Origin of the sequence: Paraburkholderia sp. J41, from assembly GCF_905220235.1 — a bacterium.
GTDB lineage: Bacteria > Pseudomonadota > Gammaproteobacteria > Burkholderiales > Burkholderiaceae > Paraburkholderia.
In genome coordinates this window covers 1-52375 of sequence record NZ_CAJMZE010000037.1, presented here as the reverse complement: position 1 = coordinate 52375, position 52375 = coordinate 1, and the positions used below count along the sequence as shown (strand labels likewise).

The 52375-nt window shown below is 65.1% G+C and carries 40 protein-coding genes and 3 pseudogenes; 21 read left to right on the top strand and 22 right to left on the bottom strand.

Features of this window, described 5'->3' with window-relative positions:
- On the bottom strand, positions 1 to 180 hold a 180-nt coding region (locus U5805_RS27050), incomplete at its 3' end, for a hypothetical protein (RefSeq protein WP_322106579.1).
- Positions 181 to 317: 137 nt separating this feature from the next.
- On the opposite strand from U5805_RS27050, the gene U5805_RS27045 reads away from it, so the two are divergent.
- Both U5805_RS27045 and U5805_RS27040 read left to right on the top strand, forming a co-directional pair.
- Positions 318 to 548, top strand: coding sequence for a hypothetical protein (locus tag U5805_RS27045; protein WP_322106578.1), 231 nt, complete (start codon positions 318 to 320; stop codon positions 546 to 548).
- Between the two features lie 6 nt (positions 549 to 554).
- A complete protein-coding gene (locus U5805_RS27040; RefSeq protein ID WP_322106577.1) occupies positions 555 to 1187 on the top strand; it encodes a response regulator transcription factor in 633 nt (210 codons plus the stop codon).
- Positions 1188 to 1238: 51 nt separating this feature from the next.
- On the opposite strand, the pseudogene U5805_RS27035 reads toward U5805_RS27040, so the two are convergent.
- From U5805_RS27035 to U5805_RS27000, 8 genes and pseudogenes are all read right to left on the bottom strand, one after another.
- Positions 1239 to 1484: pseudogene (locus U5805_RS27035) on the bottom strand (integrase core domain-containing protein); the annotation flags it as partial.
- 156 nt (positions 1485 to 1640) lie between these two features.
- On the bottom strand, positions 1641 to 2792 hold the full coding sequence (locus tag U5805_RS27030; protein ID WP_322106576.1) for an epoxide hydrolase family protein: 1152 nt from the start codon (positions 2790 to 2792) through the stop codon (positions 1641 to 1643).
- Positions 2793 to 3157: 365 nt separating this feature from the next.
- Positions 3158 to 4399, bottom strand: a complete 1242-nt coding sequence (locus U5805_RS27025) for an acyl-CoA dehydrogenase (RefSeq protein ID WP_322106575.1) — start codon at positions 4397 to 4399, stop codon at positions 3158 to 3160.
- A 65-nt stretch (positions 4400 to 4464) separates the two neighbouring features.
- Positions 4465 to 5466 carry an NrtA/SsuA/CpmA family ABC transporter substrate-binding protein gene (locus U5805_RS27020; protein ID WP_322106574.1) on the bottom strand — a complete coding sequence of 334 codons (1002 nt, stop codon included), beginning with the start codon at positions 5464 to 5466 and terminating at the stop codon, positions 4465 to 4467.
- Positions 5467 to 5503: 37 nt separating this feature from the next.
- Positions 5504 to 6214 (bottom strand): ABC transporter ATP-binding protein, encoded by a 711-nt coding sequence (locus U5805_RS27015; protein ID WP_322106573.1) that lies wholly within the window; start codon positions 6212 to 6214, stop codon positions 5504 to 5506.
- The gene (locus tag U5805_RS27010) at positions 6211 to 7053 is read right to left on the bottom strand and encodes an ABC transporter permease subunit (protein WP_322106572.1); all 843 of its coding nucleotides are present in this window, start codon (positions 7051 to 7053) and stop codon (positions 6211 to 6213) included. The genes U5805_RS27015 and U5805_RS27010 overlap by 4 nt, the downstream gene beginning before the upstream one ends.
- 188 nt (positions 7054 to 7241) lie before the next feature.
- On the bottom strand, positions 7242 to 8345 hold the full coding sequence (locus tag U5805_RS27005) for an LLM class flavin-dependent oxidoreductase (RefSeq protein ID WP_322106571.1): 1104 nt from the start codon (positions 8343 to 8345) through the stop codon (positions 7242 to 7244).
- A 90-nt stretch (positions 8346 to 8435) separates the two neighbouring features.
- On the bottom strand, positions 8436 to 9383 hold the full coding sequence (locus U5805_RS27000) for an ABC transporter substrate-binding protein (protein ID WP_322106570.1): 948 nt from the start codon (positions 9381 to 9383) through the stop codon (positions 8436 to 8438).
- Between the two features lie 273 nt (positions 9384 to 9656).
- Here U5805_RS27000 and U5805_RS26995 point away from each other — a divergent pair, with 273 nt between their 5' ends.
- Complete coding sequence (locus tag U5805_RS26995; RefSeq protein WP_322106569.1) at positions 9657 to 10568, top strand: LysR family transcriptional regulator; 912 nt, start codon at positions 9657 to 9659, stop codon at positions 10566 to 10568.
- Between the two features lie 16 nt (positions 10569 to 10584).
- Here the strand turns inward: U5805_RS26995 and U5805_RS26990 are convergent, their stop codons facing one another.
- The 5 genes and pseudogenes from U5805_RS26990 to U5805_RS26970 all read right to left on the bottom strand — a co-directional run bounded on the left by U5805_RS26990 (position 10585) and on the right by U5805_RS26970 (position 15709).
- A complete protein-coding gene (locus tag U5805_RS26990) occupies positions 10585 to 12192 on the bottom strand; it encodes a rhodanese-related sulfurtransferase (RefSeq protein WP_322106568.1) in 1608 nt (535 codons plus the stop codon).
- Positions 12189 to 12785, bottom strand: coding sequence for a cysteine dioxygenase (locus U5805_RS26985; RefSeq protein WP_322106567.1), 597 nt, complete (start codon positions 12783 to 12785; stop codon positions 12189 to 12191). The genes U5805_RS26990 and U5805_RS26985 overlap by 4 nt, the downstream gene beginning before the upstream one ends.
- Before the next feature lie 98 nt (positions 12786 to 12883).
- Positions 12884 to 13309, bottom strand: a pseudogene (locus tag U5805_RS26980) (class II aldolase/adducin family protein); the annotation flags it as partial.
- Positions 13310 to 13342: 33 nt separating this feature from the next.
- Positions 13343 to 14419 (bottom strand): LLM class flavin-dependent oxidoreductase, encoded by a 1077-nt coding sequence (locus tag U5805_RS26975; RefSeq protein ID WP_322106565.1) that lies wholly within the window; start codon positions 14417 to 14419, stop codon positions 13343 to 13345.
- A 303-nt stretch (positions 14420 to 14722) separates the two neighbouring features.
- The gene (locus U5805_RS26970) at positions 14723 to 15709 is read right to left on the bottom strand and encodes an aliphatic sulfonate ABC transporter substrate-binding protein (protein WP_322106564.1); all 987 of its coding nucleotides are present in this window, start codon (positions 15707 to 15709) and stop codon (positions 14723 to 14725) included.
- 421 nt (positions 15710 to 16130) lie between these two features.
- Between U5805_RS26970 and U5805_RS26965 the strand changes: the two genes are divergently transcribed.
- The 8 genes from U5805_RS26965 to U5805_RS26930 all read left to right on the top strand — a co-directional run bounded on the left by U5805_RS26965 (position 16131) and on the right by U5805_RS26930 (position 28782).
- Positions 16131 to 17456: a nitrate/nitrite transporter gene (locus U5805_RS26965; protein WP_322106563.1), complete on the top strand. Its 1326-nt coding sequence runs from the start codon at positions 16131 to 16133 to the stop codon at positions 17454 to 17456.
- A 45-nt stretch (positions 17457 to 17501) separates the two neighbouring features.
- The gene (locus tag U5805_RS26960; protein ID WP_322106562.1) at positions 17502 to 18896 is read left to right on the top strand and encodes a NarK family nitrate/nitrite MFS transporter; all 1395 of its coding nucleotides are present in this window, start codon (positions 17502 to 17504) and stop codon (positions 18894 to 18896) included.
- Positions 18897 to 19095: 199 nt separating this feature from the next.
- The gene (locus U5805_RS26955; protein WP_322106561.1) at positions 19096 to 22839 is read left to right on the top strand and encodes a nitrate reductase subunit alpha; all 3744 of its coding nucleotides are present in this window, start codon (positions 19096 to 19098) and stop codon (positions 22837 to 22839) included.
- The gene (gene narH, locus U5805_RS26950; RefSeq protein WP_322106560.1) at positions 22836 to 24389 is read left to right on the top strand and encodes a nitrate reductase subunit beta; all 1554 of its coding nucleotides are present in this window, start codon (positions 22836 to 22838) and stop codon (positions 24387 to 24389) included. Before U5805_RS26955 ends, narH begins: the two co-directional genes overlap by 4 nt.
- A gap of 17 nt (positions 24390 to 24406) precedes the next feature.
- A complete protein-coding gene (narJ, locus tag U5805_RS26945) occupies positions 24407 to 25123 on the top strand; it encodes a nitrate reductase molybdenum cofactor assembly chaperone (RefSeq protein ID WP_322106559.1) in 717 nt (238 codons plus the stop codon).
- On the top strand, positions 25120 to 25803 hold the full coding sequence (gene narI, locus U5805_RS26940) for a respiratory nitrate reductase subunit gamma (RefSeq protein WP_322106558.1): 684 nt from the start codon (positions 25120 to 25122) through the stop codon (positions 25801 to 25803). Before narJ ends, narI begins: the two co-directional genes overlap by 4 nt.
- Before the next feature lie 298 nt (positions 25804 to 26101).
- Positions 26102 to 28069 (top strand): type IV pili methyl-accepting chemotaxis transducer N-terminal domain-containing protein, encoded by a 1968-nt coding sequence (locus tag U5805_RS26935; RefSeq protein WP_322106557.1) that lies wholly within the window; start codon positions 26102 to 26104, stop codon positions 28067 to 28069.
- 26 nt (positions 28070 to 28095) lie between these two features.
- Positions 28096 to 28782, top strand: a complete 687-nt coding sequence (locus tag U5805_RS26930; protein ID WP_322106556.1) for a response regulator — start codon at positions 28096 to 28098, stop codon at positions 28780 to 28782.
- A 235-nt stretch (positions 28783 to 29017) separates the two neighbouring features.
- Here the strand turns inward: U5805_RS26930 and U5805_RS26925 are convergent, their stop codons facing one another.
- From U5805_RS26925 to U5805_RS26910, 4 genes are all read right to left on the bottom strand, one after another.
- Positions 29018 to 29944, bottom strand: coding sequence for an amidohydrolase family protein (locus tag U5805_RS26925; RefSeq protein ID WP_322106555.1), 927 nt, complete (start codon positions 29942 to 29944; stop codon positions 29018 to 29020).
- 100 nt (positions 29945 to 30044) lie between these two features.
- The gene (locus tag U5805_RS26920) at positions 30045 to 30851 is read right to left on the bottom strand and encodes an SDR family NAD(P)-dependent oxidoreductase (RefSeq protein ID WP_322106554.1); all 807 of its coding nucleotides are present in this window, start codon (positions 30849 to 30851) and stop codon (positions 30045 to 30047) included.
- A gap of 173 nt (positions 30852 to 31024) precedes the next feature.
- Entirely contained in the window at positions 31025 to 31834 is an 810-nt protein-coding gene (locus tag U5805_RS26915) for a hypothetical protein (RefSeq protein ID WP_322106553.1), read from the bottom strand.
- Positions 31835 to 31843: 9 nt separating this feature from the next.
- Entirely contained in the window at positions 31844 to 32638 is a 795-nt protein-coding gene (locus U5805_RS26910; protein ID WP_322106552.1) for an HpcH/HpaI aldolase family protein, read from the bottom strand.
- A gap of 467 nt (positions 32639 to 33105) precedes the next feature.
- Between U5805_RS26910 and U5805_RS26905 the strand changes: the two genes are divergently transcribed.
- Positions 33106 to 33927 carry an IclR family transcriptional regulator gene (locus U5805_RS26905; protein ID WP_322106551.1) on the top strand — a complete coding sequence of 274 codons (822 nt, stop codon included), beginning with the start codon at positions 33106 to 33108 and terminating at the stop codon, positions 33925 to 33927.
- 104 nt (positions 33928 to 34031) lie between these two features.
- Here the strand turns inward: U5805_RS26905 and U5805_RS26900 are convergent, their stop codons facing one another.
- Both U5805_RS26900 and U5805_RS26895 read right to left on the bottom strand, forming a co-directional pair.
- Positions 34032 to 34961: a 3-keto-5-aminohexanoate cleavage protein gene (locus U5805_RS26900; protein ID WP_322106550.1), complete on the bottom strand. Its 930-nt coding sequence runs from the start codon at positions 34959 to 34961 to the stop codon at positions 34032 to 34034.
- 76 nt (positions 34962 to 35037) lie between these two features.
- The gene (locus U5805_RS26895) at positions 35038 to 36390 is read right to left on the bottom strand and encodes an MFS transporter (protein ID WP_322106549.1); all 1353 of its coding nucleotides are present in this window, start codon (positions 36388 to 36390) and stop codon (positions 35038 to 35040) included.
- A 278-nt stretch (positions 36391 to 36668) separates the two neighbouring features.
- On the opposite strand from U5805_RS26895, the gene U5805_RS26890 reads away from it, so the two are divergent.
- Positions 36669 to 37694 (top strand): porin, encoded by a 1026-nt coding sequence (locus tag U5805_RS26890; RefSeq protein WP_322106548.1) that lies wholly within the window; start codon positions 36669 to 36671, stop codon positions 37692 to 37694.
- Between the two features lie 112 nt (positions 37695 to 37806).
- On the opposite strand, the gene U5805_RS26885 is transcribed toward U5805_RS26890, so the two are convergent.
- On the bottom strand, positions 37807 to 39513 hold the full coding sequence (locus U5805_RS26885; RefSeq protein ID WP_322106547.1) for a site-specific integrase: 1707 nt from the start codon (positions 39511 to 39513) through the stop codon (positions 37807 to 37809).
- A 372-nt stretch (positions 39514 to 39885) separates the two neighbouring features.
- Here U5805_RS26885 and U5805_RS26880 point away from each other — a divergent pair, with 372 nt between their 5' ends.
- Positions 39886 to 40674, top strand: coding sequence for an amino acid ABC transporter permease (locus tag U5805_RS26880; protein ID WP_322106546.1), 789 nt, complete (start codon positions 39886 to 39888; stop codon positions 40672 to 40674).
- Positions 40675 to 40794: 120 nt separating this feature from the next.
- Positions 40795 to 41754 (top strand): DUF3830 domain-containing protein, encoded by a 960-nt coding sequence (locus tag U5805_RS26875; protein WP_322106545.1) that lies wholly within the window; start codon positions 40795 to 40797, stop codon positions 41752 to 41754.
- Positions 41755 to 41832: 78 nt separating this feature from the next.
- Here the strand turns inward: U5805_RS26875 and U5805_RS26870 are convergent, their stop codons facing one another.
- Entirely contained in the window at positions 41833 to 43170 is a 1338-nt protein-coding gene (locus tag U5805_RS26870) for a PLP-dependent aminotransferase family protein (RefSeq protein WP_322106544.1), read from the bottom strand.
- A gap of 460 nt (positions 43171 to 43630) precedes the next feature.
- Here U5805_RS26870 and U5805_RS26865 point away from each other — a divergent pair, with 460 nt between their 5' ends.
- From U5805_RS26865 to U5805_RS26840, 6 genes and pseudogenes are all read left to right on the top strand, one after another.
- Positions 43631 to 44746, top strand: a complete 1116-nt coding sequence (locus U5805_RS26865) for a porin (RefSeq protein ID WP_322106543.1) — start codon at positions 43631 to 43633, stop codon at positions 44744 to 44746.
- A gap of 384 nt (positions 44747 to 45130) precedes the next feature.
- Positions 45131 to 47182: a hydantoinase/oxoprolinase family protein gene (locus U5805_RS26860; RefSeq protein WP_322106542.1), complete on the top strand. Its 2052-nt coding sequence runs from the start codon at positions 45131 to 45133 to the stop codon at positions 47180 to 47182.
- Positions 47183 to 49165 carry a hydantoinase B/oxoprolinase family protein gene (locus tag U5805_RS26855; RefSeq protein ID WP_322106541.1) on the top strand — a complete coding sequence of 661 codons (1983 nt, stop codon included), beginning with the start codon at positions 47183 to 47185 and terminating at the stop codon, positions 49163 to 49165. It begins immediately after the preceding gene.
- A 275-nt stretch (positions 49166 to 49440) separates the two neighbouring features.
- Positions 49441 to 50400, top strand: coding sequence for a hypothetical protein (locus tag U5805_RS26850; RefSeq protein ID WP_322106540.1), 960 nt, complete (start codon positions 49441 to 49443; stop codon positions 50398 to 50400).
- Positions 50401 to 50471: 71 nt separating this feature from the next.
- The gene (gene hutH, locus U5805_RS26845) at positions 50472 to 52004 is read left to right on the top strand and encodes a histidine ammonia-lyase (protein ID WP_322106580.1); all 1533 of its coding nucleotides are present in this window, start codon (positions 50472 to 50474) and stop codon (positions 52002 to 52004) included.
- 14 nt (positions 52005 to 52018) lie between these two features.
- Positions 52019 to 52375: pseudogene (locus U5805_RS26840) on the top strand (urocanate hydratase); the annotation flags it as partial.

Here is a 52375-nt window from a genome sequence, read left to right as displayed (position 1 = left end):
TAATCCTGTGAAGTCGTGCGCGGGCAAGAAGGCGACGGCGGCGGTGATCGCGTGTCTTGCGCCGAACCGGCGTGTGGAGATTTCCGCGAAATAGCCTTCGCGAATTGCAACCTCGAGTTGTACGTTGTCGTTGATGGTCATCGGTGTGTCCCTGACGGGAATGCCGATGACCGTCGACATGGTTCACCGGCCTGTTCCTTCTAACCCAAGAGCAGTGCGTCGGGGCGCCGCACTCTGAACAGGACTTGTCCGGGGTTGTCAGAAGGGCCCGGTCCCTATCCTGATTTGCGTCTCCCAAAGTTCCGTGAAACGAAATCATGAGCCCTTCCGCATTAGTCGACGTTGCGCGTATGCGCGGCAGGATTCGCATCCCCTCGTCAATCAAACCTGAAAAAACCGCTTTCACCGAAGCGACGACCGAAGAGGAAAGCGTGCTGGCCGAGGTTCTGGAGAATCAGGCCGGATTACTGATCCTGATCGGTGTGGCTGCGCTAGCAGTCATGGCTTCATTGGCCGCACTGCTTGTTTTCCAGATTTTATTTGACTAGGATGCTATGGACTCCAAAACGAATGTTCGCGTCGTCCTGGCCGATGGCCAGCCGTTGACTATTGCCGGCGCACGGCGTTTTTTGAGCGGCGTGAATACGGTCGAGGTTGTCGCGACGGCCCGTCATTCGGGAGAAGTCGTAGAAGCGCTGGATCGTTCGGCCTGCGACATACTGGTGTCGGAATACACCATGCCTGCTGGAAAATACGGTGATGGCCTGGTGTATTTTGCTTTCCTCAGGCGACGCTATCCCAACCTTAAGATCATCGTGTATACGGCGGTCGACGATGCTTCGCTACTCGCTGCACTTGCGCGTTTAGGGGTTCGCTCAGCGATCAGCAAGACGTGCGACATGGAACGACTGGCTTTCGCAATTCATGCAGTCTTTGCCGGAAAGACGCTTTTTTCCGGACTTCCTGCAATAGCAATAGGGCAAGCCGGCTCGCGGGCGCTCAGCGCGAAGGAGGTCGAGGTTTTGCGTCTTCTCGCATCCGGCTTCACGACCGACGAAATCGCCCGCAAAATTTTCCGGAGCCGAAAGACAGTAAGTTCGCACAAGGCTAATGCCAAGCAGAAACTCGGAATCAAAAGCGACGCTGGTTTATTTTCTTTCGTCCGTATGACCTGTCCCCTCCCATAGGGCCAATAGGTTGACCCTGCCCCTGTTTCACGAACCCCATAGCCGAAACCATCAGGCCGCTTGCCCTCGTTGAGCGGCGACCCAATTCTTCTCGAACGTCATGGGGCTGACGTAGTTCAATGTCGAATGCAACCGGCACGCATTGTAAAAGCCATGCCGGCCGACGATTTCATCCATCGCGGCATGCCGCGCCGCGAAGTGCCGACTGGGCAGGCGAGCGACCTTCAGCGAACCCCATAGACTTTCGGTCGGCGCATTATCCCAACAATCGCCACCCCGGCTCATCGACGAACACATGCAGGCGCTGCCTCACCGAAGAAGAGGCGATGAACTTTGCCGACGTGAAACAGCGTGTTCGCGGGGCCGAGGCGCGGTCTCCCACCCTAATCCGTTCCGGCGTCGATGCAACCAGGATATCGTCAGATGCTAATCACCGGTTTCGCATAAGCGGCGTCAGCGCCAGCGCCGGAAAAAGCGCTGGATATCGGCCGCGAGCAGCGCGGGCTCCTCCAGCGCCGCGAAATGGCCGCCGCGCGGCATGTCGGTCCATTGCTCGACCGTGAACACGCGCTCGATCCACGAACGCGGAGGGTGGCTGATCTCACGCGGAAAATGCGCGAAGCCGACCGGCGGCGCGACGCGCTCGCCCACGCCGAAACGCAGCGGCTGCAAGCGGTTTTCCCAGTACATCTGCACCGACGTGCCGATGCACTGCGTGAACCAGTAGAGCGAAAGATTCGTGAGCAGTTCGTCTTTCGTGAAGCGCCGTTCCAGATCGCCGCCGCAGTCGCTCCACGCGCGGAATTTTTCGGCGATCCATGCGGCGAGTCCGGCGGGCGAATCGTTGAGCGCCGCGGCCAGCGTTTGCGGCTTCGTCGTGTGCATATGCGCATACGCGCCTTCTAGCGCGGCCCATTCGGCTTTCGCGTGCAGGAACGCCTGTTCTTCGGCGTTGATGGGCGCGTCGTTCGGCCCCACGGCGGGTTCGTAGGAACTCGGCAGAAAATTGAGGTGGATGCCGTCCACGTGTTTCGCGTGCCGCGCCGCGAGCGCGACGGACACGGCCGCGCCCAGATCGCCGCCTTGCGCGCCGAAGCGCTCGTAGCCCAGGCCGCGCATCAGCGCCGCCCAGAGATCGGCCACTTGCCATGCCGATACGCCGGGCGCGGCGGGCGCGGGTGAAAACGCGAAGCCGGGCAGCGAGGGGATCACGACGTCGAATGCATCGTTCGGGTCGCCGCCGAACGACGCGGGATCGGCCAGCCGTTCGGCGAGCGCGCGAAACTCGAGGAACGAGCCGGGCCAGCCATGCGTGATCACGAGCGGATACGGCCTGGGCCCGACGCCGCGCCGGTACACGAAATGCACGCGCTGGCCGTTCGCCTCGGCGACGAATTGCGGAAGCCGATTCAGCGCCCGTTGCGCGGCGCGCCAGTCGAAGCGATCGGCCCAGTCGCTCACGCACGCGCGCAGCCATGTTTCGTCCATGCCCTGGCGCCAGGGTTCGTGCGGCGTGAACGACGCCCAGCGCGTATGGCGCAGGCGCCATTGCAGGTCGTCGATCGCATCGTCGGAAACGGCAATTTCGAATGGCTCGATTTTCATGACGCGCTGCCCCGCGAGAGAGGAAAACGCAATTTTATCCGCGCGCGCATGACGTAATGCGGATTCCATGGTTCGCCGTGCGAAGCGCGCTGCCTGTGTTTGTTTGCGCGCCATCCGTGCGCCTCGCGCGCGCCGCGCCCACGAGTACACCGCGCGATGAGCCATTCCGTTGCGCCGCCTGCCTCTGAACGTCAACATCCTGCACTCGGGCTTCGTGCTTTCGGCCAATGCTTTTTCGATCCATCCCCATGGGCAGATATAGGATTCAAAGCGGACATGTGGCGCTTCGCCGGCGAAGTGGTGCCGCGCGTGCGGCGCGAACTCGCAGCTTGACACCCGAACAGCCGAGCGCCGCCGGGCGCGGTTCAAAAGAATGCGCCGTTCGGCGGCAACTGGCCGCCCAGCAGGTTTTGCCCGAGCAGACGCTCCTTGTAGACACGCGGATTATGCGAGGCGATGACCTTGATGTTGCGCCAGTGCCTGTCCAGCGCGCCCGCGCTCGCCACCACCGAACCCGAGCCGAGATCAATGAGCCAGCTCGCGATCTGCGGCGCAAGATCGTCGATCACGACTTTCGCTTCCGAGGCGGCGAGCGTCGCGGCGAGCGTGGTCTCGTATTCGGCGTGCGTGCCGTGGTTGTCCCACGCGGTTTGCAACGCGTTCACGGCGCGATCGGCAACGGCTTCCACGCCGGCGGCATAGGCGCGAATGCGGCCCAGCAGGGCTTGCAGCACGGGCTCGCCGGACGGTTGCGCGGCTTCGCCGTGGTAGAAGTTGCGCCGTCTCGCGCGCAGCACGTCCACCGCGTCCAGCGCGACGCGCCGTGCGATGCCCGCGATCGCATTCGTCAGATACACCTGGTGAAAGGTAAAGCCCCACGGCGCCGCTTCGGGCGCGCTGGGCGGATCGGCCGGGTAGACGTTCGAGGCTTTCACCACCACGTCGCGAAATCGCGCCGTGCCGGAACCGGTCAGGCGCTGGCCGAAGGCGTCCCAGTCGTCCTCGTCGCTCACGCCTTCGCCGCGTTCGAGCACGTACTGCACGGTGCGGTTTTCGCGGCTTTCGACGGCGATTCCCACGAAGGCGTCGTTGTAGAGATTGCCGGTTGCGTACACCTTGTCGCCGGAGCCGACATAAGCCTCCCGGCGGTCGTCCCACGCGAGCCGGCCAAGAACGCGGCTCGGGCGCGCGCCGGCCGCCACGGCGTCGCTTTCGGCGAAGCTCGGCCCCACCGTCTTGCCGCTGCCGGCAAGAGCCAAAACGTGCGCGTGAAAGGGGTGGTCGGGCAACCTGAGCGCCGCTTCCACCTGCCACAGATGATTGCGAAACGCGTGCGCGATATTGGAGTCCGCCGCCGCGAGATCGCGGGAAACCGCGAACAGTCCGCTCAGCGGCAGGCCGTGGCCGCCCGCGCTGCCCGCAAGACGCAGCGCGCCGAACCGCAGCGCCTTGAGCCGTTCGATTTCGCGGTACGGCAGTTCGCGCTGCCGCTCCCGCTGCGCCGCCGTGGCGGCGATTTCCGCGAGGATGCCGGCGAATCCCGATGCCGCCGACACCGGCGAGATCAGGGAAGGCTGGCCGTGGCCAGGGATGCTGGATTCGGACATGATGATTTCCGCTCGGGCCGCGCCCGGCGCGATTGCCGCCTTCGGTTCGCGCGCCGGGACGATCGTTAGATCTTGACGCTGTAGTCCGCGACCTTGATGCGCGAACCGATGATCTTGCGTTCGGCGAGCCAGTCGGCCGCGCGCTGGAATTGAGCCATGAACGCCGCATCGTCGGGTTCGTGAAACTGGTTGACGCGCTTGAGGCCGGCCAGATAATCGCGCACCTGATCGGGATATTTCGCCTCTTTTTGCGCCAGCAGCTCGGACTCGGCGGAATGCGTCGACTGCCATGCGCCTTCGACGTAATAGGCGTCGAGCACCGCGCGAATCAGCTCCGAATTTTCCTCGGCGAACTTTCTGCGCGTCACGAGCGAGCTGTAATCAATCAGGAAATCGAGGTCGCGGCCTTCGTTGAAGATGTCCTTGGCGTCGTTGGAAAAGCGCGCGATATCGACGGCGGGCGACCACATCGACCATGCGTCGACCCTGCCTTGCGCGAAGGCGGGCGCGGCATCGGGCGGATTGAGATAGACGAATTCGACCTTGCCGCGATCGACGTGATGCTTTTCCAGCGCCGCGATCAGCAGGAACTCGCCGAGACCCGAGCGGTTCACGGCCACCTTGCGGCCGGCGAGATCGGCCACCGAATTGATGCCGCTCGACTTCTTCACGATGATGGCCGTCGAGCGCGGCGAATACACGTCGAACGCCGTGAACACGATGGGCGAGCCCGCGAGCATGGCCGCGAGCGCGGGCGTGGTCGACCCCCAGAAGCCGAAATCGGCGCTGCCGCCCACCACCGCCTGAATGGACGGCGCGTGGTTGGGGAACGGGCCGACCCATTCGACCTTGATGCCTTTCCCGGCGAGCGTTTTTTCGAATACGCCGCGCTGTTTGGCGATGTCCGGCAAGCTGCCGTAGCCCCAGCCGATGCGCACGGTGTCGGTGTTGCGGGTGAGCTTGCGCGGCTCGGCGGCTCGCGCGGGACGGATGCCGGCGGCGGCGCCGGCCAGCAGGCCGCCCGCCGCGAGCAGGAGCCGGCGGCGGCTCGGAAATGCGTCGTTCATTCGTTAAGGACCCCGAAATACGTGATTAAAAATGATGTTACGGCACCCGAACGCCCAGCTCCTCCAGCAACGTGCGGCGCAGGTCCGCCGTGGCCGTGGCGCCGGGTTCGAAGGAGACCGCGATGCGTCCGGCGCGCATGACGAGAATGCGGTCGGCGAGCGTGAGCGCTTCGTCCACGTCGTGAGTCACGATGAGCACGCCGGGCCGATGGCGGGCCACCAGTTGCTTCACGAGCCCGTGCATCTTGATGCGCGTGAGCGCGTCGAGCGCGGCGAACGGCTCGTCGAGCAGCAGCAGCGCCGGATCGCGCGCCAGCGCGCGCGCGAGCGCCACGCGCTGCGCCTGGCCGCCGGACAGATTGCGCGGCCAGTCGTCCTCGCGTCCGGCAAGACCGACTTCGCCGAGCGATCGCGCCGCGCCCGCGCGGCCCACCGTGGCTTCGTTGCCGAGCGCCACGTTTTGCCACAACGTCGCCCACGGCAACAGGCGATGCTCCTGGAACACCACCGAGGGGCGCTCGGGCGCCTGTATGCGGCCCGCGTCCGGCTTGTCGAGCCCGGCCAGCGCGCGCAGCAAGGTGGTCTTGCCGCAACCGCTTTCGCCGAGCAGCGCGACGAATTCGCCCTGACGGATGTCGAGATTCAGCGCGTCGATGACGATGCGCTCGCCGTAACGGCGTTGCAGCCCGCGCACGGATACGGCGAGCGCGGCTCCGTTCGTGATGGAAGAAACGGTTGCGGTGCTCATTGGCCGGTCTCTTTCGCGTAGTTCGCGTGCCACGAGAGAAAGCGCGTTTCGAGCAGCCGCACGAGCGCGTCCGCCACCACGCCGATGATCGCGTAAATAATCATGGTCAGCAGAATGACATTGGTTTGCAGGAATTCCCGCGCATCCATGGCGAGAAAGCCGATGCCCCTGGTCGTGGCAAGCGTTTCGGCGATCACGAGCGCGAGCCACGCGTGAGCGAGCGCATAGCGCGCGCCCGTGAGAATCGAAGGCATGGCGCCGGGCAGGACGATGCGTCTGATCGTGGCGGCGCGGTTCAGCCCGATGACCTTCGCGAGTTCCATCAATTTGGGGTCGATCTGGCGGATGCCGAGCATCGTGTTGATGTAGATGGGAAACATGACGGCGAGCGCGACGAGAAAAATCTTCGCGACTTCGCCCACGCCGAACCAGACGATCACGAGCGGCAGCATCGCGAGGAACGGGATCGCGCGCACCATCTGGATCGAGCGGTCGAGCAGCGCCTGCGCCAGCCTCGAAAAGCCGCACAGCACGCCCAGCGCAAGCCCGATGCTGCCGCCCACGGCGAAGCCCGCGACGGCGCGCAGCAGCGATACGCCCAGATGCACGAACAGATCGCCGTTCGCGGCAAGGTTCCAGGCGGTGGCGACCACGGCGCTCGGAGCCGGAAGCACTTGAGGCCCGATCCAGCCGACTCGCGCGGCCGCTTCCCATGTAACGACGAGCAGTGCGGGAATGGCCCATGACAGCCACGTGTACACGGCATCGTCCGACCGGCGCGAACGCTTGCGTTTCGAGGCGAGGTAGGCGTTGCGCGAAGAGGTGAGGAGGTCAGCCATGTCCATTTCCGTTTTCAATGAGCGCCCGATCCCGCGAGTTGCGGCGTCGTTCGGCACGAGCGATTCAACCGGCCGCGAACCCGTCATTAAAGGTGGCCGGCGCGGCCGGGACAAACAGTTTTTTGTGCTTTGCTTTCCCGCTTTGGCGCGTTCGGGTACCGCGCGACTGGCAGGCAGGAGCGGCGCATTCAGGCCGCCGCGGCGTGCGCGGCGGCTTCGTCCGCGGCCACGGCCGCCCGCACGAGCGGCAGCAGATCGCGACCGTAGCCGAGCGCATCCTCGAGCGGGTCGAAGCCGCGAATCAGGAACGTCGACACCCCCAGCTTGCGATATTCGAGCAGCGCATCGGCGACTTGCCGGGGCGTGCCGACCAGCGCCGTCGAGTTGCCGGCCGCGCGCGTGAGCGCGGTGATGCCGGTCCAGAGCCGCGTATCGACCACCTCGCCTTTGGCGGCTTCGGCGAGCAGCCGCCTGGCGCCCACGTTCTGCGGGTCTTTCGGCCGTCGCGTGAAATTCGGCGAGCGCGCGACCACGTCTCTCGCCTGGGCGAGGATCGATTCGGCGCGCGCCCAGGCGGCGTCTTCGGTCGCGGCCAGAATGGGGCGTAGCGAAAGGCTGAAGCGAATCCGGTCCGCGCGGCCGTGGAGCGCGGCCGCGGCGCGCACGCGCGCGATGGTTTCGCGCACCGCGCCGAGCGATTCGCCCCACAGCGCGAATACGTCGGCGTGCTTGCCCGCCACGGCGATCGCCGCGTCGGACGAGCCGCCGAAGTACACCGGCAGATGCGGCGTTTGCAGCGGGCGAACCTGCGAACGATGGCCCTTCACGCGATAGTGCGGGCCTTCGTGATCGAACGGCGCGTGGCTCGTCCAGGCGCGCTTGACCACGTCGAGATATTCGTCGGTGCGCCGGTAGCGTTCGTCGTGCGGGAGCCAGTCGCCGTCGCGTTGCTGCTCGGTGTCGTCGCCGCCCGAAATGATATGCACGGCGGCGCGGCCCGCGCTGAAATGATCGAGCGTGGCGAGCTGACGCGCGGCGAGCGTCGGGGCGACGAAGCCCGGACGGTGCGCGAGCAGGATGCCGAGCCGGCGCGTCTGCTGCGCGACGAAGGAGGCGATCTGGAAGCCGTCCGGCGAGGCGCTCGAATGCGCGATCAGCACACGGTCGAAGCCGCCGTATTCGTGCGCTTGCGCGACCGAGGCGATCCACGGCGGATTCACCGCCGGTCCTTCGGGCAGATGGGTTTCGCTCGATTCCTGGTGACTGACGTAGCCGATGAATTCGACGCTCATGGAAAGTATCCTGGTTGGCCGGAAGGGAAACGGAACAGGGCGGCCGGTTCCGTGCGGCGCGCCATCGCGGTTCCTGCGCGCATGCGCCCGCTACGGCGCGGCGGCGGATAGCGGTTTGGCGAAGCTCGGCGCGACATCGAGGCGCGTCTTGATCACTTCCGCGCGCACGTACAGGTCGGCGGTGCGCTGCTGCTCGGCAATCACGTTGCCGTCGATCGCGACGGGATGCAGTTGCGCGCGCTGATACACGGTCTTGAGCACGTCGGCGGGCAGGCCGGTGACGCGCGACTGGATGGCCGCGACCTCGTCCGGGTGCGAAAGCGCCCAGCGCTGAGCGGCCGCCACGCGGCGCAGGAAATCGGCGAGTTCGGCGCCCTTGTCGCGGATCGCGGCGTCGGTGGCGGCTTCGAAGCTCAGGCCCGACGAAAGGCCGATGCCGTTCGCGACGCTGCGCGTGTGGTCGCGCGCTTCGGTGAGCGCCACGTACGGGTCCCACGTCGACCAGGCGTCCACGCTGCCCGAGGCGAGCGCGGCGCGCGCGTCGGCGGGCTGCATGAAGGACCACGTAACGTCGGTGAGCTTGAGGTGCGCGCGTTCGAGCGTGGCCACGGCGAGATAGTGGCCGATCGAGCCGCGCGTCGTGGCGATACGTTTGCCCTTGAGGTCCGCCGCGCTGTGTATCGGCGAATTGGCCGGCACGACGATGGCCAGGTCCTCGGGCGTCGAGCGCGTCGCGGATACGGCGCGAATCTTCGCGCCCGCCGCGTAGGCGAAGATGAGCGGCGCGTCGCCGAGCCCGCCCACGTCGATGGCGCCGGCGTTGAGCGCCTCGCCGAGCGGCTGCGCGGCGGGAAAGTTGAACCACTCGATCTCGTACGGCACGTCCTTCAACTGCCCGGAGGCCTCGAGCACGCCGCGCGTCTGTAGCTGCTGGTCGCCCACTTTCAGCGTAGCCGCCGCGGCGGCGAGCGGCACAAGCGGCACGAGCGGCAGCACGGCCGTGCAGGCGAGAGCAAGGTGGAGGACGATACGGCGCATGAACGGTTCCTCGGAATTCGCGAGTGTCGGAAGGCACACGATAAGCACCGTGTCTTCATAAGACAAACGCATTATTCTTCTATCGAAATATGCACGATTAAAATGGTCTGCCCGCTTGAGTCCGGGGCGCCCGGCGCGTTAAGCTAGTCGTCCTGTTCGTTACCCGCGTTACCGCGCATTGCCGCGCGTAACCGCGAGTAACGGCGCACAACCGCGGCGAAAGCGGGCGCTCGATTGCCGCTCGCCCAAGCCGCGATATCACCCGAATCCTTCATGAAACTAGACGAGATCGAGGCGTTCGTCGCCGTGGTGCGCAGCGAGTCGCTGAGTCGCGCTGCCGAGCAGCTCGAACTTACCCAGCCGGCCGTGACGCGCCGCATCCAGAACTTCGAGGAAGCGTTGGGCGTGGAGCTGCTCGATCGCAACACCAAGCCCATGCGCACCACGCCGATGGGCCGCGCGGTCTATGACCAGTGCCGCGCGATCGAACGCGAGATCGACATCCTTCGGCAACTCGTGAACGACGGCGCGCCGCTCGCGGGCGTCCTGCGTCTGGGCGTGGCGCAGACCGTTGCCGATATCGCGATGCTCGATGCGCTGCATGCGCTGCGCGATGCTCACCCCGAATTGCAGGCGCGCGTGAGCACGGGCTGGGGCGCGCCGCTGCTGCAAAAGGTGGAGGACGGCGAACTCGACGCGGCGGCCGTGCTGTTGCCCGCGAATCGCGCCCTGCCGGAAGCGCTCGCGGGAGAGCCGCTCGGCTCGCTCAAGCTCGCCGTCGTGGCGCAGAAGGGGCGGCTCAAGCGCCGTGCGCACACGCTGGCCGAATGTGCGTCGTACGGCTGGGTGCTCAACCCGGACGGCTGCGGCTTTCGTGCGGGACTACAGCACGCGCTGGCCGCGCAGGGACACGCGCTCAAGCTGAATCTGGAAACGCTGGGCACCGGGCTTCAGCTAGGACTGGTCGCCGACGGCGTGGGTCTCGGGCTCGTGCCGCAGCCGCTGGTCGCGGCCAGCGCGCACGCCGCTTCGCTCGACATCGTGCAGATCAGCGATTTCAAGCCGGAGATCGCCGTCTGGCTCGTGCGCTCGCGCGGCATCGGCAGGATGGAATCGGCGCTGGGCGTGCTGGCGCAAAGCATCGCGCGCAGCTTCAAGTCGGCCAGACTCGCGCGCGCGGCCTGAGCGGCGCGCCTGCGCGTCAGATCACGAAGAAGCCGTGCGTGCCGTCGCGCCCGAGTTGCGCGACGAGGCCATATTCCCATTCGAGGTAGGCGTTCATTGCCTCGCGGGCGTTGTCGGTGCCTTCATAGGGGCGCCGATAGCGGTCGATGCGCGGCGAGGCAAGCCGGATTTCGCCGCTTTCGACCGGCAGTCCCGCGCGTATCCACGCCGACGTGCCGCCTTCGAGCACTTCGACGGGCTTGCCGGTGAGCGCCGCGACTTCGGGCGCCGCAAACGGCGCAAGCGCGTTCGTCATGCAAACGGCCACATAGCTTTTCGCGTCGGGCACGCCGCGCAGATCGTCGAAACCGGCGGCCAGGTGCGAGCGCAGCGTCCACCACGCGCCGGGAATGTGCGCCTTCACGTGATTGGCGCTCGACGTGAAATCGAGCACGACGGTGCCGTGGTCCGCCTGCGCGAGACGCGCGGCAAGCGCCTCGGGCGCGATCGACGCGACGTGCGGCGCGGCGGGCGCCGGCGCGCGCCATGCGCCGGTTTCGACGAGATCGGCGGGGCGCGCATCGTCGATGACGTACACGTCGGCGTTCATCTGCGCAAGCCAGGACGCGGTCATGTTCGCGCGCACGCCGTCGTCGTCGAGCAGCACGATGCGCGCGCCGCGCACGGGCGCAAACATTTCGGTTTCCTGAACGAGCTGGCCGCCCGGTGCGCCGCGAAAACCCGGCGCGTGGCCGCGTTCGTATTCGGCCGGCGAGCGCACGTCGAAGCGATAGGTCGTGCGCGCGGCGTCGCCCGCCCAGCGCGCCGCTTCTTCGAGCGTGACGCGGCCCACGCCGGCGCGCTCGGCGAGCGCGCGCGCCGCCTCGCGCGACGGTTCGAGCGTGGCCGTATCGCGTCCCGCCTGCGGGTCGAACTGCCGCGCGCTGCCGTGTTCGAGCGTCTGGCCCGCGAGGGTCCAGCCGATCGTGCCGTTGCGCAGCGCCGCCACCGGGTTGGGCAGCCGCGCATTGACGAGCGACTGCGCGCCGATGATGCTGCGCGTGCGGCCCGCGCAATTCACGATCACGCGCGTGGCGGGATCGGGGGCGAGGGCGCGGGCGCGCAACACCAGCTCCGCGCCGGGAACGCTGATACTGCCCGGAATGTTCATCGTCTGGTATTCGTCGAAACGGCGCGCGTCGAGCACGACAACGTGTTCCTTGCTCGCCAGCAGCGCATCGACGGCCTCCGCCGAAAGCGACGGCGTGTGGCGCTCGGCTTCGACGAATTCGCCGAAGGCCTTGCTCGGCACGTTGACGTCGCGGAACACTTCGCCGCCCGCCGCAATCCAGCCTTGCAGGCCGCCGTCGAGCAGCGCGACGTTCGTGTAGCCCAACGCTTCGAGCGTTGCGGCGGCACGCGCGGCAAAGCCTTCGCCGCCGTCGAGCAGCACGATGGGCACGTCGCGGCGCGGCAGTCTGGTCCACGCGTCCAGCTCGATTCTGGCGAGCGGAAAGTTCGCCGCGAAGAGTGGATGGGCTTGCGCGTGCGGGTCTTCTTCGCGCACGTCGAGCAGTGCGATTTCGCGCCGTGCGAGCAGCGCTTCGCGCACGAACGGGTACGAGCGCGTCGGGAATGACTTCATGAGACGGTAGTGTCCTTGCTGAGATCCCAGAGGTTCGGGAGTGCGTCGTTCGAATAGCCCGAGACGAAGGTCCGGGGCGTGCCGTCGGCCTGCCAGATCGAGCGCCGGACCGCGCCGATGTTCGCGCCATAAACGTGGATGCTGACGGAAACGCGGTCGTCGTAGGCATTGCGCACGCGATGGATGTCGCCGATCGCCGGCGACACGGCTTCGACCTGGGCGCGTTCGATCAGCCGTTCGGCGCCGTTTTCGCGCAAGGCACCGCTGGCGTCGCGCGCGTAGGGCTGCGAGTATTCCGCGCCCCGCAGCACGCCGATCAAGCCCCACACCGTGTGATTGTGAATCGGCGTTCGCTGCCCCGGCCCCCACACGAAGCTGACCACCGAAAAGCGCTCGCGCGCGTCGGCGTAAAGCAGGTATTGCCGATAGCGCTCGGGCGAGGGCGCGGCATACGCGTCGGGCAGCCAGTCGTCCTCGCGCACGAGTTCGCGCAGCGCGGCCAGCCCGCGATCGACGAGCGCGGGCTCGGGCGGCGCTTCGTCGAGCAGCGCGGCGATCGTGCCGACGAAGCGGCGCAGCTTGTGGAGCGCCATCAGTCGAGCAACTCCGGTTCGCGTTCGACGAGACCCGCGTGGAGGCTTTCGAACGCATGGCGGGCGCCCGCCGCGCGTCCGGCCTGCGAATGTGCATGCGTATGCGTATTCACGGCGGCAACGACCTCCGGACGCGCTTCGTGGATCACAGCATGAACCGCGGCATGAACCGCGAACGCCGCCTGATTCGCCGGGCCCGCGCCGACCGCGATCTCGCCGTGCCGGTTCACGAGCAACAGGCCGGAGTCCTTGACGCGCCCGAAGTGCAGGCCGAGCGGGTTGACCCGGAAGTGATCGGGCCATTCCGGGTCGCGCGCGGTGACGTGCCCGGCAAGTCCCCGGTCGAAACCGTGACGCGCGAACAGGCGGAACGCGCCTGCCGGTCGTTTCCGGCGACAGCGGCGTTCGGCGCCGGCCGTGCGCGCGGGCGCTTCGTCGTCGAACCAGCATTTGCGGTCGGGCGTTTGCCTCGGGTCCGCGTCGGTCGCGCCGTAGGCGGGGGCGGCAATGGCGGTGACGCTCATGTCGGCTCCTTGCGGCGGGCGCTGTGCGCCGCTTCAAGCGGCCGCGCGAGCGCGCGACGTGAGTTCGCGCGTGGCCGGAATCAGCGCACGCCCGTAGTCGATTGCATCTTCAAGCGGGTCGAAGCCGCGAATCAGGAAGGTCGTCACGCCCAGCGCGTGATACTCGGCGAAGGTCTGCGCGACCTGCTCGGGCGTGCCCACCAGCGCCGTGGAGTTCGAGCGCCCGCCGATCTCTCTCGCGACCGCCGTCCAGAGCCGGTCGTCGGCGCGCACGCCTTCGCCGGCGGCGCCGAGCAAGCGCCGGGCGCCTTCGCTTTGCAGCGGCTCCCCTTTGTCGAGCCCCTGTTCGGCGCGCAGACGCCGCGTTTGCGCGAGGATGTGCTCGGCGCGTTCCCAGGCGGCTTGTTCGGTATCGGCGAGGATGGGGCGGAACGACACGGAGAAGCGCACCGTGCGCCCGTGCCTGGCGGCTTCGGCGCGCACGCGCGCGATCAGATCGGCGACGCCTTGCTTCGACTCGCCCCAGAGCGCGTAGACGTCCGCGTGCTTGCCCGCGACGGCAAGCGCGGCCGCCGAGGCGCCGCCGAAGTAAATCGGCACATGCGGCTGCTGGCGCGGCTTGACTTCGGACCACGCCTGCTCGAAGCGATAGAAACGGCCTTCGTGATCGAACGGCGCGTTTTCGGTCCACACGCGCTTGAGCACCTGGAGGTATTCGTCGGTGCGCGCATAGCGGTCGTCGTGGCCGAGGAAGTCGCCGTCGCGGCGTTGATCGACGTCGCTGCCGCCCGAGATGAAATGGACGGCCAGGCGGCCACCCGAAAAATGGTCCAGCGTGGCCAGTTGACGCGCGGCGAGCGTGGGCGCGACGAAGCCGGGGCGATGCGCGAGCATGAACTTCACCCGCGAGGTCACGCTGGCCGCGTAGGCAATCGTCAGCGTGGCGTCGGGGCTGATCGAACTATGCGGCACGAGAATGCGGTCGAAGCCGGCGCGCTCGTGCGCCTGGGCGAAGTCGCGCACATAGTCGACGTCGACGGCGGGGCCTTCGGGAAGATGCGTTTCCGAGACCTTGCGCTGCTGGATCATGCCAATGAATTCGATGCTCATCGCGGTTCCCTGATGGAAGGCGGACTACGCCGCGCGCGCCGGAATGTCCTTCGCGAGCTGTCGCCCTGGAGGATGACAGGCTAACATCGGACATGCGGATATTAAATATTGATTGGATATAAACATTCCCTACGTGCATGTTTGCGCGAGGGCCGCCATTTACGGAAAGCAGGATTGCCGGATAGATCGCGCTTTTATCGACGCTCTCGAAGCGCAGGAAAAGCGCAACGGCGCGCGCACGAGCACGGAGTTGCCGCGCGGCTTCGGGCCGCGCAGGCAAGAGCGTGTCGGCTCCGAAAAAACTTATGCGCCGATCGCGACCGCGCGCTTGCGCGCGAAATCCCAGCGTTCGGCGCGCGACGTTTCCACCGGGGCGGGCAGCAGATGCGCGTTGAAAAACGTATCGGCGATCTTTTGCTGCTCGGCGAAATTTTCCGGCGTCACTTCGCGCACCTGATAGCTGCGGCGCGCGTTCGCGCGCTCGATGGTCGGCGCGTCGAGCCCCCAGATGGGCGCGAGCAGCCGCGCGGCGTCCTGCGGCGCGCTGCGCACCCATTGACCGGCGGCGCGCAACTGGTCGTAGACCACGGCGATCACGTCCGGGCGGCTTGCGGCGAAGCGCGCGGACGCAAGGTAGTAGCGCTGGTAAGTCGCGAGCCCTTTTCCGTCGGCGAGAATGCGCACGTCGGGTTGCTGATCCACCGAAGCCACATAAGGGTCCCACGTCACCCAGGCTTCGACGCTGCCGTGCTCGAAGGCCGCGCGCCCGTCGGCGGGCGTGAGGTAATGGATGCGCACGGCGTCTGCCGGGATTTTGGCCTGCGCGAGCGCCGCGAGCAGCAGGTAATGGCTGCCGGCCGCCTTCGTCACGGCAATGTCCTTGTCGCGGAGATCGGCGAGCGAGCGCAACGACCCGTCACGCTTGACGATGATGGCCTGCGCGCCCGGCGAGGGCGCTTCCTGCGCGACGTACACGAAGCGGGCATGCGCGGCCTGGGCGAAGATCGGCACGGTATCGGCCACGTCGGCGCTGAAGTCCACCGCTTCCGCATTGAGCGCCTCGGTGAGCGGAAGGCCGCTCGCGAACTCGCTCCAGCTCACCGTCACGCCGAGCGGCGCCAGTGCGGACTCGAGCTTGCCCTGGGCCTTCAGGACGGTAATGAGCGTCGACGACTTCTGGTAGCCGATGCGCAGCGTCGCGGGTTGCGCACCGAAAGCGAGGCCGGTGGCGGCGGCCGCACCGAGAACGGAAGCGTGGAGGAGCAGTTTTCGGCGCGTGGGAGAGAACATGGCAGACGTGTGGCGGCGGGCGCGTTTGGAAAGACGTAAAGGCTAGCCCCCGGCGAGATCCGGCACAACGAAGAGATTGTGATAAGGATTTTCGCGCCCGCAAGCAAAAGCACGCGATTCAGGGATGAATGGCATCGGGTAACGCGCAAACGTTGCGCGCGAATGCAAGTCGCGGAGGATCAACACATCGACACGATAAAAGGCAGCGTGCGATCGACTTGTCCAATCGGCTTGTCCAATCGGCTTGTCCAATCGGGTTGTCCAAACGGCTTGTCCAATCGGCTTGTCGATTGCCGGCGGGCGTGGCGTCGAAGTACTCCTTGCGAACTAGCGGCGGACTGCCGCACCCTACCTGCGGATAATAGCCCGCGCGCGCTGTGCTTCCTAAGCTTGTCACGTCAAACCGGAAAAAGGACACGCTATGGAAGCCGCCCCATCGCCGCAGGCGGAGCCGGTCGCCGACCGCCGCGCCTGGCGCGTGCTCGGGTCGAGCACCTTCGCATTCACCATCTGCTTTGCCGTCTGGATGATGTTCGCGATCCTGGGCATTCCTCTGAAGAAGCAGCTTCACCTCACCGACACCGAATTCGGCCTGATCGCCGCGATGCCCGTTCTCACCGGTTCGCTGGCCCGCGTGCCGCTCGGCATCTGGACCGACCGCGTGGGCGGTCGCATCGTTTTCTTCCTCACCATGCTCGCGACGATCGTGCCGGTCTGGCTCGTTTCGTACGCGACGCAACTCTGGCAATTCCTCGTGCTCGGTCTCTTCACGGGGTTTGCCGGCGCATCGTTTTCGGTGGGCACGCCTTATGTCGCGCGCTGGTTTCCGAAGTCGCGCCAGGGTTTTGCCATGGGCATCTTCGGCGCGGGCAACTCGGGCGCGGCGCTCAACAAGTTCGTGGCGCCGGTGCTGATCGTGGCCGCGGGCACGTGGACCGTCGTGCCGAAGGTCTACGCCGTCGCGATGCTCGCGACCGCGCTGCTGTTCTGGATGTTCTCCGCGAGCAACCCGGCGCACCGCGTGTCCGGCACGGCCACCGTGGCGAGCCAGATGCGCGTGCTCGCCGATCCGCGCGTGCTGCGCTATGCGCAGTACTACTCGGTGGTGTTCGGCGGCTATGTCGGCCTTTCCTTGTGGATGCCGCAGTACTACGTGAACCAGTACGGCTTCGGCATCGAGCAGGCCGCGTTTCTTGCCGCCTGCTTCTCGCTGCCCGGCGGCGTGCTGCGCGCGCTCGGCGGGTGGCTCTCCGACCGCTACGGCGCCTATCGCACCACGTGGGCGGTGATGTGGATCGCGCTCGCGTGCTTCTTCCTGCTCAGCTATCCGCCGACCGACTTCACGATCCACGGCGCGCACGGTCCGATCGGCCTGCATATCCGCACGGGACCGGTGTTCTACACGGTGCTGATGTTCGTGGTCGGCATTGCGATGGCGGTGGGCAAGGCTTCGGTCTTCAAGTTCATCGGCGACGAGTACACCGACAACATCGGCGCCGTGTCGGGCGTCGTGGGGCTGGCGGGCGGTCTCGCGGGCTTCGTGCTGCCGATCCTGTTCGGACTGCTCGTCGACCTCACCGGCGTTCGCACCACCTGTTTCATGCTGATGTTCGGCGCGACCGTGGTGAGCCTGCTGTTCATGCACTTCTCGTTCCGCCCCGAAGCGGTTGCCGCAGGCCGCGCGAAGCTTGAACGCAAGTTCGAGGTCCGGGCGCCCGGGCTGAAGGAAACCACGGACTCCGAATGATTTCACTCGCGCCGCCCGCGGCGCGCCTACTGTACGAGCACAATCATGTCCAAATATCTCCTGACCCAATGGGAGCCCGAGAACAAGGCGTTCTGGCAGGCTTCCGGCGAGCAGATCGCCACCCGCAACCTGTGGATTTCGATTCCGGCGCTGATGCTCGCGTTCGTGGTGTGGTCGCTGTGGAGCGTCACGGTCGTCAATCTCGACAAAGGCGGCTTTCACTTCACGAAGAACGAACTGTTCTGGCTCACGGCGCTGCCCGCGCTCTCGGGCGCCACGCTGCGCATCTTCTATTCGTTTCTCGTGCCGATTTTCGGCGGCCGCCGCTTCACGGCGATCTCCACGGCGAGCCTGCTGATCCCGGCCGTCGGCATGGGTTTCGCGCTGCGCGATCCGTCCACCTCGTATTCGACGCTGCTCGTGCTCGCGCTGCTGTGCGGTCTTGGCGGCGCGAACTTCAGCTCGTCGATGGCGAACATCAGCTTCTTCTTTCCGAAGGCGCGCAAAGGTTTCGCCACCGGCCTCAATGCGGGCATCGGCAACCTGGGCGTTTCGCTCGTGCAGTTCGTCACGCCCATCGTCATCTCGACGGCCGTGTTCGCGGGCTTGCTCGGCGACGGGCAAACCTACGCGAAGAACGGCGTCGAGCACGGCATCTGGTTGCAGAACGCGGGCTTCGTGTGGATTCCGCTCATCGTCGTCTCCTCGTTGGCGGCCTGGTTCGGCATGAACGACATCGCCGACGCGAAGGCGTCGTTCAGCGAGCAGGCCGTGATCTTCCGTCGCGCGCACAACTGGATCATGTGCTTTCTGTATGTCGGCACGTTCGGCTCGTTCATCGGTTTTTCGGCCGGTCTCGCGCTGCTCACGAAGGCGGAATTCCCCGCCATCAATCCGACTGCCTGGGCGTTCCTCGGGCCGCTCGCCGGCGCGCTCACGCGCCCCGTCGGCGGCTGGATTTCTGACAAGCTGGGCGGCGCGCGCGTCACGCTCTGGACCTTTCTGGCGATGATCGTCGCGGTGGCGGGCGTGATCGCGTTCCTGCCGGGCGGCGCGCTAGGCAGCGCACAGGGCAGCTTCGCCGGCTTCCTCGCGATGTTCGTCGTGCTGTTCGCGCTCACCGGCATCGGCAACGGCTCGACCTTCCGCATGATTCCCGTGATCTTCCTGACGCAGCATCAACGCGCCGCGAAGGGCGGCGGCGACGCGGCGCAGCACAACGCGCTCGCCGAAGCGGGCAAGGAATCGGCGGCGGTGCTCGGCTTCGCGGGCGCCATGGGCGCATACGGCGGCTTCTTCATTCCGAAGAGTTTCGGCACGTCGCTCGACATGACCGGCTCGCCCGTGGCCGCGCTCGTGTGCTTCATCGGCTTTTACGTGGTGTGCGCGGCGGTGACCTGGCTGTTCTACGCGCGCCGCAACGCGTCCATGCCTTGCTAGCGCCCGCGCGGACTAGTCCTTTGGGAGTAGCGCGGCGCGTTGGGACTCATCCCGAAGCGCTGCGCAAATGCTCCCCTTGATGAATGGGCAGGCGAGCGCCTGCCCGCCATACTCGGCAACGATACGAGCGCGAGGCGCCCCGCGTGGGGACGCCCGCCGTCGCGATCGATCGATTCCAGCAGCAGCCCCGGAGAACCTGATGAGTTATTTTCTGGACCGGTTGAAGTTCATGTCGCGCGTGAAGTCGACGTTTTCGAAGGGCCACGGCGCGGTGGTGAACGAGGACCGCAAGTGGGAGGACGGCTATCGCAGCCGCTGGCAGCACGACAAGATCGTGCGCTCGACTCACGGCGTGAACTGCACGGGCTCGTGCTCGTGGAAGGTCTACGTGAAGAACGGCCTGATCACGTGGGAAACGCAGCAGACCGATTACCCGCGCACGCGCGCCGACCTGCCCAATCACGAGCCGCGCGGCTGTCCGCGCGGCGCATCGTATAGCTGGTACGTGTATTCCGCGCAGCGCGTGAAGTATCCGATGATACGCGGCCGCCTGATCGAGATGTGGCGCGAGGCGCGCAAGACGCTCGGGCCGGTTCAGGCGTGGGCGTCGATCGTCGAGGACCCGAAGAAGGCCGCGCACTACAAGCGAGCGCGCGGCCAGGGCGGCTTCGTGCGTGCGGGCTGGGACACGGCCACCGAGATGATCGCGGCGGCCAACGCCTACACCATCGGCAAGTACGGTCCCGACCGCGTGGTGGGCTTCTCGCCCATTCCGGCCATGTCGATGGTGTCGTACGCCGCGGGCGCGCGTTATCTGAGCCTGATCGGCGGCGCGTGCCTTTCGTTCTACGACTGGTATTGCGACTTGCCGCCTTCCTCGCCGCAGGTGTGGGGCGAGCAGACAGACGTGCCCGAATCGGCGGATTGGTACAACTCCACGTATCTCATGGTGTGGGGCTCGAACGTGCCGCAAACGCGCACGCCCGACGCCCACTTCTACACCGAGGTCCGCTACAAGGGCACGAAAACGGTGGCCGTGTCGTCGGACTTCGGCGAGATGGTGAAGTTCGGCGACATCTGGCTCGCGCCGAAGCAGGGCACCGACGCGGCGCTCGCGCTCGCGATGGGCCACGTGGTGCTCAAGGAATTCCACGCAACGGCGAAGTCGGCGTATTTCCGCGACTACGTGAAGCAGTACACCGACATGCCGATGCTCGTCACGCTCAGCCGGCGTGACGGCGCGCTCGTGCCGGACCAGTTCCTGCGCGCCTCGCAACTCGCCGCGAATCTCGACGAAGCGAACAACCCGCAATGGAAGACGCTCGCCATTGACTCGGCCACGGGCGACATCGTCGCGCCGAACGGCTCGATCGGCTTCCGCTGGGGCGAAGGCGAGCACGAGGGCGGCAAGAAGGTAGGCCGCTGGAACCTCGAAATGAAGGACGGCGGCAGCGGCCGCGAGATCGACCCGCTGCTGTCGCTCATCGGCCAGCACGACGAAGTCGCCGAAGTGGGCTTTCCGTACTTCGGCGGCGAAAAGAGCAAGGGCGGCGCATTGCTCGCGCGCCGCGTGCCCGCGAAGCGCGTGGCGCTGGCGGACGGCACGAGCGCGCTGGTGGCCACCGTCTACGACTTGCAGATGGCCAACTACGGCGTCGATCAGGGCCTTGGCGGCCCGAACGTCGCGTCGTCCTATGACGACGACGTGCCCTGCACGCCCGCCTGGCAGGAAAAGCACACCACGGTGCCGCGCAAGCTCGTGATCCAGGTGGCGCGCGAGTTCGCCGACAACGCCGACCGCACGCGCGGCAAGAGCATGGTGATCGTGGGCGCGGCGCTCAATCACTGGTATCACAACGACATGATCTACCGCGGCATCATCAATCTGCTGATGATGTGCGGTTGCATCGGCCAGAGCGGCGGCGGCTGGGCGCATTACGTGGGCCAGGAAAAGCTGCGTCCGCAGTTCGGCTGGGCGCCGCTCGCGTTCGCGCTCGACTGGTCGCGCCCGCCGCGCCAGATGAACGGCACCTCGTTCTTCTACAACCACACGAGCCAGTGGCGTCACGAGAAGGTCGGCGTGGACGAGATCCTCGGCCCCGGCGCCGACCGCGCGCGCTACAAGAATCTCTCGATGCTCGACCTCAACGCGAAGTCCGAGCGCATGGGCTGGCTGCCTTCGGCGCCGCAACTGGGCGCGAATCCGCTCGACGTGGTGGATGCCGCGCAGCGCGCGGGCGTGCCGCCGGTGCAATACACCGTCGATCGACTGAAGTCCGGCGCATTGAACTTCGCCTGCGACGACCCCGACAATCCCGCGAACTTCCCGCGCAACATGTTCGTATGGCGCTCGAACATCATGGGCAGCTCGGGCAAGGGCCACGAGTACTTCCTGAAGTATCTGCTCGGCACGCAGAACGCGCTGTTCGGCGACGAAACCGACGCGATCAAGCCTTCCGAAGTGAACGTGCGCGAAGCGGCCGAAGGCAAGCTGGACCTGCTCACGGTGCTCGACTTCCGCATGAGCACGACGTGCCTCTATGGCGACATCGTGCTGCCCTCGGCCACGTGGTACGAGAAGGACGATCTCAACACGTCGGACATGCATCCGTTCATCCATCCGCTTTCGGAGGCGGTGCAGCCGCTGTGGGAGAGCAAGACCGACTGGGATATCTACAAGGCCATCGCGAAGAAGTTTTCGGAGATCGGCGGCGAACATCTGGGCAAGCGCACGGACCTCGTGTGTACGCCGCTCATGCACGACACGCCGGGCGAACTGGGCCAGGCGTTCGAGCCGAAGGACTGGCGGCATGGCGAGTGCGATCTCATTCCCGGCAAGACCGCGCCTTCGATGACGCTCGTGGAGCGCGACTATCGCGAGATCTACAACAAGTTCACCTCGGTCGGGCCGCTGCTCGAAAAGCTCGGTAACGGCGGCAAGGGCATCAACTGGAACACGGCGCACGAGGTGGGCGAGTTCGCGCAGTTGACGGGCGTTCAGCAGGGCCACGGCGCGGCGCAAGGCCGCCCGCGTCTGGACACGGCCATCGACGCCGCGGAGATGATCCTCACCTTCGCGCCCGAAACCAACGGCCATGTGGCGGTGAAGGCATGGGACGCGCTCTCGAAGATCACGGGCCGCGATCACACGCATCTGGCCGAAGGCCGCGAGCACGACAAGATCCGCTTTCGCGACGTGCAGGCGCAGCCGCGCAAGATCATCTCCGCGCCGACGTGGTCGGGCCTCGAATCGGAAGAGGTGAGCTACAACGCCGGCTACACGAACGTGCACGAGCTGATTCCGTGGCGCACGCTCACGGGCCGTCAGCAGTTCTATCAGGATCACCGCTGGATGCTCGACTTCGGCGAGGGCCTGTGCAACTACAAGCCCGCCATCGACACCAAGACGACTTCGCCCATGCTCGGCGCGAAGCCCAACGGCGAGCACGAACTCGTGCTGAACTGGATCACGCCGCACCAGAAGTGGGGCATTCACTCCACTTATACGGACAACCTGCGCATGCTCACGCTTTCGCGCGGCGGCCCGCACGTGTGGGTATCCGAGGCCGAGGCGAAGGAAGCGGGTCTCGTCGACAACGACTGGGTCGAAGTGTTCAACGTGAACGGCACGCTTACCGCGCGCGTCGTGGTGAGCCAGCGCGTGCCGCGCGGCATGTGCCTCATGTATCACGCGCAGGAAAAAATCATCAACGTTCCGGGCGCGGAGACGAGCGGCATGCGCGGCGGCATTCACAACTCGGTCACGCGCACGGTGCTCAAGCCCACGCACATGATCGGCGGCTACGCGCAGCTTGCGTACGGCTTCAACTACTACGGCACGGTCGGCAGCAATCGCGACGAGTACGTGATCGTGCGCAAGATGAAAAAGGTCGACTGGCTCGAAGGCCCGCTTTCCCACGTTGAGGAAGGAGCAGCATCATGAAAATCCGCGCCCAGGTGGCGATGGTCCTGAACCTCGACAAGTGCATCGGCTGCCATACGTGCTCCGTCACGTGCAAGAACGTGTGGACTTCGCGCGACGGCGTCGAATACGCGTGGTTCAACAACGTCGAAACGAAGCCCGGCATCGGCTATCCGAAGGAATGGGAGAACCAGGAGAAGTGGAACGGCGGCTGGGTGCGCAACCCGGGCGGCAAGATCGAGCCGCGCCAGGGCCCGAAGCTCAAGGTGCTGGCCAACCTGTTCGCCAATCCGAACCTGCCCGGCATCGACGACTACTACGAGCCGTTCACGTACGACTACGAGCATTTGCAGAAGGCGCCGCTCTCGCAGACGCCGCCCACCGCGCGCCCCGTGTCGGCCATCACCGGCAAGAAGATGGACAAGATCCATTGGGGTCCTAACTGGGAGGACGACCTGGGCGGCGAGTTCGAATCGCGCAGCCGCGACAAGCTGTTCGAGAACGTGCAGAAGGAGATGTACTCGAGCTTCGAGAACACGTTCATGATGTATCTGCCGCGCCTGTGCGAGCACTGCCTGAACCCCGCGTGCGTGGCGTCGTGCCCTTCGGGCTCGGTGTACAAGCGCGAGGACGACGGCATCGTGCTCGTCGATCAGGACAAGTGCCGTGGCTGGCGCATGTGCATCTCGGGCTGTCCATACAAGAAGATGTACTTCAACTGGAAGAGCGGCAAGGCCGAGAAGTGCATCTTCTGTTATCCGCGCATCGAGGCGGGGCAGCCCACGGTGTGTTCGGAAACGTGCGTGGGCCGCATCCGCTATCTGGGCGTGATGCTCTACGACGCCGACCGCATTGGCGAAGCGGCATCGGTCGAATCGGCGCAGGATCTGTATCAGTCGCAGCTCGATGTGTTCCTCGATCCGCACGATCCCGCCATCCAGGCCGAGGCGCGCCGCCAGGGCGTGCCGCAAAGCTGGCTCGACGCCGCCGCGCGTTCGCCCGTTTACCGCATGGCCGTGGAGTGGAAGATCGCGTTCCCGCTGCACCCCGAGTACCGCACGCTGCCGATGGTCTGGTACGTGCCGCCGCTCTCGCCGATCCAGTCGGCCGCGGACGCGGGCCATATCGGCATGGACGGCGTGATTCCCGACGTGGCGAGCCTGCGCATTCCCATGCGCTATCTCGCCAACCTGCTCACGGCCGGCGACGAAAAGCCCGTGATTTCGGCGCTCAACCGCATGCTGGCGATGCGCGCCTGGAAGCGCGCCCAGACCGTGGACGGCGTGAACGACAACGCGGTCCTGAAGCGCGCGGGCCTCACGCCCGAACAGGTCGAGGACATGTACCGCACCATGGCGATCGCGAACTACGAGGACCGTTTCGTCGTGCCGTCGTCGCACAAGGAAATGGTCGAGGACTCGTTCAACGAGAAAGGCAGTTGCGGCTTCTCGTTCGGCAACGGCTGCTCGGGCGGCGTTTCGGAAGGCTCGCTGTTCGGCTCGAAGGTCGAAGGCAGCGTGGTGTACGTCGATATGCCGAAGTCGCGTCGCAAGACGCCTTCGGCAGCTTGAGCGGGAGGGACATCGTCATGTCGATTTATCCGGTGCTTTCCGCGCTGCTCGATTATCCCGAGCAGCCCTTGCTCGACGCGCTCGACGAGATCGAAGCCGCGCTCGACGCCTTGCCTGATGGCGCTTTCGCAACCCGGGAACTGGCGCCGCTCATTGCGACGCTGCGTGCGCGCTCGCTCGTGGAGTCGCAGGAAGCGTACGTGGCCACCTTCGACCGCAATCCGCGCCATTCGCTGCATCTGTTCGAGCACGTGCATGGCGAGAGCCGCGCGCGCGGCCAGGCAATGGTCGATCTGCTCGACGAATACCGCAATCGCGGCTTCGACGTGGCCACGAGCGAGTTGCCCGACTACGTGCCGCTCTTTCTCGAAGTGCTCGGCCTGATCGAAGAGGGCGACGCTCGCGCGCTGCTTGGCGAGGCGATTCACGTGCTCGCGGCGCTCGGCAACACGCTCGACAAGAGCGAAAGCCCGTACGCGGGCATCTTCACGGTGCTGTGCGAGCTGAGCGAGGTCGAGCCGCTGCCGCTCGTGGGCGCACCCGTGCGCGACATGGACGAGGCGCTCGAGCGCTTCGGCACGGGCGCGGATGGCGTCGAGCCGCTCATGCAGGCGTTCGGCGCCGGCCACTCGCCGCAGGTCGTTCAATTTCACTCGCGGGCGCAGCACGCCGCGGCCACTTCGGCGACCCGCGCGGCGACCTGCGCGGCTGCCTGTGCAAAGGAATCGCCATGAATACGTCCAACCAGTTTTTGTTCGGCATCTATCCGTATATCGCCGCCGTCATTTTCCTGTTCGGCAGCCTCGCGCGCTTCGAGCGCGAGCAGTACACGTGGAAGGCGGATAGCTCGCAGATGCTCTATCGCGGGCACCTGCGCCTGGGCAACATTCTCTTTCACGTCGGCGTGCTCGGGCTCTTTTTCGGGCATCTGTTCGGCCTGCTCACGCCGGTTGCGGTGTGGGACTGGCTCGGCGTGCCGCATGCGGTCAAGCAGCTCGTGGCGATGGTCGCGGGCGGCGTGATGGGGGCGATGTGCCTGGTGGGCCTCGCGATCCTGCTGCACCGGCGGCTCTCGAACGCGCGCGTTTCCGCCGTGACGCGCGTGGGCGACAAGGTGCTGCTGTTGTGGCTGCTCGTCACGCTGCTGCTGGGGCTTTCCACCATCGGCGAATCGGCGAGCCATATGGACGGCGCGATGATGGTGCGGCTCATGACCTGGGCGCAGCACGTCGTCACGTTCCGCGGCGACGCCGCGAGCTACGTGGCGAGCGCGCCGCTCATCTTCCGCCTGCACCTCTTCATGGGCATGACGCTGTTCGTGATTTTCCCGTTCACGCGCCTCGTGCACGTGTGGAGCGGGTTCGCCTCGGTCACTTATCTCTCGCGCGCCTGGCAGCTCGTGCGCAGCCGCTAGCGGCCGGGGCTGCCTCCGGCGTTCGCTTCGGAAAGGTTGCCTGCGGACGGCCGTTGGGATCGGCCGTTCTTTGCGGGGAGCGAGCCGCACTCGCATTCCCCGCTTTTTTCACGATGCGGACGAGCCGCCGACGGCGTGATTCGTCAGACCGCAGCCCGTCCGGGAACGCCGGCGATCTGCTGCATAGTGTCGCAGATAGCCGCGCCGGCCATGACATTGCGCGCCCTCGGCGGCGCTCCGTCAGATAATGCTGATAGAAGCGCCGCCGTTTCGGCGCAGCCGATTTCCGGTACCGGCCATGACTTCGCCTTCCGATTCGCCAACCGCCTCCGCCGCAGGCTCCGGCCCGCAGGCCGCGCCGTTCCCGAAGCGGCTCTCCACGCGCATCGTCGTGCTTTCCACGGTCGCGCTCGCGCTCGTGCTCGCGATGATCAGCGGCACGCTCTGGCTTTCCTGGCAGCTCGAAGGCGGCGGCGCCGCGATCAACGACGCGGGCAGCCTGCGCATGCGCGCGAACGCGGTGGCGATCGCCCTGTGGGAAGCGCGCACCGGCAAGCCCGCGCAACTCGACGTCCAGTTGCGCCAGCTCGACGGGACGCTGCGCGAGCTACGCGACGGCGACCCGGCGCGGCCGCTTTTTCTTCCCGCCGATGCCGGCATCCATGCGCAGTTCGAACGTGTCGCGGCCGCGTGGAACCAGGCGCTCAAGCCCGCGGCGTTGAGCGACCTCGCGGTGCGCGGCGGCGAGCCTTCGACGTACATCGGCCTGCTGCCGGGGTTCGTCGACGAGGCGAACCGGCTGGTGAGCCTGATCGAGCGCGAGAACGCGCGCAAGACCGCGTGGCTGCGCATTTCGCAGGTCGCGCTCGCGGCGCTGTCGTGCGTGGGCACGGTGGCGATCGTCTATCTGCTTTATCAGTGGTTCGTGGCGCCCGTGCAGCGCTTGCAGGACGGACTCGCGCGCATCGAGGCGCGCGAGTTCGACACGCGCTTGCCGGTCGAGACATCCGACGAATTCGGTCATCTCACGCAAGGCTTCAACCGCATGGTCGCGGAGTTGCAGGCGCTGTACCGGGACCTGGCCGGGCGCGTGGATGCCAAGACCGCGCAACTGGCGGCGCAAAACCGCGAACTCACCACGCTCTACGAGATGGCGGCGTTCCTCAACACGCCAGGACCGGCGGAAAGCGTGTGCCACGATTTCATCGCGCGCGTGATGCGCGAGTTCGATGCCGACGGCGGCACGGTACGCGTCGTTTCGCCCGACGACGGCAATCTGCATCTGCTCGTCTCGGAAGGCATGCCCGAATCGATCACGCGCGCGGAGCAGTGCATGCCGGCGGCGGACTGCATGTGCGGCGGCGCAACGGCGCAGGTGCCGGTCGTATTCGGCCTGATGCCGCCGCCGGGCGATCGAAGCGGCGCGTTCACGCAGCGTTGCCTGAAAGGGGGCTTCGTGAGCGTCGCGGTGTCGGCGATCGTCGCGCAGAACGAAACGCTCGGCACGTTTTCGCTGCACTTCCGGCGCGAGCGGGACATTCCGCCCTCGGGCGTTCAGTTGCTTCAGACGCTTGGCCGCCATCTCGGCGTGGCGCTCATGAACCGGCGGCTCGTGGCGCTCGGCCGGCAGCTTGCCGTCTCGGAGGAACGCAATCTCGTCGCTCAAGGTCTGCACGACAGCATCGCGCAAGGCCTGAGCTTCCTGAAAATGCAGGTGCATTTGCTCGACGGCGCGGCGCAGCGCGACGACCTCGACGAGATTCGCGAGATCGTGCCGCTTCTCGCGGGCGGCGTGGAAGAAAGCTACGACGACGTGCGCGAGCTGCTGCTGAATTTCCGCACGAAATTGGCGCCGGGCCAGTTGCGCCTCGCCGTGGAGGACACCGTGGCGCGTTTTCGCCGTCAGTCGGACGCCGAACTGACGCTCGACTATCGCGACGAAGAAGGTCCGCCGCTGCCGCCCGACCAGCAATTGCAGGTGCTTTTCGTGCTTCAGGAAGCGCTCTCGAATGCGCGCAAGCATGCTCAAGCGCTGCACGTACACGTCGGCGTGGTGAACGCTCGCGACTTCCGCCTCACGATCGAGGACGACGGCCTGGGCTACGATCCCGCCGAAATTGCCTCGCGCGGCGAATCCCGCGTGGGATTTCACATCATGCACGAGCGCGCGCGGCGTCTTGCCGCCGTGCTCACGCTGAAAAGCGCGCCGGGGCGCGGCGCGCGCGTCGAACTCGTGCTGCCCGCCGCGAGCCGCATGGCCGCGTGAATCTCCGCGACAATCAACCGGACACCATGACCATACGTATCCTGCTCATCGACGATCACACACTCTTCCGCTCGGGCGTGAGCGCGCTTTTGCAGCGCCAGCCCGACCTGGAGGTGGTGGGCGAGGCGTCGGACGGCGTGGAAGGCGTCAAGCGCGCGAAGCAGCACTTGCCCGACGTCATCCTGCTGGACCTGAACATGCCGGGCCTATCGGGGCTCGAAACACTGCAACTGCTCGTGGAAGACCTGCCGGACACGGTCGTCGTGATGCTCACCGTCTCCGAGGAAGCCGACGAACTCACCGCCGCCATGCGCGCGGGCGCGCGCGGCTTCCTGCTCAAGAGCATCGACGCCGACGCGCTGGTGGCGGCGATCCGCAAGGCCGCGAGCGGCCAGCCCGTCATTACCGAGCACATGACGGCGAAGCTCGTCGAACAGATGCGCAAGCCTGCGCAACCGGCCGGTGCCGCCAGGACCGGCGTAGCGCGTGCGAGCGCGGAAACGCTCACGGCGCGCGAGCGCGACATCGTGCGTGAGCTGGCGCGAGGCGCCAGTAACAAGGAGATCGCGCGGTCGCTTGACCTGGCGGAGAGCACGGTGAAGATTCACGTGCGCAACATCTTGCGCAAGCTGAATCTCACGAGTCGGGTGCAAGTGGCGGTCTATGCCGTGGCGCAGGAGGGCATGGCGGGCGGCGCGGACGGGGCACCGTGAGGAGCGAGGTAGACCGCCGTCCAGCGCGCGATAGCATGTCTGTGCGATTCAAGTGAGCGGCTCGCACGGCCGAGCGGAAGGAAGCCCGCTTCTTCTTGCGTTGCCGGTGACGCATGGATTTGTATTAGCCGGACTCGATCCGCAAGGCCGTTGGGACGACCTCAATGGGGAATGAGTTTTCCCCGGCGAGTTCAAGCGAATCGCGAAAGATGCGCATCGGCGTCTTGCTGCTTCGTCACTTACCGCCCAGTTCGACGAATACGCGCCGACCGCTATCGTGCAACACCTTACGACGTTCTTCGTCCGTCAAAAGCCGGGTTGATTCTTTCGCGCGCTCGATCATTTCCGCGTACGTTCCAGACGACGTTCCGATATCCGATCCCCACATGATTTTATCGGCGCCATAAAAATCGACGGCACGCCTCAACACGAGTTCAGGGCGATAGCCGTTTTCCCGGATTAAATCCATGTTGAGCGAAGTGAATTTATAAGTAATATTGTCGCGCTTTTTAAATCCGTCAAAACGTGCATCAATGCCGAATTCTTCGGCGCGGATATCGGGAAGGAAAAGATGGTCGAGGACGATCCGCAGGCCAGGGAACCGGTCGGCCATCTGCTCGACGACGGGAATCAACGCATAGGAACCATGCGCCGGCGCCTCGATGTCGACGAGCAACCCAAGGTCGTTGGCGAGCGTCCAGGCCTCGAGTGCCGACGGCGAGCTAAGCCACTGGCTCCTGTCCTTTACCCCGACGCCGAAGAAGCGGATGCCGACGATCCCTCGTGCGGCGTAGTCCCGAATCATCTGCGGGGTCTCGGGCGCCTGCGGATCGACGATAATAACGGCACGCATCTTGTCGGGGTAGATGTCCGCGGCATCGACGATATAGCTGTTGTCCGTTCCATAGACCATGCCCTTTTGCACCGCCGCCATGCCCACGACGTTCTCCTCGGCCAGCCAGCCATGCATCTGCTCGGCGGTAGGCTTCACGTTGTGGGGATTCGGACCATGCATGCCGCCCGGCTTTCCGACCGTGCCGGGTCCAAAAAAGCTCGCCTCCGCGTCGCCTTCGAGGAACGGCTTCGTGCGCGGATATCGTTCGAGATCGTCCGAAACAAGATGCGCGTGCGCATCGTAGATGGGGCCAACATACTTAACCATGTTATGTCCTCTTGTTGAGCGGAATAATTGCATGGCGATCTCTCGCCGCGCCATGCGTTAGCGGGCGTCCTTCCAACGCCCCTGAGCGGATTCCCCGAAGTCAGAGCGATACGTGTCCGCGAACGGCCTGGGCAAGCTTCGGCTTCATCTCGGCGAAGCGGCGATCGAGGGTTGCCGGATCGTTGCGATTCAATGCGATCATTTGCGCGCGCGCTTCGCCGCCCTGAATGACCTCGAACGCGTTCGCCTCGACAGCGGCGATAGTGGCGCTTGCAACGGCGCTGGCAGGTTCGCGCGCAATGCCGAGGTCGGGGCCGACCTGGGAACCTTGCATCATTGGGGTTTCAGTCGCGCCGGGATAGACGTTCAACACATGGATGCCTTCGCCGGAAAGCTCTCGACGCATTGCCTCTCCGAACCGCGCGATGCCCGCCTTGGCTGCCGCATAAGTGGAATAAAAAGGCATCCCGATCAAGCCCATTCCGGACGAAATATTGACGATCAACGCGTCGCCGCTTTCGCGCAGCGCCGGTAGAGCGGCTCTTGCGAGCAGGATTGGCGCGATGAGATCGACCTCGATCATTGCTCTAATTTCCGCTTCCGCCGTGTCTTCGAGACGGCCCGCGCGAACCCCGCCTGCGTTGTTGACGAGCACGTCCATGCCGCCCAGCGCTTTCAGCGCAAGGTCAAGCGTCGTCGCGCGTCCTTCGGCGGTTCCCAGGTCCGCCACGATCTTCGCCACCTCCACGCCGCTCGCAAGAAGCTGCGCCGCGGCCGTGTCGAGTGCCTGAGGGCGCCGCCCGCTGATTGCGATGCGAGCGCCTTTCGCCCCCAGGGCGAACGCGAGCGCAAGGCCAATGCCGCTCGAACCCCCTGTTATCAGAATTCTCTTTGCTTCGATGTTCATTAGTCGTCCTTCACTCGATCATTGAATGCCCATGGCATCTGTACAAAGAGTCAATGCGCCGGAACGCGATTGCCTCGGCGACTTTCGCTTCGGCGACTTTGGCGACTTTGGCGACTTTGGCGACTTCGGCGGCTTCGGCGCATAAGCCGCGTTGCGCTTCCGATCCAGATCGTTCAGGACCGGTAGTCATTCGCATTGCAGACGATCCCCCGATCGAGAAAGTCTTGGCGCGGCGGCGAAAAAATGTCGATCAACCGGTCCTGCGTTCCCGAGTCGTTGGTGGTCGTGTGAATGACCGAGCGCGGGATGACGACGAGCGACGGGCTGTCCATCGTCACATGCTCGTCTTCGAGCCATTGGGCGTGGTCGGGTATCCACGGATAACGCAGGTGGTGCGTGTAGGTGCCCGCGAGCGCAAGCGATCCCTGCTCGAAATCGGCATGCGAATGCGGCGTCAGGCGCGAGAGGTCTCGCGGCTGGTCCTGAGGCACGAAAAGATTCGCCATCAGGTACTGCGAGCGGAACACGCGCATCGGCAACGACGTGTTGCCGTCGATATGGTCGGCCAGCCGGTAATGGAGCAGCGTATCCCGGACGGCGACCGGCAGCGAAGCGTCGGGCTCGTCACGATAGACGTCGCGGTTGGGTGCCCGTTCGCAGAGATCGCGTTCCGCCGTGGTGAAGATGCGCACGATCGACCCACTTCCGGCGCACGAAATGGTATGGCGGCCGGCCGGCAGAATCGTGAGCGAGTCGTCGGCGGCTTCGAGCACCTCGCGAGCGGTCTTTATCGTCGCGGTGATGCCGGCGGGCAGAATCAGCATCGACTCGTTCGCGTTGTCGCGGATCAGTTCTCCCCGCCCGTCAATGCGGTTCACGACGACGACGAATGTCCGTGCGCGCGTGATCCAGGCCGGCACCTCGTCGCGTTCGTGGAATTGCGGTTGAATCTCGTAATAGCGGTCGTAAACGGCAGCTTGCATCGTTCTCTCCTAAAGAGCCGGGCCGGCGGGCTGCACCGGCGTGAAATTGCGGAACGCAGCGAGGGTGGCTTTGGCTGCGTCGGACAGGAACGACTGATCCGAGGCCGCGATGAACAGGCTGGCGCCGAGCGCGGCCATATTTGCGCCATCGCGCGGATTCGCGCAGAAAACGCTGAACGGCTTGCGGGCTCGCTGCGCAGCGGCGGCGACGCGCCGGCTCGCCGCCACGATTTCGGGCGCGTCGCCGCTAGTCGCGCCCATGGCGACGGTCAGATCGCCGCGTCCGACGAACAGCGCGTCGATGCCATCGACAGCGGCAATTTCATCGACGACGTCGAGCGCTTCGGGGTCCTCGATCTGCGCGACGATGGTCACGTTCCGATCGGCAAACGAAACGAGATCGGACAGGGCGCGTCGGCCATACAGCCCGGCGCGGGGAGACCCCGAAAAGCCGCGCGAGCCATTGCGGTAGCGGCAGGCGCGGACGATGTCGCGCGCCCGCGCGGAGCTGGCCACGTGGGGAACCAGCAGGCCGTCGGCGCCGGAATCGAGCGCGGAGAGAATGTCGGGCGGCGTTGCAGAATGCAGTCGCACCAGTGCGGCGGCTCCCGTTGCGTGCGCGACGAGGATCGCGCGGTCGATTGCACCGCGGTCGAAAGGCGCATGTTCCGCGTCGATCACGACGAAGTCGAAACCGTGACCGCCGATGATCTCGACCGGAGCGTCCGCCGGGGTCTTGATGAAGGTGCCGACCAAACGCTCGCCGGCAAGCACGCGGGATCTAAACGTTGAGGTTTCGTTCATCGTGTTCCTTTCAAAGGTACGTTGTATCTGTCAACGGTACAAATCTAGCACCTGAGATAGAGGCGCACAACCGGGTAAACGTTGAGGCGCTATCTCAATGTGAGAAACATTGTTCCTTTGAACAGAACATGCAATACTGCGATGGTGTGAACGAATTGGCGTGAACGATGAGGAGGCCCGTGAGCGAAATCACGTAGAACCCTGTTTCCGCGCGCGCCTGAACGCCTCGAAGCAAAACGCAGCATCGCTGAGAAACGGCGTTCATGTGATTGGACGTACCGATCCGCAAGCGAGCGCGGGCAATCCCGCACGCCAGCCGAAATTCGATAGCGGGTAAAATCGCGCAACGATCACGCCATTACCACGCCATTACCACGCAACGACCACTTGCGCGACGCGTGCGGTAATAGCGGGTGAGTCGGGCGGATAAGCGCCGATTCGCCGTCTCTCAACCGAACCATCCGTGCATGACCATGCCGAAAATTCTGCGCGAACCCGTTGGCGAAGGCCTCCAGGCCGTTACCCTGTCGCTTCAGGTTCTGGAGCATCTCGCGGAACATCCCCAGGGCGGGGGTGTAACCGAACTCGCCAACATGTTTGGCACTTCGAAAAGCCGCATGCATCGGCATCTACGTACGCTGGTCGAGCATGGCTATATCATGCAGCCCGAAGGTTCCGATCGTTATGCGATCGGTGTACGCCTTGTGCGCCTCGGACGCCTCGTCAGCGAGAACATTTCGCTGGTGCGCGAGTGCGGGCCGATCATGCGCGACCTTCGCGAACGCCTTGGCCAGACCGTGGTGGTCAGCCAGATGGAAGCCAAGGGCGTACGCGTCGTGGCCACGGTGCTGGGCAATGCGTCGATCGAGATCGGCGTCCGGCATGCCGCGCTGCTCAATTTCCACTCAACGGCACAAGGCAAGGTGGCGCTGGCATTTGCCAGCCCGGAATTGCAGAAGGAAACGCTTCGTTCTCGGCTCGAGATGTTTACGAGCCACACCATCACGAGCCCGGTCGTACTGCGGGAGGTCCTGGAGCAGATCCGGGCTCAGGGCTGGGCGACTTCGCCCAATGAAAGCCTGCTTGGCGTGAATGCGCTCGCCGCCCCGATTTTCGACGTGACGGGATCGCTGGCCGGTTGTATTGCGTTGATCGATTCGATCCAGTTCATCGGCGACCCGCCTTCCGACGAGCAGATTGCCGAAGTCACCACGGCCGCACGAAAGATCTCGGCGGCGCTCGGCTACGTGCGCGAAACGCCCGCCATCGGCATTCCGTCCGTTGCCTGACGTTCCGTTGCAGGGCGGCATGATCGTTGCGTGACAGGCGCCATTGCGCCGTGCGAAGCCCGGGAACGCTTGCGGCAAGCGTTCCCGGGCTTCGCCTCCACCGACTACGCGGCGGTTCGCTCTCCCCGTAAAGCCAGCAGGGCGCGGGCGTCGTCGGGCGTCGCGATTTTCATCGACAAGCCTTCGAGAATGCCGCGAATTCGCACGACCTGGGCGGCGTTCGATTCCGCGAGCCGGCCTGGGCCATCCCAAAGCGAATCTTCCAGTCCGACGCGCACGTTGCCGCCCATCAACGCGGCCATCGTGATGTTGGTCGTTTGGGTCTTGCCCGCGCTCAACACCGACCAGACGAGATCGTCGCCGAACAGCCGGTCGGCCGTGCGTTTCATATGCATGACGTCCTCCGGGTGCGTGCCGATGCCGCCGAGAATGCCGAACACGTTCTGCACGAAGATCGGCCCCTTGACCAGCCCGCGGTCGACGAAGTGCGCGAGGTTGTACAAATGGCTCGTGTCGTAGCATTCGAATTCGAAGCGCGTGCCGTTGGCGCCGCACTGCTTCAGAATCCGTTCGATGTCGGCAAACGTGTTGCGGAAAACCAGTTCGCGCGACTTCTCGATAAACGGGCGCTCCCACTCGTGAGCGAAGTGCCAGTCGCGCTTCAGCATCGGAAACAGGCCGAAATTCATCGAACCCATATTCAGCGATGCCAGCTCGGGTTTCAACTCGAGTGCCGGCGCAAGCCGTTCTTCCAGCGACATGATCGGCGAGCCGCCGGTCGTGAAGTTGAGGATTGCATCGCACGACGCGCGGATTTCCTGCACGATCTCGCGAAAGAGGCCGGGGTCCTGCGATGGAAACCCGTCCTCCGGACGGCGCGCATGCAGGTGCAGCACCGCCGCACCGGCCCTGGCGGCGCCGATAGCGGACTCCGCAATTTCGTGAGGCGTCACGGGCAGGTGCGCCGACATCGACGGAGTGTGAATCGATCCCGTGACAGCACACGAAATCATGACCTTGCGTTGCTGTTTCATCGAACGTTCCAGTTGAAAAACGGCACGAAGACAGATCGCGCTGCCCGCGTGGACTGCGCGATCAAGAGCGAAGCGATCAGCGCACGACGGGCGCGTCAGTTGCCGGCGAGGGCGATCCGGGCGTGCGCGTCACCGGGGCGTAAAGCACCGCGATCATGCCCGCGAGTGCGAAGCCGGCCAGAAGAATGAAGCCGTAGGCCATCGACCCGGTCGCTTCCTTGATCACGCCGATCAGGAACGGTGCAACGTAGCCCGACAGATTGCCGACCGTGGTCATGAGCGCAATGCCCGCAGCGGCAGCCGACCCGGACAGAAACATACCCGGCAGCGCCCACAGCGTGGGCGTGGCGACCATCGTGCCGACACAGGCGAGCACGAGGCCGGAAAATGCGGCGCCCGGCACCGACATGTACAGCCCCGTCATCGTCAGACCGACACACGCGACGAACAGGCCCACGCACAGCGGCCGGCGGCGATCGCCCGTGCGGTCCGCGTAACGTCCGGCGAACAGCATCGCAATACCGGCCAGCAGGAAAGGCGCGCTCGTAATCAGACCGATGACGGCCAGATTCTTCGTCAGACCGAAGTTGCGCACGATCTGCGGCATCCAGAACGAAACCGCGTAGCTGGTCGCGAGATTCGAGAAGTTGGCGATCACCAGCAGCCAGATATTGCGATTTCGAAACACGAGGCCGATGCGGTACGCCTGTCCCGGCAACGAACGGGTCGCCGCACGGTCACGCCTCTGATCTTCCTCGTGCAAGGTGCGCTCCTCGTCGGTGAGCCAGCGCGCGGAAGCTGGACCGTTCGGCAGAGATCGAAGGCACACGATGCCTAACAGGATGGCGGGCAACCCTTCGAGCGCGAACAGCCACTGCCAGCCCGCGAAGCCCCATGCGCCGTCGAGCCCGGCCATGATGCCGCCGGAAATCGGTCCGCCCAGCATTCCGGCGATCACGATGCCGCAAATGAAGATGGCCATGATCTGCGAACGGACCTTGGTCGGAAACCAGGTGGTCAGATAGAGAATGATCCCCGGATAAAAGCCTGCTTCGGCAACTCCCAGCAAGACTCGCGCAGCGTAGAACGATCGCGGCCCCTGCACGAGCAGCGTAAGCATGGTCACGAGTCCCCAGACGATCATGATTCGCGCGATCCAGAGCCGGGCGCCGACGCGGTGAAGCATCAAGTTGCTGGGAATCTCGAACACGCAATAGCCGAGAAAGAAGATGCCTGCGCCAAGCCCGTACTGCGCGTCGCTCAGGCCAATGCTGCCCGCCATTTGCAGCTTCGCGAAACCGACGTTGATGCGGTCGAGAAACGACACCACGTACATCAGCAAAAGCAGCGGCAGCAAGCGCGACGCGATCTTGCTGTACAGCCTGTGCTGCTCCTCCGAATCGACAGAGGCGCGATTGATAAGGTCCAAAGTCTGTCTCCTTTCGTGCTGGGCGCGTTTATTTCTGCTTGTGTTCCGTTCAAAGGAACAAATAGTCTTTGATCGGAACGTCGTGCCACTTTAAGACTAAATAGAAGGCCGCACAATGCCGCCCGGCTCGGGACTAACCCTGCAATCCGTTTGTCCATTTCTTGCGGTCAAGGCAAATACCTATGGAGCCGCGAATTCGATCGTGCGAGCCTGAGTGTATCCCTATCAACGTAATAACGTTCCGTTGATAGAAACAAAAACTCAGGAGGTCGTTTTCCATGAAGCCACGTCGGCTCGTCGTTCTTGGACTTTTTGCTCTTGCTGGGCCTCGCGTCGCGCATGCTCAAAGCAGCGTTGCGCTATATGGCATCGTTGACGAGTTCATACAGGTCGCAAATACCGGCGACGGCTACAAGGCCGCCCTGCAATCGAGCGGCCAATGGGCGAGCCGGATCGGGCTGCGCGGAACGGAGGACATCGGCAATGGGAACGCCATCAACTTCGTGCTGGAGGACGGTTTCACGCCAAGTACGGGAGCGTCCGCCGATCCGGCTTCGATCTTTAGTCGTCAAGCCTGGGTAGGTGCGTCGGGACGATGGGGCGAGGTCCGGTTCGGAAGGCAGAATTCTCCGGTCTTCATCACGCTGGGACGTACCGACGCATTCGCCGCCGTTACTCAGGCATCGGGACTCGACAACTTTTCGACATATACGATTCGCACCAGCAACACCGCTTCGTACATTTCACCGCTTTTCGGCGGCGGGTTTCAGGTCAGTCTGTACGGGGGCCTCGGCACGTCGGGCGGATTCAGGCAGCCGGGATCGAACTATCAGTACAGCGTGACTTACGACCACGGGCCGTTCGCCGCGCACTACGCGAGCCAGGCGGTCTGGAGCACGACGAACGGCGCGCTGGACCGGTCATCGACCGCCGCGGCGTCCTATGCGATCGGCGCGGCCACGGTCTATCTCGGATATCACAGCGTGGACTGGCCCGACATCGCCGCGAAATACCGCGTCTATTCGCTGTCGGCAAAGTACGCATTTTCCCCGGCCGGCACGTTGGCGCTCGGGGCCGCGTATCTGCGGGACCGCACGACGAAAGATAACGACGCGGAACAGATTTCGGCGCTTTACAACTACTTTCTGTCCAAGCGGACGAACCTCTACGCGGCCGTTTCGTTCTTGCGAAACAGAAACACATCGAACCGCACGCTGGTGGGCGCCGCGAATGCCGGCCCGACGCTCGCTTATCCGGGTGCGGACGCGCGCGGTATCCAGATCGGGCTGGTCCAGAAGTTCTAGGCAGCGTTGCGCGCCGAAGTGCCTTCCGTCAGCGTAAAAGCCGTTCGGGCACTTCCGCCCGATAGTACGTTAGGTACGACTGCGCCGCGGCATGTTCTACGCTCCGGACTCCTCATTTTCGTGCGGCGAATGCTTCGCCGATTTGCCTCGCCCGCTTGACCTCATCGCTATGGAGATAGATCGAGGTCGTCGAGACCGATGCGTGGCGCAGGTTGTCGCGCACGGTGGTGAGTTCGGCGCCGCGGCCGAGCGCGTGCGTGGCATGCGTGTGCCGCATCCAGTGCGGACTCGCGCGGCGCAGTTTTTCCGCGAGCGGAGCATGGTCGGCTTCGATGGAATCGGCGGCCAGCACGAAAAAACGCCTCAGCACGCCCCATAGCCGCGCGCTGCTGATCGCCGCATTGCTTTCGGCTTCGAGACTGCCGATCACCGGCGTCTCCGGCCGCCACCTCGCCGTTGTCACCGGCAGGCCGCGCTCCGCCAGATAGCGTGCAAGCGCTTCCCATGCCAGCGGCGGCAGCGTCACGCGCGCGAGCTTGCCGCCTTTCCCGGCCACGCGCAGCCAGTGATCGCCGCGCGGATTGGTTTCGACGTGACCCAGCGTGGAGCCGACCAGTTCGCTCGCACGCAAGCCCGTGGCGTAACCGAAATCGAGCAGGAAGCGCAGACGCTGCGCGGCGGCCGCCGACCAGCCATGCGACCATTCGAGGCCGTCGGCGATGGTGCGGACCAGCGCCCATTCGCCTTCGCTGAAGGCATGCGATGCATCGAGCGCCGAGCCGGCATGGCCGCCGCGCACCTTGACGCCCGCGAAGGGATTGGCCAGCACGTAGCGCTGCTCGATGAGCCAGCGGAACAGCGCACCGAGAATCGACAGCGCGTGCGCGACCGAGCGCGGCGACAGGCTGCCGTTGAACGGCCGCCAGTCGGGCGACGAGCGTGGGCGTACCGGCCCGACCCAGCGTCCGCGCGGCGACGGGTGACGCAGGAACGCGCGGTAGGCGATGGCATCTTCGGTGGTGAGCGACGACAGCGCGCGGCCGCGCTCGACGATCGCCCAGAGGATCAGCCGCTCGGCTTCCTTGCGGTAGGTACGCTGCGTGGCGGGCGACTCGTGGAGCGCGAGCCAGGTTTGCACGGCCTCGTAGTCGTTGGACGCATCGAGCGTGCAGGAGGCCGCGGGCGCGCGGAACGTTCCTTCGGAGCCGTCGACCTCGTGCGGCAACCGGATGGATTCCCACGGCACGATTTCGCTGCGCTGGCTCGCGGCGATCAGCGCGCGCGCCTTTTCCGTGAGCGCGGGCCAGGCGGCGAAGAACGTTTCGATCGCGCGGGCACTGGCCATTCCGAGTCCCGGGATGGCTTTCCACCACTGGCGCCGGCGTGGAATGCGCACGGTGAGGTCCGCGAGCGTGACGATGCCGTGGGCGTTGAGCACCCGTACGGCGCGCGGCGCGAGCCACTGCGCGATGTCGTCGGCGATCTGCGGCTCGGGAGGTTGGGCGGTTCGCAGCGTCTCGATTGCCAGCGCGACGGCCTTGGCGTGCCGGCTGCGGTCAGCGGCGGAGTGGTCGAGGAGGGCGGCAAGATCCTCGCGATGCGCTGCGCGGGCGAGGGCGACGAGACGACGGCGCAGGCGGCCGACGACACCGCGCGCGGACGCACCGCCGCCCAGCGCGGCGGGCAGATAGCGTTCGACCGCGGGCCGCACGGCCAGGCCCGAATACCACGCGCGCAGCGCGGCCAGTTCGGCGGCATCGGGAAAGCCTGAGGGCTGCGCGGAGGCCGGGGCGGGTAACGGGGTGGGGCGCGTTTTCATGAACCCGAGTTTACTTCATGAACGAATGCCTTGTGATAAGGATAGTTATCTTTATAGCGATGTTGTGCGCAGATTTCTGGAGAAAACTTCGGCCGACCGAGATCGGTCCGGTGCCGCCCACGCATCGCTTCGACGCGATTCTTGCGCTGCCAAAACCGGCCCGCGCGCTCGTGCGCACACTGCGCCAGCGTCCGCGCGCGTCCGCCTCTTTATGTTCAATAACAAAAAAACTATTGTACAAATTTAATTGAATACATAAGCTTCTTCTCCATCGAACGACGGTTTTCGTCGCGCTGGACTCGAAAGCGAACGACGGTCTCCCGGCTGATCAAGTGCATCACATGTATCCGTTTGAATGTCTGGAGGCTGGCCATGCAGCACCTTCCGCATTTCGTTTTCGACATGCCGTTTTTTCTGCGTTTCGTTTTCGATCCGCAGCCTGCGCTGTTGCAGGGGCTGGTCAGTACGGTGCTGGCGGCGGCGGTCGCGCAGTTGCTGGGCACGGTGCTGGGCGCGCTGCTGGGGCTCGCGGGCATGCATCGCGCGCTCGTATTGCGTGTCTTCAATCAGGCCTACATCTGGTTCTTTCGCGGCACGCCGGTGCTGGTTCAACTGGTGCTGATCTATTTCGGCTTGCCGTATCTCGTGGGCTTCGATCTGTTTCCGTCGGTGATGGCGATCGGGCCGGTTCATTTCAGCGGCGCGTTGCTGGCGGGCATCATCGCGTTCGGCCTGCACGAGGCGGCCTATATGAGCGAGATCACGCGCGCAAGCGTGGGTTCGATCAGTCCCGGCCAGACCGAAGCGGCACTCGCGCTCGGCATGACGCCGGCGCTGGCGATGCGGCGCATCGTGCTGCCGCAGGCGGTGCCGCTCATCGTCCCGGCGCTCGGCAACCAGTTCAACAACATGCTCAAGACGACGGCGTTGCTGAGCGTGATCGGCGTATCGGAAATGTTTCGTGTGGCCGAGCAGATGCAGGCCGCCACCTTCATGACCTTCGAGGTTTATCTCGGTGTTTCGGTGTACTACCTGATTTTGACGGGCGTATGGACCTTCATTCAGCACGGTCTGGAAGCGTGGGTTTCGCGCGGGTGGGCCAACAACAAGCGGCGCGGCGCGAAGGCGGCGAAGTCGCCGAGGCCGCGCGCATACGGCTGAAGCCCCGTCGTTCACGAGCCGAAAACAGCCGCCCGCGCGCCGGGCGGCAGCGCAGCGCCCGAGGGTATGCCGGGACGGTGCAACCCCTTTATCCGGTGGTCTTTTTTAAAGAGGTGTTTGATGGGACGTTTAATCGATATTGCCTGGCCGCAACTGAATGTGAAGGTCGTGGCCGAACTCAATGACGAGCGCAACCCGGAGTTGTGCGAAGAGTTCTGGCAGCAGTTGCCGTTCAAGGTAACGCAGGCGCACCCGGTGGTTTCCGGCGCGTCGATGTACGCATGGACGCCGGTAGTCAGCAGCGCGCCCGTGCATCACCGGGAAATGATCACGGATTGCCCGATCGGCCGCCTGCGCTATTCGCAATCGACCGGCAACAAGATGTCGGTGCAATACGGCAAGGGACAGGAGCCGCTCGCGCAGCCGGTGCTGGGCCAGGTGCTGCCCGAGTATTGCCATCTGCTGCCCGCAGTCGGCAAGGCCGTGTGGAACAACCTGTTCTACGAAAAGGATGTGATTTTCCTGGAAGTGTCCGCGCATGAGGGGCAGGGGCATCCGGGTGTTCCGGCCAAGCCGGCGAATCTTTCGCCGCTGGCGGAAAAGCTTTATGCGGAAGCCGAGCGCATTCAGTTGACGGAGCCGGAAGAAATTCGCGCGCTGCGTCTGGGCGAGGTCAAGGACGCGGGCACGTACGGCCAGTATTTCAGCGCATGGGATTTCGCCAACGGCATGCTGCGCGACTACATCATGTACACGATCTATCCGATCCTGACGCTGGCGGGCAAGCTGGAGCCGAAGGATTTGCGTCTCGTCCTGAACGAACTCGACGTACCGTACTCGGATTATCTTTCCGTGGTCGGTTTCAAGAAGCTCGAAGCGCTCGCCGGTGAAGTGCGCGACTACGTCGCGAAGGCGGAAACGAAGGAAGAAATCCAGCAGGTGCTGCGCGCGTTCCTGCAATACGGCAACCGCTTGTGCGCGTGGTCGTACCAGATGTTCCCGTGGTATCTCGGCATGTTCTATAACCGCAGCACGGATGGCCAGGAGCGTCCGGGCCGCTGGCGCCCGGACGTCGCTTGAGCGTCGAATAGATCGTCGCTCGGCGCGCCTTGAATAAATTGATTCGGACTCCGATGCAAAGTCGGAGGTCCGGACGATTCAGCGCGGCGTGGGGCCGTCGAATGTGCCGGCGGCCTGCGTGAGCGCGTCGGCGATGGCATCCGCCTGGTCCATGCGGAAGCTCGTGGCCACGCGAATGTGCGGGCGCGGCGTCACCTGAAAGCGCGAGCCGGGTTGCACCGCGATCCCGCGCGCGGCGAGGGTCACGAGTGCGTATTGCTGATCGGCGACGGGCAGCCAGATGCACAAGGTGTCCTGCCCGCTCACCGCGACGCCGCGGTCCGCCAGCGCGCTCGCGAGTATGCCGCGCCGCTTGCCGTAGGTGATGCGGGCCGCCTCGATCTGCTGCAACGCTTCGGGATCGGTCAGCAAGGTGGCGGCCGCGCACTGAAGGATCCGGCTGGTCCAGCCTTCGCGAAAGTTGCGATAGGCCTGAACCTGGTCGGCGAACTTTTCGGAGCTGGAAATCACGGCCAGCCGGAAGTCGGTGCCGAGCGATTTGGAAAACGTGCGGATGTGTACCGTGCGCTCGGGAAACGCCGAACCGAGCGACAACGGCCGGTGACTCGCGAGCCCGGCGAGCCCGTCCATTTCCACGATCATGGTGCCGTTGCCGGCAAGCACCTTGCGCAACTGGTTCATGCGGGCCGGTGTGACGCGCCGGCCGGTCAGCGAGTGCGAGCCCGGCTGATAAACGAACGCGACGGGGCGCTGCTCCATCGCGGCCGCCAGCGACTCGGGCAGCGGGCCGTCTTCGTCGCAGTCCACGCCAACCGCGCGCGCGCCGAGCTTTTCGAGGATGTCGAATACGCGCAGTACCGTGGGGTCTTCGATGGCGACCGTCGCGCCCGGCACGACGATCATCTGCAACGCCGCATGCAACCCGTCGTAGCCGCCGTTCACCGCCGTGAACGCGCAATTCGTATAAGGCCAGTCGGCCGATACGACGGCCTTCAGCTCGTGCGAAATGTGCTCGCGAATATAGCTGTGCAGGTTCTGCGCGCGATGCGCCGAAGCCAGCGCGCGGCGAAGGTCGGGGAGAAGGTCGGGGTCGGGCGAGGCGAAGCGCAGGTCGGCCTGGATGTTCTCGCCGTAGTTTGCGAAGTCTTCATAGCGAGCGGGCCGCAGCGACGACTGGTCGCCGCGCACCCAGGTGCCGGTGCGGCCGTTTCCGCTCACCATGCGCACGGCGCGCAGATGCTTCCACGCGCCCGAGACCGTGGCCGGGCTCACGCCGAACGCCTCGGCGAGATCGCGCACGGGCGGGAGTTGCGTGCCGACCGGGAGTTTGCCGTCGCGAATCAGCTGCGCCACCTCCAGCGCAATGCCGCGCATCGTTCTCGCACCGACGTGCGCGACCAGCATCTTGACGTCCATGCCGCTCTCTTATGTTCAATAACAAAAATCCGATTGTACAAGTTTTCGCCGCGGCTGGCTAGACGGAGCCTTGGGGCGAAGCGGGTATTGTTGAATGGACGACTGACAAAGGCTGCGGAGAACGGCGGAACTGCGGGGCGTGCCTCGGCACGCCGGTTTATGTTCAACAAAATACCACAGCTTTTTATGGCGAGCACGTTCTGCCGCCCGGCGAAATCCGGCGGCGGAGGCGGGTCCTGTTCCGCGCCGTGTTCGATGCCGGCCGTACCCTGTTGCCCGTTTTTGTTCAATAACATAAAAATAATTGTACATTTATTTTGAAGTACATAAGCTGACTTCAACGTCGTCGGACAGCAGCTTGAAGTCAAAGGTGAGAAGTCCCGCGCAAAAAGTAGTTTGTCGTGACGCAGCTATTCACAATCAATCAGTTAGGATTACTACTTGGTTAGGGGTCTTCACAATGAAAAACCGGGTGGCGGCAGTGGCCGCACTTGTCTGCATGGGGTCGGTAACCGGCGTGGCTCGCGCGCAAAGCAGCGTGACGCTATACGGCTTGATCGACGAGGGCATCACGTACGTCTCGAACGTGAACGGAAAGAGCAGCCTGGGCATGGCGAGCGGCATTGCCCACGGCGACCGCTGGGGTCTCAGGGGTAAGGAGGACCTGGGCGGCGGTCTTTCGACGATCTTCGACCTGGAAGGCGGCTTCAACCTGAACACCGGCGCGACCGGCAACGGCGGTGCGATCTTCGGCCGCCAGGCGTGGGTGGGAATTCAGAGCGATCAGTGGGGCGCCGTCACCGCCGGCGATCAGTACGACATCATTTCCGACTACCTGTGCGATTACAACGTCGGCTTCTATGCCAGCGGGTACGGCATTCACGAGGGCGACATCGACCGTATCGAGTGCGACCGGCTGCCCAATGCGGTGAAATACACGACGCCTCGCATCGGCGGCTTCAAGGGCGGCGTGATGTATTCGTTCAGCAACACGCCGGGCGATTTTCATGACGGCAGCGCGTGGGAAGTGGGCGGCAATTACATTCACGGGCCGCTGCATCTCGCGATCACCTATGCATCGCTGCCGGGCCATTCGATCGACCCGTACGGCCAGCTCGGCACGCCGGTGTTCTTCGGTCAGACCGTCGCGACGGTCACGAGTACCAAGGCCACCGATCTCGACACGTCGTTCGTGCTGGACAAGTACCGCATTCTCGGCGTGGGCGGCAGCTACGAGATCGGCAAGGTCACGCTGATGGCCAATTTCACCGACACCGAACTCGGCTACAAGGGCATGACTTCGTACATGCATGTCTACGAAGCGGGCGCGCTCTACCATCCCACGCCTCTGTGGACGCTCGTGGCCGGCGCGCAGCACGACGCGCTGCAAGGCCACACCTGGAACCAGGTTTCGGCGGGCATTCTCTATTCGCTTTCCAAGCGCACGACCGTGTACGTCTCCGGCGACTACATCAAGGCTTCGGCCGGCGTGCATCCGGAACTGGGCTGGTTCGTTTCGCCTTCCCTGTCGAACCAGCAGTCGGACGTGCGTGTGGGCATGTCGCACAAGTTCTGACGCAATTCGATGGTTCGGCCCCGTCCGCCGCGCGTGTCGGCGGGCGCCGCTCTGGAGAAGAGATGCCGCGCGAATGCCGCGGTCTCTTCTCCCATTTTTTTGCGTGAATTTTTTTTGCGCGATCGACATGAACCGCGGCGGATCTGCTCCGTTGAATGGCCGCGCGCGCCCTCGTTTTGATCGAATTTATGTTCAATAACATAATAATGATTGTACATTTTAAATTGTGAACATAAGCTCGGTCATGACGAATGCGGAACGGCATGTTGCGCATGAGCGATCGGCAACGCGCTTCAAACGGCCGGTTGTCCTGATCACCCGAACGATGGAGAACGAAGTTGACGGAAGCGACCCAGCCTTTGCGCACGACCACGCGGAGACAAGATGCTTAAGATCGGAGTGGATATCGGCGGCACGTTCACCGACTTCGCCGCATGGCGCGATGGCGGTCAACACCCGGTCGAAACCTTGAAAGTCCCGTCGACGCCGCCGGATTTCGCCGAAGGTTTCAAGCACGGCTGCGAGGCGATCCTTGGACGGATGCAACCGCGCGACGGCGAGCCGATCGTGCTGGTTCACGGCACGACCGTGGCGACCAACACGGTCATCGAGCGAAGCGGGCCGCCCATTGCGCTGTTCACCACGGCGGGCTTTCGCGACATCCTCGAATTGCAGCGTCTGCGCTTGCGCCGCGCCATCGACCTGCTGGGCGACCGCGTGCAGCCGCTCGTGCCGCGCGAGCTGGTGTTCGAGATTCCCGAGCGCATGGCGTCGGACGGACGCGTGCGCAAGCCCATCGATCTCGACGCCGTGGCGCGCGCCGCGCACGAAGCGAAGGCGGCGGGCGTGGAAGGCATCGCCGTGGCGTTCCTGCACAGCTTTCGCAACCCCGCGCACGAAGAAGCCGCGCGCCAGGCGATCAGGGCCGCGACCGGCATGGGCAACGTGTCGATCTCCAGCGACATCTGGCCGAAGATCGGCGAATATGAGCGCGCCATCGTCGCGGTGCTCAACACTTACGTGAAGCCGCGCATGACGGCGTATATCGCCGAAATCGAACAATGGCTGCGCGGGCGTTTGCCCGACGCGAAGCTGTTCATCATGCAGTCCAACGGCGGGGCGCTGGCCGCCGCCGAAGCGCGCGAATTGCCGGTTCATACGCTGCTTTCCGGGCCGTCGTCCGGCGTCTCGGCGGCGCAATATCTTGGCGCGTCGCTCGACGAGCGCTGCATGCTGACCATGGACATGGGCGGCACCAGCACCGACATCTCGCTGATCCAGGACGGCGAGGCGTCGATTACCGGTGATGCGGAAGTCGGCGACTTTCCGTTGATGATGCCGGTAACGGGCATCGACGCGATCGGCGCGGGCGGCGGCTCGGTCTGCTGGATGGACGGCGGCGTGCTGCGCGTGGGTCCGCGCAGCGCGGGCGCGCGGCCCGGCCCGGCGTGCTTCGGCCACGGCGGCACGCAGCCGACCACCACGGACGCGTATCTGTTGTGCGGCCTCATCCATCCCGATCATTTTCTGGGCGGCCGCATGAAGCTCGACCGCGCGGCCGCCGAAGCCGCGATGCAGCCGATCGCGCGTGCCCTGAACACCGACGCGGTCTCGGCCGCCGAAGCGTGCCTCACCGTCGCGACCTCGAACATGGTGGCGAGCGTGCTGCCTTATCTCGCGCGCTACGGGCTCGATCCGGCCGATGTCACGCTGGTCGTGTATGGCGGCGCGGGCTCGCTGCACGGCCCGTTGCTCGCCGCCGAACTGGGCATGGGCCGCGTGCTGGTGCCTGTCATGCCTTCGGTGTTCTGCGCGTTCGGCGGATTGGTCGCGGGCCTCACGCACGACAAGGTCAAGAGCATGCAAGGCATCGCGGTGGACGCCGGCGTGATCGTTCGCGAGTTTTCGACGCTGGCCGAGGGCGCGCTGGCGTGGCTGGCCAATCAGAAGGTGGGCGCGGCCCTGCGCGCGACGATGCTCGAATATCGCGCGGAGGCGCGCTATCGCGGGCAGTCGTTCCAGCTCACGGTGAACGTGCCCGAGGACGCCGCGAAATCGGGCGACCTCGCGACGATCGAGCGCGAGTTTCATCGTCAGCATGAACGTCTGTACGCCCATGCGGACCCCGGCGCGGCCGTTGAATTCACCGAATTTCGCGTGCGCGTGCGCGGCATGTTGCCCGCGCCCGCCGCGGGGTCGATTCCGGCACGGCACACCGCCGGCGAAAACGATGCGGTGGTCAGCCGGCGCACGCTACAGATCGGCGGCCGCGCCACACCCAACTGCAACGTCTACGCGCGCGAGCGGCTGCGCGCGGGAGACCGGCTCGCCGGAACGGCGATCGTCGAGCAGCACGACACGACGATCCTCGTGCCGCCGGGCTATCTGGCCAGCGTCGACGCGCACGGCAATATCCAGTTGACGAAGGAGCTTTGAATGGACGCGGTTCGCACAGCAGTCATGAACAACCGCTTTACCGCCATCGTGGAGGAAGCCTCGGCGGTGATGTATCGCACGGCGCACACGACCTTCGTCAAGCTCGTGCAGGACTACCAGTGCGCGGTGGCAACGCCCGAAGGCGAGATCTTCGCGTACCCGAGCCAGGCCGGCGTGAATTCCTTTATCGGCGTGCCGTTGCAGAAGACGATCGAGCGGCTGCACGAACTCGGCATCGAGGAAGGCGACTGCTTTCTCACCAACGATCCTTTTTCGACCGACGGTCTCGTGACGCACATGATGGACGTCACGATGGTTCGCCCGATTTTCTTCGAAGGCAAGCTGATCGCGTTTTCCTGGGGTTTCGTGCATGCGTCGGATATCGGCGGGGCCGTGCCGGGCAGTATTTCGCCTGCCTTTACCGAGGTGTTTCAGGAAGGCATCCGCATTCGCCCGGTGAAGCTCTACCGCAAGGGCGAGATCAACGAGGACGTGCGCATGCTGCTGCTCGACAACAGCCGCATTCCCGACGACCTCTGGGGCGACATGAAGGCGATGCTGTCGGCGCTGCAAAGCATGGACCGCCGCTTTCGGCAGCTATGCACGGCCTATGGCCGCGCCGACGTGGAGCAGGGCATGCACGACGTGCTCGCGTTCGCCGAGGCCAAGGCGCGGTCGGTCATCGCGCGGATTCCCGACGGCACCTACGCGTTCAGCGACTATCTCGAGGGCATCGAGCCGGGCCAGTTCACCTATATCCGGTGCGCGATGCGCGTGGCCGGCGACCAGGTCGCCTTCGATTTCGCCGGCACCGATCCGCAGATTCCGGCGGCCTACAACTTCGTGAGCGGGGACCGGACTCACCCGTACACGGTGCAGGCTTTTCTCTACTACCTGCTGACGGTCGAGCCGGATGCGCCGCGCAACGCCGGCCTGTTGCGCGCGATCACGATGCACGCTCCGCGCGCGACCGTCATCAACGCCGAATTTCCGGCGGCCGGCGGCTCGCGCGTGGCCGCGAGCACGCGCGTCTACGACACGCTGCTCGGCTGCCTTCAGCAAGCGGTCAAGGGCGGCCTCACCGCATCGGGGCCGGGCATGTCGGCGGTGATCGTGCTTGCCGCGCGGGACCCGCGCAGCGGCGCGCGCCAGGTCAGCGTCATCAATCCGCTATGCGGCGGCGGCGGCGGCCGCGCGGGCAGCGACGGCACCGATGCGATCGATTCGCGCTCGGGCTATCTGAAGAGTGTGCCGACTGAAGTCATCGAAGTCGAAACCGTGCTGTTCGTTCATGCAAACCGCCTGCTCGAGGACAGCTATACGCCGGGGCGCTGGCGCAGCGGCGCGGCACTCGTGATGGAAATGGAAAACACCGACCCCGAAGCGACGATGACGATTCGCGGCATGAACCGGTTCTCGTTCCGGCCGTGGGGCGTGGAAGGCGGCCGCCCCGGACGCATGGCCGAAGTCGTGCTGAACCCCGGCAAGGACCACGAGGAAGTGCTGCGGCGCGTCACCGTGCTCAAGCTCAAGCGGGGCGACGTGCTGCGCCTCGTGACGCCGGCGGGCGGCGGCTTCGGCGACCCGCTCGAACGCGATCTCGATGCGATCCGCCATGACATGCGTCGCGGCATGCTCTCGCGCGACAGCGCCTCGAAGGATTACGGCGTCGTATTCGGCGCGGACGGTTCGATCGATACGCAAGCGACGCTGAGCGCTCGCGCCCGGCGTCGCGCGCAACAACCGCATGCACCGTTCGACCTGGGTCCGGAGCGCAACGCTTACGACGCGATCTGGCCGGACCCGGTGCGGACCCGCTTCGCGATGGCCGCGCTCGAACAGCCCAGGGCGCATCGCCAGTTGCTCGTCGACGCCGTGCGCAAGCGCCTGACCACGGCCGGAGAAACGGTGACGGAAGCGCTGCTGGAACAGGCGATAACGGAAGAAGCCGCGCGCCTCGCGGGAGATCGCGTCGCGCACTGAGGGCCGCCGATCGTCACCGAGCGCCGCGCGTGCCCGTGCGGCGGTTCGAGCGATCGGCGGGCGCGGCGATCTCGCTGCTGGGTGTGCCTGGTTTTGCCTGGATGTGCCTGGTTTTGCGTGGCGCTCGCGACGTTGAGCGCAACGTTTGATCTAGCCGCAACCGTGGATCGATCCGGCGCCCGAAGTTCTCGCGAAGCGCTCGGGAAACAAAACATGAAGCGCGTTTTAAGGTTAGTGATCCTGATTATTTTCGATGGAGAAGAACGATGTCCGGGATGCAACGAAGTCTGAGTGATTTTATCGACGAAGTGAAGACGCTCACGCACCGAATGATGAGCGAGGAGCCGAAGGAAATCGCCGACCTGCGGCTTGGCGAGATGGATATCCCGGCCGGCAGCTACGGCCAGTATTTCGGCACGTGGGACATCGCGCACGGCATGCTGCGCGACTATTCCATGTACACGATGTACCCGCTCGTCGTGCTGGCGGAAGATCAGGACGTGGAGCCGCGCACGATGTCGAAGGTCGTGGACGCGCTCGACCAGTCGTACAGCAACTATCTGCGCTATAGCGGCTTTCCGAAGATGGGCAAACTGGCGCTGGAACTGCGCGCGCACCTGAAGGCCAATCCCACGAAAGAAGAGGTCGTCGCGGCCTTGCGTGCCTTCACGGAATATACGAACAAATTGCAGGCGTGGTCGTTCCATTATTTCCCGTGGGGTCTCGGCAAGTATTTCCGTTATCCCGAGGAGCGTTTGCAGTCGGCGCCGCCGCCGGTCTCCGACCTCGGCGCAACGCGCGCCCACATCAAAACCGGCCAGCGGATTCGCATTAGCTGGGAGCCGCTCGGCATTACCGTCAACGCTACGCTCGCGAGCAACGAAAACCCGGAACTGTGCGCCGATCTCGTGGCGGCGCTGCCGTTCTCGACAATCCAGGATCACGCCGTGGTGACGGGCGAATCGATGTATGCGTGGTCGCCGTTCGTGAGCACCGCGCCCATCCGCCTGCGCGAGCGCATCTGCGACGCGCCCATTGGCCGCCTGCGCTTCTCGCAGTCGACGGGGCAGAAGTTCATCGTCCAGTATGGCCCGACGACCGAAGACCTGGCGCAGCCGGTGCTCGGCGAAATCGACGAAGCCGATGTCGCGAAGCTCGCGGAAGTGGGCAAGGCGGTATGGGAGTCGACTTTCGAATCGAAGGCGCTCATCTGGATGAAGGTCGAACTGGCCTGAGGCGGTAACGGGAAATACACGAGGCGAGCTGGCAGCCGGCGCGCTTCGACGAACGAATGGACAGGATGCACATCATGATTCTCACCCCCGGCAAACTCACGCTTGCCCAATTGCGTCCGATCGCGCGCACCGACGTCGCGCTCACGCTCGACCCCGAAAGCCACGCCGCCATCGACGCGGGCGCGCATGCCGTGACGAAGATCGTCGCGAAGGGCGAGCCGGCCTACGGCATCAATACCGGTTTTGGACGCCTCGCGAGCACGCACATCCCGCCCGGGGAGCTGGAGTTGCTGCAACGGAATCTCGTGCTGTCGCATTCGGTCGGGGTGGGCGAGCCCATGTCGCGTCCGGTCGTGCGGCTCATGATCGCGCTGAAGCTGTCGAGCCTCGGACGCGGCAACTCCGGCATCCGGCGCGAAGTGATGAACCGGCTCATCGCCCTTTTCAACGCGGACGTCTTGCCGGTGATTCCGGTGAAGGGGTCGGTGGGCGCTTCCGGCGATCTGTCGCCGCTCGCCCACATGTCGGCGGTGTTGCTGGGCGTGGGCGAGGTCTTCGCGAAGGGCGAGCGTATGAGCGCGCGCGAGGGGCTGGAACTGGCCGGCGTCGCGCCGCTCGCGCTGGGCGCGAAGGAAGGACTGGCGCTGCTCAACGGCACGCAGGCGTCTACCGCGCTCGCGCTGGACAATCTCTTCGCGATCGAGGACCTCTATCGCACGGCGCTGGTGGCCGGCGCGCTCTCCGTGGACGCGGCCATGGGCTCGGTCGCGCCGTTCGACGCGCGCATTCATACGCTGCGTGGGCATCATGGGCAGATCGAGGCGGCGCGCGCGTATCGCACGCTCTTGCAGGACTCGCCGATCAACGCGTCGCACGCGAACTGCGAGAAGGTGCAAGACCCTTATTGTCTGCGTTGTCAGCCGCAGGTCATGGGCGCGTGTCTCGATCAGATCCTGCATGCGGCAAATATTCTGCTGATCGAAGCCAACGCCGTGTCCGACAACCCGCTGGTGTTCCCGGAAACGGGCGAAGTGATTTCCGGCGGCAATTTCCACGCGGAGCCGGTGGCGTTCGCCGCCGACAATCTGGCGATCGCCGCGTCGGAAATCGGCGCGATCGCCGAACGCCGCATCGCGCTGTTGATCGACGCCGCGATGTCGGGCCTGCCGCCGTTCCTCGTGAAGGACGGCGGCGTGAATTCGGGCTTCATGATCGCGCACGTGACGGCGGCGGCGCTCGCCTCCGAGAACAAGACGCACGCGCATCCGGCTTCCGTCGATTCGCTGCCGACTTCGGCGAACCAGGAAGATCATGTTTCGATGGCGACGTTCGCCGCGCGCAAGCTGTCCGACATCGCGCACAACGTGGCCCATATTCTCGCCATCGAACTGCTCGCGGCCGCGCAAGGCGTCGATCTGCGCGCACCTTGCGAGACGAGCCCGCGCTTGCTGCCGGTGTTGCGGGCCATTCGAAGCGACGTGCCGCATTATGACGTCGACCGCTACTTCGCGCCCGATATCGCGGCAATCGCGAAACAGGTCGTGGCGGGCGCGATCGCGCGTTTTTCCCCCTTCTCATTTGCCTCCGAAGGCACGCTGCATTGAGCGCAGGAGCCGCCATGAATCAATCGAAATCTGCCGCCACCCGTCTCGACACGGCGCGCACCGTGCGCGCCCCGCGCGGCGCCGGATTGACGTGCCGGAACTGGCTCATCGAAGCGCCGTTTCGCATGATCCAGAATAATCTGGACGCCGAAGTCGCCGAGCATCCGCATGCGCTCGTGGTGTACGGCGGCATCGGTCGTGCCGCGCGCAACTGGGAATGCTTCGACCAGATTCTCGCCTCGCTCAAGGATCTTGAGGATGACGAAACACTGCTGATCCAGTCGGGCAAGCCGGTGGGCGTATTCCGCACGCACGCCGACGCGCCGCGCGTGCTGCTCGCCAATTCGAATCTCGTGCCGCACTGGGCGACG

What these genes read in the sequence shown, in the direction of transcription:
- U5805_RS27045 (WP_322106578.1), top strand. Translation starts at nt 318, where the DNA reads ATGAGCCCTTCCGCATTAGTCGACGTTGCGCGTATGCGCGGCAGGATT.
- U5805_RS27040 (WP_322106577.1), top strand. Translation starts at nt 555, where the DNA reads ATGGACTCCAAAACGAATGTTCGCGTCGTCCTGGCCGATGGCCAGCCG.
- U5805_RS27030 (WP_322106576.1), bottom strand. Translation starts at nt 2,792, where the DNA reads ATGAAAATCGAGCCATTCGAAATTGCCGTTTCCGACGATGCGATCGAC.
- U5805_RS27025 (WP_322106575.1), bottom strand. Translation starts at nt 4,399, where the DNA reads ATGTCCGAATCCAGCATCCCTGGCCACGGCCAGCCTTCCCTGATCTCG.
- U5805_RS27020 (WP_322106574.1), bottom strand. Translation starts at nt 5,466, where the DNA reads ATGAACGACGCATTTCCGAGCCGCCGCCGGCTCCTGCTCGCGGCGGGC.
- U5805_RS27015 (WP_322106573.1), bottom strand. Translation starts at nt 6,214, where the DNA reads ATGAGCACCGCAACCGTTTCTTCCATCACGAACGGAGCCGCGCTCGCC.
- U5805_RS27010 (WP_322106572.1), bottom strand. Translation starts at nt 7,053, where the DNA reads ATGGCTGACCTCCTCACCTCTTCGCGCAACGCCTACCTCGCCTCGAAA.
- U5805_RS27005 (WP_322106571.1), bottom strand. Translation starts at nt 8,345, where the DNA reads ATGAGCGTCGAATTCATCGGCTACGTCAGTCACCAGGAATCGAGCGAA.
- U5805_RS27000 (WP_322106570.1), bottom strand. Translation starts at nt 9,383, where the DNA reads ATGCGCCGTATCGTCCTCCACCTTGCTCTCGCCTGCACGGCCGTGCTG.
- U5805_RS26995 (WP_322106569.1), top strand. Translation starts at nt 9,657, where the DNA reads ATGAAACTAGACGAGATCGAGGCGTTCGTCGCCGTGGTGCGCAGCGAG.
- U5805_RS26990 (WP_322106568.1), bottom strand. Translation starts at nt 12,192, where the DNA reads ATGAAGTCATTCCCGACGCGCTCGTACCCGTTCGTGCGCGAAGCGCTG.
- U5805_RS26985 (WP_322106567.1), bottom strand. Translation starts at nt 12,785, where the DNA reads ATGGCGCTCCACAAGCTGCGCCGCTTCGTCGGCACGATCGCCGCGCTG.
- U5805_RS26975 (WP_322106565.1), bottom strand. Translation starts at nt 14,419, where the DNA reads ATGAGCATCGAATTCATTGGCATGATCCAGCAGCGCAAGGTCTCGGAA.
- U5805_RS26970 (WP_322106564.1), bottom strand. Translation starts at nt 15,709, where the DNA reads ATGTTCTCTCCCACGCGCCGAAAACTGCTCCTCCACGCTTCCGTTCTC.
- U5805_RS26965 (WP_322106563.1), top strand. Translation starts at nt 16,131, where the DNA reads ATGGAAGCCGCCCCATCGCCGCAGGCGGAGCCGGTCGCCGACCGCCGC.
- U5805_RS26960 (WP_322106562.1), top strand. Translation starts at nt 17,502, where the DNA reads ATGTCCAAATATCTCCTGACCCAATGGGAGCCCGAGAACAAGGCGTTC.
- U5805_RS26955 (WP_322106561.1), top strand. Translation starts at nt 19,096, where the DNA reads ATGAGTTATTTTCTGGACCGGTTGAAGTTCATGTCGCGCGTGAAGTCG.
- narH (WP_322106560.1), top strand. Translation starts at nt 22,836, where the DNA reads ATGAAAATCCGCGCCCAGGTGGCGATGGTCCTGAACCTCGACAAGTGC.
- narJ (WP_322106559.1), top strand. Translation starts at nt 24,407, where the DNA reads ATGTCGATTTATCCGGTGCTTTCCGCGCTGCTCGATTATCCCGAGCAG.
- narI (WP_322106558.1), top strand. Translation starts at nt 25,120, where the DNA reads ATGAATACGTCCAACCAGTTTTTGTTCGGCATCTATCCGTATATCGCC.
- U5805_RS26935 (WP_322106557.1), top strand. Translation starts at nt 26,102, where the DNA reads ATGACTTCGCCTTCCGATTCGCCAACCGCCTCCGCCGCAGGCTCCGGC.
- U5805_RS26930 (WP_322106556.1), top strand. Translation starts at nt 28,096, where the DNA reads ATGACCATACGTATCCTGCTCATCGACGATCACACACTCTTCCGCTCG.
- U5805_RS26925 (WP_322106555.1), bottom strand. Translation starts at nt 29,944, where the DNA reads ATGGTTAAGTATGTTGGCCCCATCTACGATGCGCACGCGCATCTTGTT.
- U5805_RS26920 (WP_322106554.1), bottom strand. Translation starts at nt 30,851, where the DNA reads ATGAACATCGAAGCAAAGAGAATTCTGATAACAGGGGGTTCGAGCGGC.
- U5805_RS26915 (WP_322106553.1), bottom strand. Translation starts at nt 31,834, where the DNA reads ATGCAAGCTGCCGTTTACGACCGCTATTACGAGATTCAACCGCAATTC.
- U5805_RS26910 (WP_322106552.1), bottom strand. Translation starts at nt 32,638, where the DNA reads ATGAACGAAACCTCAACGTTTAGATCCCGCGTGCTTGCCGGCGAGCGT.
- U5805_RS26905 (WP_322106551.1), top strand. Translation starts at nt 33,106, where the DNA reads ATGACCATGCCGAAAATTCTGCGCGAACCCGTTGGCGAAGGCCTCCAG.
- U5805_RS26900 (WP_322106550.1), bottom strand. Translation starts at nt 34,961, where the DNA reads ATGAAACAGCAACGCAAGGTCATGATTTCGTGTGCTGTCACGGGATCG.
- U5805_RS26890 (WP_322106548.1), top strand. Translation starts at nt 36,669, where the DNA reads ATGAAGCCACGTCGGCTCGTCGTTCTTGGACTTTTTGCTCTTGCTGGG.
- U5805_RS26885 (WP_322106547.1), bottom strand. Translation starts at nt 39,513, where the DNA reads ATGAAAACGCGCCCCACCCCGTTACCCGCCCCGGCCTCCGCGCAGCCC.
- U5805_RS26880 (WP_322106546.1), top strand. Translation starts at nt 39,886, where the DNA reads ATGCAGCACCTTCCGCATTTCGTTTTCGACATGCCGTTTTTTCTGCGT.
- U5805_RS26875 (WP_322106545.1), top strand. Translation starts at nt 40,795, where the DNA reads ATGGGACGTTTAATCGATATTGCCTGGCCGCAACTGAATGTGAAGGTC.
- U5805_RS26870 (WP_322106544.1), bottom strand. Translation starts at nt 43,170, where the DNA reads ATGGACGTCAAGATGCTGGTCGCGCACGTCGGTGCGAGAACGATGCGC.
- U5805_RS26865 (WP_322106543.1), top strand. Translation starts at nt 43,631, where the DNA reads ATGAAAAACCGGGTGGCGGCAGTGGCCGCACTTGTCTGCATGGGGTCG.
- U5805_RS26860 (WP_322106542.1), top strand. Translation starts at nt 45,131, where the DNA reads ATGCTTAAGATCGGAGTGGATATCGGCGGCACGTTCACCGACTTCGCC.
- U5805_RS26855 (WP_322106541.1), top strand. Translation starts at nt 47,183, where the DNA reads ATGGACGCGGTTCGCACAGCAGTCATGAACAACCGCTTTACCGCCATC.
- U5805_RS26850 (WP_322106540.1), top strand. Translation starts at nt 49,441, where the DNA reads ATGCAACGAAGTCTGAGTGATTTTATCGACGAAGTGAAGACGCTCACG.